Here is a 57,671-nt window from a genome sequence, read left to right on the forward strand (position 1 = left end):
GGCGGATTCCCGTATATCACGGTCAATGACGGCGACTATATGCGAAATGGCGAGCTGTATTTGAAACACTGGTACGAAGATATTGAACTCGACCTGAAATATCTCGAAAAAGTCATGCCCTATATCCACCAGCTCTGGGGACGTCCCGTGCACATGGAATCGGTCATGGAGGGGAAAGAAGTCATGTTTTCCTACGACGGAAAAGGGATTCACCGGAAATATTTATAGGGAAGGAAGCAAGTATTTATAAAGAAACTTTGGTCGTAATAAATAAATTCTCTCATAAAAAAGAGCGAGCAATGTAATTCGAATTGAATTACATTGCTCGCTCTTCTAAAGGCTATGTTAAAGGTTAAGGTTGATCTAAAAATGCACCCATTAGTTAGTCGAAGAAAAATTACATTCAATCACAGTCAGTTTAAACACATATGTGTATTAGTTATTAAAATCCTTTGATTAAATCTTTTACAAGCTTAAGAAAAATAGTTTCCTGAAAATTAGATTTTCCAAACCCCACTTTCCATTATTAGTATATCTTCCTGATCTAATAATCCGTAGACACTCATGGAGCCATCGCCAATCATAATATCTTCATGAACGGCAGATCTATTCATACCTAGCTCAGTTAGTTCTTCTTCAGTTCTTATGGAACCGTCCAAAATATTATTAATGTAAGCTTGACCTAGTGCGATATGACAAGCTGCATTTTCATCCAATAGTGTACTTTTGAAAGTGACTCCCATTTTGGCAATACTCGAATTGACTGATACAAGTGCAACTTCTCCAAGCATTCCAGCACCATTATCTGTGTGAAGAAAATCGAGAACGACTTGGTGTTTCGGTTTAATTCGTATCACTTTCCCATTTTCAAAGAACAGCTTTAAAATTTGAATAGTTTGTCCTGCTAATATAAGGGGTTTTGTGATGGTAACATATCCATTCACTTGATACTTATTTGGCATTGTCCAAACTTCTTCAACAGGGATATTAGACATGAATTCTCTTCCATCTTTAGTCGTTTCAGATCCCCCTAACCAAACATGATTTTTGACTAAAGAAACAGTTAAATCTGTTTTTTTACTAACAAATCGCAAACCAGAAAACTTATAATTGTTCAACTTTTCCGCTATACTTTTCAAGGTAATATCATGTTGTTTCCAAGCTGAGATAGGGTTTGGCTCATTTGATTTTGATGCTTCAAAAATATATTTCCATAAAAGTTCAATAGCTTCATTTTCAGGATGGTCTGGAAACACTTGCAGTGCCCATTCTTTTGTTGGCGCGTTAACAAGTACCCATTTATTATGATTTTCCATACCATATGTTCGTATTGGGCTCATTGCGATTGATTTTGCTTTAGTTACTATTGATGTTCTTTCATCCCAATCAGAATCCATATCTGAAAACGTCGGTGCAACGATTGTGATTGTCGAATACCCAGACTTCGCATAATTTAATTCATTTTCAATTAATGATTTTGGAAAAACGTCTAAAAATTCGTCAGGAAGAAAACGCACTCGATCCTTTTCGATTGTCGAATCCCGTAAATCAAGTGATACATATTGCGCCCCACTCTTATAAGCCTCTTTTGAAATTTCGCGTACTAACGACAAATGTTCAGGAGAAAAAATGATTTTAATTAAATCTCCCTTTTCAACTGTCACTCCAATATTCACAATTACTTTTGCATAATTATTTAAAGACATATATTACTCCTTTTATTTTAATAGCATTAATCCTCTTCTTCATAAACTTCAACGGTTCATCAAGGCTATGTTAAAGCTATTGGTTGCTTTTGAATTTATAGGAAACAAAAATGAGCTGGGAAATGAAACTCCAGCTCAATGTATTTTTATGTCCGCTGTTTTTAATAAATTAATATTAGCTTAAGAAGGGTTATTTGTTCTGTTTCTTCCTATAAAGAAAACGCCAAATATAAAACGATATTAATGCTATTACTAGCAAAATCCATAGCACATAATTATAAATGTAGCCCCCGATAAACAGAAATAAGTTTCCTATAATAAAAGCTGGTACCATGATGTAAATCCACATTCTAACTTCCTTGTTTTTAAAACTTAGTTCGAATCGTTCACTCATCTACCACACCCCACTTGAATAAACAAAACTGTCCTTAGTGTAAGTGTAAACCCACACAGTCATATTTTATTTTAACATAAATATCCATTTCTGGTGAAAATGATTTAATCAGATGTAGGGTAGTTGTTACCACAACACTTAAATATAAATTAAGCTTTTCTTTTAATAACCAAGAAAAAAGATATTTGACGGTTATGTGAACAGGTAGGATTAGCAACTAGACATAAAGAATACCTAACTATAAAAAGGGGACGTCTATAATGGAAAAAAATGTACTATCTGTGAAATGTTCGTGCTGCAAAAAGGAATTGGACGCAATAGATTCGGTCATCATCAATGACTCACATCAGCTGACGCATATTCAATGCCCTGATAAAGGAGAAAAACCAATTATTGATGTAGGATATTTTAATGCCGTTTCTCGAAAATACCTGACCTTTACATGAAGGCTCTGTTAAATTTGAATGCTCTGTTAAATTTGAATGTTGATACTTATACAAAAACAAAGGGAAACCAGATTGTTAAGGTTTTCCTTTGTTTTTATGACTAATCTATTTAATTTCCATAACAAATGTGTAGGAAATTGTTCCGTTAGTCCATTCTGCTAATGCTTCATAGATATATTTACCTTTACTTGAAGGAAGGGTTATTTGATTATCATTATGTTTTATTTCTATTTCTCTTCCTTTTTCATTCCATAAATAAACTTCGATATTTGGATTTCCATCAATCTTAATATCAACTTTTTGATTTGGATTTGCGCTAATTGATTCTATATGCTCTGCCATTTGGTACGGAGACGCGTGGTCTGTTTGTACAACCTCAATTTCTACTCCTTTCTTTCTTTCCCATCTATAACTGCCGCTTTCAATCTGATATTCCGTATCATTAATAATGATTAGTCCTTTCTGAGATGGAGGGAACTCACTGTCTATGTCTTCGTTTTTTTTATCTACATTATTTGAACAACCCATAACCGAAAATATTGATAACACAAATATCATTATAAAGAAATATTTTAATCTCAAAATATCACCCCTTTACTGAATTGACGATATATTTTTCCAAAAGTTTCAATTATTGACTAATCGAAACAATTTAAAACTAAACAGTAATATTTGAAGTACGCAAACTATCACAAGTATCGGTCATTTCAAATACAAATGATGATAATAAAAATTCTTTAATATTGTGATTTGTACTTTCGTTACTACGGCTATCAACAAACAAAAACCAAGCAAGATAATTATCAAGATATTTCGTAGCCACACCTTTAAAGCGGACTATCCATTGCTTCAAACGAGAATGGAGAGCGTTGACATTTTGAATGTGATACAAGCCCTTGTCCTTAGACAGCTTTGAGTCAATTAAAATATCGACTTTTGTTTTCACAATACGCCCCATACAAGCAACTTTTGAGACGGTTGCTTTTGTACGGTCTCTGGCAACAAGAACACAGACCTGTTCGTGGCTTATTCCTCTATGTTTGGACTTTCCGCCACTTTACGAGGTTTACGTTGCCCCGTTGCCCTCTTTGAGAGTATAGAAAATAGGTTTCGTCAATTTCAACGATACCTTCCAAATGTTCAACATTCATTTGTTTTAAGGTGTTTAACAGCTTGTGCCTCCAATAAAAAAGCATAACCCAAGTAACCCATCAACATTAACTAATAACAGAGCCTACATGAAAAAGCTTCTATTAAGTAGGTATGACAGCAACTTTATTCAACCCTTTAGCTAAATAGTACCGTTTGGATGCTGTATGAAGTTCGCTTAGTTGAAGAAGGGATTTTTGTGGGAATTATAGAATAGGTTACCTAATGATGTTTCGCTTATTTTCACAAACCCTATATGAGGTGAATTTAATTGAGGATAGGTAATAAAATAGTTATTGAATGGATCATTGCGAGAGTTTACGAGGATTTTTCTTTTGCAAAGGCAGTAGATAATGCCCTAAAGCAAGTAACTTTAAATGAAAGAGAAAAGGTCGAACTTCACCAAATTGTAAATGTAGGCGAATTTAATAATGAAAAAATATTTTTAATTATTTTAAATGTTATTTCCAGTAAAGAATAGATCTATCGAGTAAATGGATATTTTCTACTCAACTAAAGGGGGCTTTAGTAAAAAATAAACATCAAAATAGAATGAGCTTGGAGATACATTTTCCAGCCCATTTTTTTATGAGCATTTTTAAATCAACTTTTCCCTTTAACATAGCCTTTTTATTTTAATTTGTTTGGATTGAACCGCTTTATTGGAATCTTGGCTGGGCATCGTACTGGCATCAAAGGATCATGCGTGAACTGGATTTGACCTCTGGCGAATCGATTGAATTTGCAAAACTGAATGCCGGAGTCGTGCAGCCATCACGAACGAGCATCAATCCTTATTATCTAGGGCTGAAGGTGTTTGAAGATATCGAAGAACGCTATGATAACCCGACAGAGGAAATGCTCAAGCTCGGCATCAAGCCAGGAACGGGCCGGGAAAAATGTTCGAAGTCAGGGAAATAGAATCGGATATTTCCTTCCTCCGTAACTATTTGACCAAAGATCTCGTCATGCGGGAGGATATGTATTTATTCCAAAAGCAAGGCAAAGACTACAAAATCGTTGATAAGGCATGGGAACAGGTGCGCGATCAGCTCGTCAGCATGCGAGTGAATGGCGGATTCCCGTATATCACGGTCAATGACGGCGACTATATGCGAAATGGCGAGCTGTATTTGAAACACTGGTACGAAGATATTGAACTCGACCTGAAATATCTTGAAAAAGTCCTGCCTTATATCCACCAGCTCTGGGGACGTCCCGTGCACATGGAATCGGTCATGGAAGGCAAAGAAGTCATGTTTTCTTATGACGGAAAAGGGATTCACCGCAAATATTTATAAGGAATGGAGGCTGCCGGGAGATCGGCAGTTTTTTTTCATGAAGGCAATTCGAGAAGTACTCTGATAAAATCTCTCCAAGCCAAAACCCTTGCAACGGTCAAACCTATCGTGATAACATAAGCATTATATTATATAAGCATTTAATTATGTATAGTGGGAGGACACTAGATGAACCAAATCGAGGAGATGTCTCGTCTGTTAAAAGCCGTGAGTGACCCGAACCGGTTAAAGTTGCTGGCATGTCTGAAACAAGGTGAAGTTTGTGTATGTGATTTTGTGAATATCCTGCAGATTTCCCAGCCAGCAGTCAGTCAACAAGTGAAAAAATTAAAAGACGCAGGAATCATTTTAGAAAGAAAAAAGGGAACATGGAAACATTTCCGATTAAATGATGTTCAACAGCCTTATATTCAAGCCATCATCGATTCTTTAGAACCTGTCCAGGCTCCATGTTGTTCAACGGAATGCTAATTCTTCATCATGTTAGGGGAGAAAAGGATGGAAAATAAAAGTGTAACAAAGCGATTATCCTTCTTGGATCGCTATCTTACTCTATGGATTTTTGTGGCGATGTTTGTCGGAGTCATAATTGCGGTATGGGTACCCAATTTCAAAAATGTATTAGATACCTTTTCGGTAGGGACTACTTCGATACCAATCGCAATTGGGTTAATCGTCATGATGTATCCCCCACTTGCAAAAGTGAAATACGAAGAAATGTGGCGCGTGTTCAAGGATTGGAAAGTGCTTCTGCTATCCTTGTTTCAAAACTGGCTGTTAGGGCCGGTGTTGATGTTTTTCCTTGCAATTATCTTTTTACGTGATTATCCGGAGTATATGGCCGGGTTGATCATGATTGGCTTGGCCCGTTGCATTGCGATGGTCATTGTATGGAATGATCTGGCGCGAGGAGATAGGGAGTATGTCGCGGGACTCGTGGCGTTCAACTCGATATTCCAGATCCTATTCTATTCCGTATTCGCCTACTTTTTCTTGAATGTGTTGCCTGGTGTATTCGGCATGGAAAACCTATCTGTCGTGATATCGATGTGGGAAATCACGAAAAGCGTCATGATATATCTTGGTATTCCATTCGTAGCAGGGATGTTGACTCGATTCATTGGGTTGAAAATTAAGGGGAATGAGTGGTATGAAAATAAGTTCTTACCCAAGATTTCGCCGTTAACTTTGTTTGCTTTATTGTTTACGATCGTCATGATGTTCTCTTTAAAAGGGGACACCATCATTGCCTTGCCCCTTGATGCAGTGCGGATTGCGATACCGCTTTTCATCTATTTTTTAATCATGTTTGCCGTATCGTTTTTTGCATCAAGAAAGGCGGGTGCATCCTATCCGGTTACGGCTTCCCTTTCCTTTACGGCAGCAAGCAATAACTTTGAACTGGCGATTGCCGTGGCTGTTTCCGTATTCGGAATCAACAGCGGTGCGGCGTTTGCGGCGGTCATTGGACCACTCGTGGAAGTGCCGGTACTGATTGCTCTCGTCCATGTCGCTCTACGCTGGGAAAAGAAATATTTTAGAACCATTAAATTATAATTTCTTTTTTTCTACAGGAGGAAACCTTCATGACACATAAAAAAACCATCTACTTCTTATGCACAGGCAATTCATGCCGCAGCCAAATGGCTGAAGGCTGGGCGAAAAGGCTCTTACCGGATTGGATTGTGAAAAGCGCAGGCCTTGAAGCTCACGGATTGAATCCCAATGCTGTTAAGGCGATGAGGGAAGTAACCATCGATATTTCCGATCAAACATCGGATGTGATTGATAGGGGAACCTTGAATCATGCAGATTTAGTGGTTACATTGTGTGGGCATGCAGACGAGCATTGCCCAACCACGCCTCCACAAGTAAAGCGAGTCCACTGGGGTTTTGATGATCCAGCCAAAGCGGAAGGAACCGATGAGGAAAAGTGGTCCTTCTTTCAACGCGTGCGTGATGAAATTGGCGAACGGATCGAAGAATTCGCTGAAATGGGAGAATGAGCCTGCAAATAGCCAAGGCAAATTACTTGGCTATTGATTTATCCATAATATAGGCATCTGCTTATTTATATGAAAAAAGGAGTGACTTCAATGAAAGAAATACAGATTTTTGACCCTGCCATGTGTTGCCCTACAGGTGTATGCGGTCCTTCAATCGACCCTGAGCTATTAAGGATGTCTTTTGTGACAAGTAATCTGAAGAAAAAGGATTATCCGATCGAACGATATAATTTAACCAATGATACCGAACAGTTCATGCAATATGAACAAGTGAGCACGTTATTGAACGAAAAGGGTCCGGATGTCTTACCGATTGTTTTCGTTGATGGAAACGTGGTACGAACAGGGAGCTATCCAAGTAATGAGGAGTTGGGAAGGTGGACGGGGTTCTCTGTTGAGGAACTGATCCAAAAGCCGAAAGTGCGATTGTCACTGAAGACGCAAAAAGATGGGGAGAGCTGACATGAAGTTATTCACTGATGAATTCTTCCCACAAACGCGATTTATATTTTTCACAGGCAAAGGTGGAGTGGGGAAAACATCCGTGGCAAGTTCGCTTTCCCTTTCTTTATCGAAGCAAGGAAAAAAAGTTCTGTTGATCAGTACAGATCCCGCTTCGAACTTACAAGATGTATTCGGGCAACCGTTAACCAATCATCCCCAATTGATCAAGGGCACATCGAACCTGTATGCCCTGAACTTGGACCCTGTCCAAGCGGCAACCGAATACAAGGAACGGATGGTTGCCCCGTATAGAGGAAAGTTACCAGATGCGGTGCTTGCAACGATGGAAGAGCAAATGTCAGGGGCTTGCACCGTCGAAATTGCGGCATTCAACCAATTCTCGACCCTTTTGACGGATACAAAAATAACGGAGGAATATGACCGGATTGTATTTGATACCGCACCAACTGGTCATACGCTGAGGTTATTGCAACTACCAACTGCATGGTCCGGTTTTTTAGATGTAAATACAAACGGGGCATCTTGCCTGGGTCCGTTAGCGGGATTGGAAAGTCAGAAGCAGATGTATCAGAAGGCCGTCAATGTGTTGGCGGACAAAGGGCAGACTACACTAGTCCTTGTGAGCCGACCTGAAGAGGGGCCATTGAGGGAAGCGGCACGTGCGTCGGATGAGTTGAAGGAAATCGGGATTGCCAATCAACTCTTGATCGTGAACGGTGTCTTCGAACAGACGGATCGAGGTGATCGTTATGCAAATGCCTTGCATGACCGACAACAGCGGGCATTGGAAGACATTCCGAATCCATTGAAAAAACATCCGACTTTTTATTTGCCTCTTGTTTCATTTGCCATCACAGGAATCAATCACATGGAGAAATGGTTCACTCAAACATATGTGGAGTCTGAAAACTTATTAGATGAAATAGAAACGATCCCTCATCACTCTATTAAAGATTTGGTGGATTATTATGAATCAAACTCCCATCGGGTCATCCTTACGATGGGAAAAGGCGGGGTAGGAAAAACGACAGTAGCGTCACTTGTCGCCTTGGGACTCGCCGAAAAAGGGAAAAAGGTCCACTTAACGACCACGGATCCAGCCGCTCACATTGCTTGGACTTTTGATGATAACACCTTATATGACAATCTAACGATAAGCAGCATCGATCCGAAGAAAGTCGTGGAAGAGTATAAAGATGAAGTGCTTTCTAAAGCAAGTGAAACGATGGATGAAGAAGGCTTGGCCTTTATAAAAGAAGACCTGGAATCTCCTTGTACCGAGGAAATCGCCGTTTTCCGGGCACTCGCCAATGTTGTGGCGCAATCCGAAGATAGCATGGTCGTAATTGATACGGCACCAACAGGTCATACCCTTCTATTATTGGATGCATCCGAAGCCTATCATAAAGAAATTTCCCGTTCTTCTGGTGATATACCAGAGCCGGTACGCGATTTGTTGCCAAAATTAAGAGACGGGTCCTATACGAGCATCATCATTACGACACTTCCTGAGATGACACCTGTTTTGGAAGCAAAACGATTGGCAGAAGATTTGAAACGGGCGAATATATCCATCCATTGGTGGCTCATCAACCAAAGTTTTTTCGTCACGGATACAATGGAACCGATGCTTACCAGGAAAGCAAAGGGAGAGAAGAAATGGATCGAGAAAGTGAAAGAGCTATCCGGCAACCAAACTGTCATCCTTCCTTGGAGCCGGGAAGAGCCAAAGGGAATCAAGCAATTGCATCAAATTCTGGACATGTAAAAATGACATGCGAAACCTATTGGAGGAATAGAACATGAAAATGACCAATCAAGCAAAAGAGTATTTACAAGAAGCGATGAAGGCAAATGACGTATCCACTCTACGATTTTATGGAATTGCAGGGTGTTGCGGAATGAACCTTGGCGTTGCCTTACAAGAAGCAGAAACAAATGATATGGTGGTAGAAATGAATGGGGTGAACATTGCCATTCAATCTGAGATGAAGGAACAGTTATCAGATGTAACCATAGATGTAGAAGAGGAAAATGGTGAAATGGGCATAGTGCTTACAGGATATAATGAAAACTCTTGCTGCTAAATATGAATAGGAAGGATATGGAGAGAATGAGTGAAATGAAAAAAGATGAAATCCGCGAAAGCGTACGAAGCAATTATAAAAAAATCGCCCTTAAAGTCGTTAATTCTGACAGCTGTTGTGCGCCAAGCTGCTGTACACCCGAAGAAAACCAAAATATTTCCGTCGAAGAGATTTCTAAAAAGATGGGATATACCACAGCAGAGCTTCAAAATATCCCGAATGGCGCAAACATGGGATTAGGTTGTGGAAACCCTCAGGCGATCGCGGACTTAAAAGAGGGGGAGACCGTCCTTGACCTTGGGAGCGGGGGAGGGTTCGATGCTTTCTTGTCTTCTCCTAAAGTGGGGGAAAAAGGAAAAGTCATAGGCGTTGACATGACACCGGAAATGATTAGCAAAGCTCGGAGCAATGCCGAAAGAAATCAATTCGTAAATGTCGAATTTCGTTTAGGGGAAATCGAACATCTGCCTATTGCCGATCAATTCGTTGATGTAATTATGTCGAATTGCGTCATCAACCTATCCCCGGATAAAAAAAGAGTCTTTCAGGAAGCGTATCGTGTTCTGAAAAAGGGCGGGAGATTAGCGATTTCCGATATCGTGTTGACTGCGAATCTGCCTGAAGCATTGCAAACGGATATGAACCTCTACTCCGGATGCATCGCCGGGGCATCTTCAATTGAAGAATTGTCCGAGACGATGAAACAAGCTGGATTTAAGAACATCTCCATTATCCCTAAAGATGAATCCAAAGAATTCATCAAGGAATGGGCACCGGAACATAAGGTAGAAGAATATATTGTCTCAGCGATTATCCAGGCGGAGAAGTAGAGTGGCTGAATACTAGAAGTTAGTTAAATGTAAGCAGTTAAGAAGAACATGACCAACTGCATATAGTCTATTATTGTCGAGGAAGGAACTGATATGCAGTTCCTTGGGCATGAGTTCGGTATTGTACCGGGCTCATGCCTTTTATTTTTCCCGGTTCGTTCAAGAAATGGTATTCTATCTATTTGAATCTCTAATATCCGTAACCTCATCGCATTTGTAGCAATCTAGCCCACAGACTTCCATGAAGATACTTGGTTTTTTTGAACGCGTTTCTACTATTATATGGTAATTGATTTCACCCATTCATCAGATTCGAAAAACGCCCCACTGAATGAATTTCAATCATCGGAGCGTCTTATCCATAGGTATATAGATTTTAACATGAACCATGATCGGTACTTTACTACATGGCTCTTTTGATGCTAGGCAATTTCTTTTTTCCTTGCCAACGATAATACATTTTCATCAAAGGCATAATTAAAATAAAAATGAACAGGAGCCTGAACGTTTGGAACATTGAAACAAGCGAGACATCTGCATGCACTGCATTCGCTAATAACACCATTTGATCTAAGCCCCCTGGGGCGGTGCTTAGGAAACTTGTAGCGAAGGTTGTATCCAATGCAAAGGACATGAAGAAGCTTGATCCAAATGTTAGCGCAATTAGTGCGAAGGCACTGAAAATGCCCCCTACAAGTATGCGTACCGGCAGTTTGATCATATGCGGCTTGAGCATGAGTCCGATATGGGCACCGATTAGTAACTGAGCAACATCCATGATTATACCAGGTATTTGAGGCATTGCCAGTGGTGTTGTGAGTTGCAATGTAATGAATAAAAGAATGGGTGTAATGAAAAATGCGACTGGCAAATGGATGCGTTTCATTAAATGAGAGCAACCCCAAGCAAGTGCAATTAGAAGTACTAAACTGATTGTTAGCTTAGCGTCAGTTGGTGGCTTGCTCATTACTTGGCCAGCGACGATAAATGGTACGAAAACAACGACCAGTAAAAGTCGAATTACTTGAAAATAAGAAATAACGCCGATTTCTTTAACTTTTTCTTCCTCGGCAAAGACGACAATTTGTCCTAAACCGCCTGGGATGGCGCCTAATATGGCAGCTTTCACCGGAATTTTTGTCCATTTGCTCGTTAAGTAGGCGATGCCGATTGAACCGCCGATCAAAATGACGTTTAGGGTTATCATGTAAAGTAAAATGGAGCTCATCATGCCGAATAAATCGGTGTTGAATTGTACACCAATCGCGGTCCCGACCATGACGACACCTAAATCACGCATTTGGCTGGACCATCTAAGCGGTCCTTTATAAACGAATTGAGCTAACATGACGACAACAATTGGGCCAAGCATCCAGGGAATAGGGATGTGCAGCAAGCTAAAAATATAACCGCCAATGAAAGATAAGATTAACACTTTTAACATTGCCTTCAATAGAGACACCCCTTCCTATATAACATTCATCGCATAAGAACCACCAGCATCCTTCATCATGAATGGCTGGTGGTCAATTTATTATGAATTCGCTAATTCCTTAACTTGTGCTTCACGATCTACGTCATCGCGGCGACGGTCGCCCCAGTAGGCAGATCCGTTTTTCAAGTATTCTTCATACGTCCATTTCACTGGCTCCCAGTCTGGCTCGAAGATTAAATAGCTGTTTGTAAAGATTTCAAGACGTAAGCCACTTCCTGGATCTTTTACGTAAATGTACATGGCTTGAGAAATACCGTGTTTACCAGGGCCTACGAATTGTACATCAGCTTCGCATAAAATATCAGCAGCACGTAGTAAGTCTTGGGAGTTGTCTAACCAATAAGCGATATGATGCATTTCGTTTGGTTCTTTTGAACGGGATGTAGACATGATTGCCACGTCATGAACTAAGTTTGTTACGGATAACCAGCTTGCGACTTGTACATCGTCTGGATTTACGAAATATTCACGTAGCTTGAAGCCTAATGCTTGTTGTAAGTAATTTACGATCACAGCGTTATCTTGTGAAGTTTGTAAGTTAACATGGTCGATGCGACGTGGTGATACACCTTTGGCCCAAGATTTATACGTTTGGTTTTTAAGCACTGATTTACGAGATTCATCAGCAGGTGTTTTTTCCATATCGTAATACAGTTCAAAGCGGTGACCACTTGGTAATTCGAAGCGGACTGCTTCCCCTTGGGCTACTTCTTCGCCTGCTTCTATCCAACGTACTTCTGTACCAGCATCTTCTAATAATTTAGCGAAAGTTGCTACGTCCTCACGACGTTTTGTACGCCAGCCAATGTGATCGATGTAAGAAGTTTCACCAGCTGTAATGGATAATGTATGGTGTTCGAAATCGCCCCAAGCACGCAAGTAGTGTACACCATCTATCACTTCGGTTTCTTCTAACCCGATTGTGTCGCGGAAGAACCATAAAGATTTTTCAAGATCTGCTGATACTAAAGCTACGTGTCCTAATTTTGCAATTTCCGGTGCGTAAAGAAATTTTTCCATTTATATTCACCTCATAGTCATGTTTTTTTAATAAGAGGACAAGGAAAATATGATTTCAATCATTATCCATCATACTTTCCGATGCTGAAATTACCCTTGAATGTTTGTTTGAACGCCGAATAAATTTCTACCGTATCCTAATATGCCGTCTTCATATAAAGAAGTAATGTGTGTGGCGATTGCCATCAGGTCACGAGTGTGCATTTCTACCGGATGACCTTTTAATAATGCGTGCCCACCTAAAGTCAGTAGGGCCTTAACACCGATTTGTGTACACTTATCGATGATTTTTGCACGAATCGCTTTATATTTTGCTCCTTCGTATGGACCACCTTTATCTTCTTCCATCATCCGGATGTATTCGTTCAATAAGCTTTTTGCAGAAATCATTTCTAGCTTTAACTCCGAAAGCACGCGTTGGCTTGTGGGAGAATCCTTTTCGTTTATGCCAGAGAAGCGGACGCGGCCGGCTGTATGCTTTTCGAACTCGTCAACTACACGCTCTGCACCACCAACAGCCATTGCGGCGAACCCTACATAGAAGCCAGGATAGAATGGTGTATTGTAATATAAATAGTCTTGATCGAAATCTTCATATGGCGGTTGGCTCTTTTCGATTATTTTGCTGAAGCGTAAAATGGCATCAGGCTTAACGAAAACATTATCAATGATCAATGTATTACTGCCTGATCCACGAAGACCAAGGGAATCCCAAGTTTTTACCACTTCCAAGTCAGAAACCTTCAATAAAATGCCGACACGTTCGGGCTTGTCATTGTCTTCGAATTTCATCATGGCGCCAACGCCAACCCAATCACAGTAATTGATACCGCTTACAAAATTGTACTTTCCGGAAACGACATAGCCATCTTCAACTGGTTCCACTTTACCGATGGGGGCAAATACGTCAGCTACAAAGCCACCTTGGTTAATGACTTCATCACGAATGTGCTTAGGATAGTAGCAAACCCAAGAGTTATGCACGGAGAAGAAGTAGGTTAACCATGAAGCTGATAAGTTATGGTAACCAACTGTGCTTACCATATCAACGAATGTATGCCAATCGAGTTGTGGATAACCAAACTCTTTCGGTAAAATCAAACGGTGAATGCCTTCCTCACGGATAATTTCCGCGATGCGTGGGGACACGGTCGAATTTCGATCAGCTTCGATTGCTTCTAACTCTGCGGCTTCACCGATGCGCTTTGCCTTTTGCATAATTTCTTCATACAGCCCTTTACTTTCAACTACTGTTACCATTTGATCATTCCTTTCAAAAATAGTTTATTGTGCTGTAACGGCTTGATCTTTTTCCACTGCCAAAAAGTCAATGACAAGTTTGTTCACGATTTCCGGTTGGTCCGTTTGAGCTTGATGACCGCAGTTTTCTATATATTCAAATGATATGTTCGGTAATAATTTCTCGAGTTTATAACCTGTCTCCACTGGTGCAACGGCGTCTTGCTTACCCCAAATGAATAGGCCTGGAATTTTCAATTTTGGTAAGGTATCTTTCATGCAGTAACGATCCCAAAGCTTAGGCTCTTCGTTCATCCTCGCTAAGTAGGCATCGAACGCCTGATTGGATTCTTTAACGCCTGGGCGGGTTGCCGCTTGATGACGTAGTTGAATCAGTTCTTCAGGAATGACCGTGTCTTCGCTTGAATTACGGTACATGAATTTACGTAAGGATTCTTCTGTATAGTCATAACCAATCACTTCTAAGAATGACCGCAGCTTTCTTTCAGGTACTTCATGCATCGCTTGATAGATGGTATTACTACCGATGTAAACAATTTTATTTACTTTTTCGGGGTGGTCTATGGCATATTTAGCTGCAACGTAAGCACCTTGTGAATTGCCGACAAGTGATACTTCGTCGAGGCATAATGCTTCAATGAAATCATGTACATGATCCACTAGGCTTTGATGACCATTTACAGGCCATGCGTGAGGGCGGGCGTCGGTGAAGCCCATTGAAAGTTGGTCTACTGCATATGCTCGGAAGCCAGCTTTAGCTAATGCAGGTAACATAAAACGCCAACCTGCTGCGCCGCATGCTCCAGGTCCTGCACCGTGCAGTAAAATTACAGCTGGTCCTTCTGTTCCAGCCCAGGAATAATGTGTACGTACACCGTTTGCCAATATGTAACTATTATGAAACCCTTCAAGAATTGTCATCGCTTTGCCTCCTCATACTGATGTGCTTTTATTTTCTGTTTTGAGTATACCTGTTAATAATTTCAAACGTTATACTGATTTTTATTGAAAGAATAGTGTTAATCTTTAAAATTTATTGAAAAATCAATTTCACTTTTGTAATATGAGGAATAGATAGTCAAAGGGGATGTGATTTTAATGAGCGAAATTGCATTTGATTCCAGCGAAACGAAAAATATTTTAATGTCGGCAAATGCCTTCCATACATTAAAGAACAGCTTGTTTAACAACATTGGTTCTCATAAAACAAAAGGCTTTTTATTTCGATTTGGGAAAGAGTTCGGGATGGAATCAGCAAGAAAGATGCTTCAAAATAAAGACTCGATAGATCCAGTCGGTAAGAGACATTCACGCTTAGGTCACGTGAAGGATGTAATTTTCATGGGGGAAATTGTGCGACATCCAGATGGCACGGTTGAATGCATCGATACGTGGGGACAATGGGTAGAATCATTCGAAGCCGCGTTACACCTAAAAAATTATGGTGTAGCAAACGAATGTGTTTGTCATATGTTATGTGGGTTTGCAAGTGGTGCATTGACCTATGAGTATGGTGAATCGATTATTGCCGTTGAGTACAAGTGCGTCGCAAAAGGTGATCCGTGCTGTGAGTTTAAAGTGCGCTTGGAGAGCGATTGGCTCGAAGATGAGGAAGAGCTTATCCACCTTTATCAAAACGACAACATTTTATCTGAACTTGAAATGACTTATGATGCACTTTTACACCATAAGCAAGTGCTCGAGAAAATTTCATTGTTTAATAGTCAGCTCACACAAAAAGTAACAGATAAACATTCGATGGATGAAATTGTTCAGGTTGCGTCCGAGCTGTTGAACATCTCGATTTTGATTGAGGATATCCATGGCAATGCGTTAAGCCATTTTGGTTTAACGGAAGAACAGCAACTAGCAATAAAAAAAGATAAGGTGAAATTATCGCATTTCGACGATACGCATAACGTTTCGCATTACAAAGGCGAAACATTCAGGAAGTTGACGGCACCTGTTCTTATTAACAAAAGGAATTATGCCACTTGTTCATTTTTCTACTTTGATGAAAAGGATATGGATGAAAACGACCACTTATTTTTAGAGCGGATTTCTACGGTCGTGGCCTTATGTATTTTATATGAGGAGGCGCAGTTTGAAGAGCAACAAAGGATGCGTAGCTCACTATTGGAGCGCTTAATTCATAATCGGAAAATTAAAGATATCGAATCTTACTATAAATTTTTACCATTTAAATTTCAGCCGCCGTTCTCTACAGGTATTATCAGTGTCAAAAAGAAAAAGAAAAATAAAGAAATCATCGACATTCATGACCAGTTGACACAGCTGTCCAAGTTGGCAAAAGAGTGGGATTTGCCTTGTATTTTTGCAGTGCTTGGTGAGGAAATTGCGCTCCTCAATTCGCTAAATAGTGATAAGCAAGGCTGGAATAAGAAAATCACGAAAATTTTTCAAAAGATGGAGAAGCAAAATGCCAATTATAAATATTCAATCGGGCTTAGCGGAACATTTAGTAACTTCAAAGATTTCGAGCGTTCGCTACAAGAGGCTCGTGTTGCACAGCGCTTTCCCAACGATAAGCTGCTAACGGATTACGAAGATTTAGGAATGCTTGGGGATATCGTAAAGAACATGAGCATGGAGCATCTTCACGAAATGGCGAAGAAGACGTTAAAAGACTTATACAATTTTGATGATCCCCGTAAAAAGGAATTATTGCATACGCTTTACGTCTATTTATTAAATAGTCAGCGCTTGAAAGAAACGATGGACGAGTTGACGTTATCTATCGGCGGTATCCAATATCGTATCAAGCAAATCGAAGAGCAACTACAAATTTCACTGAAAGACGCATCGACTGCAGCGTATACCTTATTAGTCATTCAGGTACTGATCTTGTCGGATAGCTTAAGCTTCGAGGAATTTGCAAGATAAGAGCGGAGTCTATCAACCATTAGGCTCGAGATGAATGGAAGAGTTACGTAAACCGCTTTTATAAACAAAACAGACTGAAGACAAACTCATTCTTTGAGTTTGTCTTCAGTCTGTTTACATGTGATGAACCCATGGTTGAGTATTATCGCCCTGGGGCGATGTCAAGGTTTATCTGCTCTTCTTCTGTAGCACGACGAGCATCTTCTTTTTCAGTTGCGGTGATTTTCAATTTACGTGTGGCTACTAACACGATGGCCGTAACAACATATAAACTAACGATGACCAACACACCTAAGTTGAAGCCTGACCGCACGTTATCGCCTGCTTGTGTAATCAAGTACCCGGTAATCCATGGCCCGATTACTCCAGCCATACTTGAAATGGATAATGAGACACCCGTTACGCTACCTACTAGATTTTTCGGAATGATCAATGTTTTAATCGCTGTATTTAACGGTAATAAGCAAGTGTTTATGATTAAGCCCATCCCTAGGAACAAACAGGCTAGAACCGGTGAAGCGACAATCGTGGTCATCGCATAAGAAGCAGCGCCGACCAGCAATACTGTAATTAATACACGATCATAAGATTTGATAAGGCTTTTATTTTTCTTGAATAAGTAGTCTGTGAATTTACCTATACAAATTGCGAACACTGTTCCTGAAATGCCCATTGCAGCGAAGATTAAGCCCATACGCTGTGGCTCAAGACCCACGATTTGTGTTAGGTAAGTTGGTGCCCATGTAAGGACCCAAGTTGTAATCCACATGGATACGAAACCTACAACTAAAATCGATAATACATAAGGGTTGATGAATACTTTAAAGATATGTTTGAACGGTACTTCCTTGTTGGAGGCTAAACTTTTTACGTCTTCGATGAGGGGTTGCTTTGGCTCGTCTCTCATGAAGAAGAAGAGGATCGCCCATGCAAAGCTTGCTATCCCTAATAATGCGAAAGTGTGCTGCCAACCAAAATTCGTGATGCCTTTAACTAAAAGTGGTGCAGCCAAGTACGTTCCAACTGTTGTACCAGAAGTCATGATAGCTGCAGCGACGCCACGTTGTGAACTAGTGAACCATCGTGCTAAGTGCACGATGCACAGACCGAGCGTACCACCTTCGAAGAAACCTAAGACAACACGCAGTAAAATTAAGTGTGTTAACGTTTCTACAAAATAAGCGCTTGCTAATGAAATGGTCCATCCAGTAGCAATCATCATTAATAAGTATTTTGTGTTGAAGCGATACGTTAAGGTACCTAAAACGATACTTCCGACAGCGTAAGCAGCGAAGAAACTACTTCCTACTAAACCAAACTGATCATAAGATAGATTCAGTTCAGTCATGATTGGCTCTGCGGCTAATCCTAAAACCGATTTATCCGTATAATTTAAAACAGATAGTAAGAATAGAAAAGCTAATACAACCCAACGCATGAAAATCCCCCTTGTATTACCGTATTTTCCCCATCCACAATTGTTTTTCAAAAAAGTATTGGTGGTCTGATACTTCTGTCTTTTTCTGAAAATTGGTGATAGCGCTTTCAATTTGGCATTGGAATCATCAAACACCTCCATTATTGTAAGTAAAGGCACACATTTCACCATTATTTTCACTTTTCTCTACAAGAATAATAGTGAATGGTGGGAAAATTCGGAAATTTTTCTTCCATGAACAGAATTCTATTTGAAAAAAAAGAGATTTACAAGCAAAAAAATAAGGATACTAATTTGTGTTTTGAAAGAGAACAAAAATGAAAAAGAAAAATTCCCGATTTACAATGTGGGATTTTTAATGGAAGGATATATGATACAGCTGATTTTTTGTAAAAATAATTCACAAAGAATTCAAATTTATTTTCATGTGCAATTTTATTGTTTTTATCTGAATTTTCAATAAAAAATACAATGATAATTTTAAATGGACTGATTTATGATTGAATTATTCAGTTACGAATGGAGGAGTTAGGATGGATGATCGTTTATTTAGAGATGCAATGGGAAAGTTTGCGACAGGTGTAACCGTTCTTTTAACAGAAAACGAAGGTGAAACACATGGAATGACGGCAAATGGTTTCGTGTCAATATCATTGGATCCTAAGCTTGTCTTAATTTCCGTTGGACATAAAGCAAAATTCTTAGAGAAAGTTTCACAATCCAAAAAATACACAGTTAATATTTTAGCCGAAGACCAAGAGCATTATTCACGTCATTTCGCTGGGAGACCTGGTGATGCAGTAGAATTCGAAGCATTGGCTGAACAACCTGTATTAAGAGGGGCCATCGCCCAAATTGCATGTGAAGTCGTATCGGAACATGTAGAAGGTGACCATACATTATTCATTGGTAAAGTAATCGACTTACATCTTGAAGATAAAAATCCGTTATTGTTCTTCAGTGGTAAATATCATCAGTTGAATGCGGTAGAAACAGTCAATTCATAAAAGGAGAATGGTCTATGAATACACAAATAATGGCGGAAGCATTGCTTGAAGCGGAACGTACGAAACAGCCCATTGCACCATTAACTGAAACTTATGAAAAGATTACCCCTGCTGATGCCTATGCCGTGCAATTGGCGCAAATTCGTCAAAAGACGGACAACGGGGCGTCTGTAAAAGGGCTGAAAATTGGGTTGACGAGTAAAGCGATGCAAGAAATGTTGAATGTCTATACACCGGATTACGGCTTCATTTTAGATACGATGGTTTACGACGAGGCTGATGGTTTAAGGACTGAGTCCTTCATTCAACCAAAGGTGGAATTTGAAATCGCATTTGTTTTCAATAAAGAGTTAAAAGGACCTGACGTGACGGTGCAGGATGTAATCGATGCCACGGCATATGTTGTGCCAGCAGTGGAAGTGATCGATAGCCGGATTGCGAATTGGGAAATAAAGTTCGAGGATACAGTGGCGGACAATGGCTCTTCGGCAGGTGCCATTTTAGGAGAAAAGCGGACCCTGCTTGAAGAGATTGAAGACATCACGAATATACCAATGACCGTGCATAAAAATGGTGAATTCTTAGATGAAGCAACGAGCGCGGCCGTGTTAGGCAACCCGCTCCAAGCGGTGGTCTGGTTAGCAAATGAAGTGAGTACATATGGGATCTCCATCGAGCCTGGCATGTTTGTTTTATCAGGAGCCCTATCAAAAGCCGTGACCTTTGAAACAGGCGATAAATTCGAAGTGGACTTCGGTCAGCTCGGAAAAGTAAGCGTTAACATTTCTAAGGAAGTGGTGAAAAAATGACGAAGCTTAAAGTGGGAATCATCGGGTCAGGAAATATAGGAACCGACTTAATGTACAAAATCGAGCGCAGTCCCGTATTGGAAATGAGTGTGATGGTAGGCATCGACCCGAATTCCGATGGTTTAAAACGTGCAAAGAAGCGCGGATATGAAATAATTTCAAACGGGATTGACGGACTCATGGAACGTGTTGAATTAGTGGATATCGTATATGACGCGACAAGTGCGTATGCACATAAGCATAATAGCGATCGATTAACGGCTGCCAATAAAAAAGTAATTGATTTAACACCAGCTGCAATCGGACCATTTACAGTTCCACCAGTAAATTTAAAAGAGCATATCGATAAACCGAATGTGAATATGGTTACGTGTGGCGGTCAGGCGACAATTCCCATCATTCATGCCATAAATCGGATTGTGTCCGTAGAGTATGCTGAAATTGTCGCAACCATTTCAAGCCTTTCTGCCGGTCCTGGTACACGCGCAAATATCGATGAATTCACAAGTACAACTTCTAAAGCGATCGAAGTGGTAGGAGGTGCGAAAAAAGGGAAAGCCATTATCATTTTGAATCCTGCGGACCCACCAGTTATTATGCGTGATACCATCCATGCTTTGGTCGAAGAAGAAGGTCATGAAGAAGCGATCACCAAGTCGATTCACGACATGGTAGCGGAAGTGCAAGCTTACGTACCAGGTTATACATTAAAAGTGTCGCCGATTTTTGAAGGTAGGAAAGTATCCGTATTTGTCGAAGTGAATGGGGCAGCAGACTATCTACCGGCTTACGCTGGTAACTTGGATATTATGACGGCAGCTGCCGTGCAAGTCGGCAATGAAATGGCACGTCATTTACAAAGAGGGAAGGAGGAGGTCATCTCATGACATTAAATATTTTGGATGTATCGTTACGTGATGGAAGTCACTCTGTCCGCCATATGTTTACAGAGGAACAAGTACGTGCTGCAGCAAAAGGTTTAAATGCGGCGGGTGTTCGCTATTTTGAAGTATCACATGGAGATGGCTTGGGTGGTTCTTCCTTACAATATGGTTTGTCAGCAACCGATGAACTGAAACTGATTGAAGTGGCTGTATCAGAATGTACGACTTCAGAAGTCGCTGTATTATTGATTCCTGGAATCGGTACAAAACATGACTTGGAAAATGCAGCGAACTTAGGGGCGAAAATGGTTCGTGTAGCAACGCACGTAACAGAAGCCGATGTAGCTGCCCAACATATTGAATTAGCACGCAAACTCGACTTGAAAACAGCTGGATTCTTAATGATGAGCCATATGGCACCTGTTGAAAAAATCGTGGAGCAGGCAAAATTATTTGAAAGTTACGGAGCAGAGATCGTATATGTAACAGATTCGGCTGGAGCCATGTTACCAAAAGATGTAACCGAGCGAATTACAGCGCTTAAACAAACTTTACAATGTGATATTGGTTTTCATGCCCATAACAATTTATCGATGGCCATGGCTAATACAGTTGCAGCGGTGGAGGCTGGAGCCACTTATATTGATGGAAGCATGCGTGCATTAGGTGCAGGGGCCGGTAATACACAAACAGAAGTAATGGTCGCTGTTTTAGAAAAACTAGGTTTTGAAACGGGCATCGATTTATATACATTAATGGACACGGCGAATGATGTAATTGCGCCCATCATGCAACAATCACAAGAAATAACTGGCGGTAGCTTAACCTTAGGGTATGCTGGCGTGTACTCAAGCTTCTTATTGCATGCACAAAAGGCCGCAAAACAATTTGGTGTCGACGAACGGGACCTTTTAATGAAAATCGGCCAAATGAAAGCGGTTGGTGGGCAAGAAGATTTAATTTATGAAGTGGCACAAAATCTAGCAAGATAAAGAAAAAGGAGAGAATCGCAATGAAGGTAATCTATGTGAATGCGAATAATTTACAAGAGATTAAGCAAACCGCTCCCCATGTAGCGATGGCCCTTGGTTATTTTGATGGTGTGCATTTAGGGCATCAAAAAGTTATTCGAACCGCTAAAGAAAAAGCAAAAGCACAAAACTTATCACTAGCGGTTCTCTCTTTTTTTCCGCATCCTAAAAGTGTGCTATTTTCGGATAAAGAAGTTTCCTATCTTGAGCCGCTAGAACAAAAGGTTGAGAAACTAGAAAGGCTTGAAGTGGATATTTTTTATATCGTGGAATTCACAAAGGAATTAGCTAAAGTAGAAGCGAACGATTTTTTAGATGATTATATTATTGGGTTGAATGCTAAGGAAATCATTTGCGGTTTCGATTACACATATGGGGCAAAAGCGAGTGGAACTGTTCATACCCTGGCAACTTATGCAGCAATCCAGCAAGTAGGCCTCTCAGTTGTCGAAGAGCTAAAGTGGAATGATCAAAAAATCAGTTCGACCTTGATTCGGAGGTATTTATCAGAACGAAAGCTTAGTGAATTACCGAGGCTATTGGGACGCTTTTATAAAACGAAATATTGTCAGAAAAATGGTCTACTACCTAATTATTCGTTACCGAATGTAGGTAGCTATAAAGTATTGATAGAAGATCAACATTCTATTATTGAGTGTGTTGCGACTGTGAAGTGCAAAAAATATATTCAGATTCATCATGAACTGTCGACTCTGCCGAATTTATTAACGATACAATGGGTTGATCAAGTTGATCGACTAGAAACAATACCTAGCTAGCTGAATACTCTTTGAATCATGTGGCAGAACCATTACTGAAATTGTTCTGCTTTTAGTTTTTTTGAATGCAGATCCCCTAAAAACACTTATTTCAAATCTCTCCTCATGGACGGCTTTCTTCTATTATATATTAACTGCAAACGCTTCCGATTTTCCCATATGAACTTTCCCTTTCAAGAATTCAGCAGACTCTAACCATCTCGGAATAGGGGCTGGAAACTATTGAGATTGCTATAAACAAACGAATCAATTTTAGTCCGAACAATCGGGTTAAGGAATCAATATAAAGAGATAGTGTTGTTCATCATGTCATATAATCCATGTTTATGGTGATTCTAATGGGGTAAAAATATAAGAGAGACAGGATACTTACACATGTAGTAAGGGTGAGCAGAGTACATACATATATTTTAGGCTAGCATTCTGTTTCGACTTATTAAATAATCTATTAGGAGTGACTACAACTATGAAAAGCAAAAAATTAGCAATTGGTTTGGTTTCTTTGGCATCAGCTTTCGCATTATCCGCATGTAATGATGATAATGAGGAGAAAAGCACGGATCAAACACCGAAAACGGAACAAAGTACGGATACAGATACGACTAAAGAGGAAACGAATCATATGGACCATGCTAAAGATACTTCCAATGAGGCAGAGGTTCCTGATGGTTTGAAAGCTGCAGAGAATCCAAAGTATGAAGTGGGAAGTAAAGCAACGATTAAATCAGATCATATGGAAGGCATGGATGGAGCCGAAGCAACAATTGTCGGAGCCTATGATACGACAGCTTATTCCGTTACGTATACACCTACAACAGAGGATAAAAAAGTTGAAAATCATAAATGGGTGATTCATGAAGAAATCGAGGATGCTGGGGAAGTTCCGTTAGAACCAGGTACTGAAGTGACTCTTGATATCGATCATATGGAGGGTATGGAAGGCGCAAAAGGTGTCATTGAGGAAGCCGATACCACTACCGTTTATATGGTTGATTACAAACCTACCGATGGTGGGATTGAAGTGAAAAATCATCAATGGGTAACAGAAAGTGAACTATCATCTAAATAATGATGATGAGCTGTCAAAAGACCTTATCCCTTTATCGATAAGGTCTTTTTGGCGTTGAAATTCATATAGTCATTCATGACCTCTAAAAAACATGTCCTGCTAATGGAGGACATGTTTTTTTATTTTATCTCATTCATGATCAGTATTCGCTGCTTTCTGTAGTTATTTCGAAAATTTCGCCTTGTGAAGGGGTAGGGTGATTGTCTGATTCTGTAGAATGCCAGCGAAATTCAGCGGTTTATTTCCCTGTTTTTATAATAGTTAAGGGGATTCTGTCGATATAAGTAGAGGCGTCTTTTAGGAGAGTAGAATCTTCTTAAAAGCTCTCTAAAAGACCGAGGACTAGTAAAAGGATGATCCTTGTATTTTCAAAAGATATCAGCATATGTAGGGGGACAAACGTAAATGGTGCAAATAAAATCCGCTTATAGTAGTAAAAAAACTGCATTAGAAGCCTTTCGCGAATTGAAGAGCGGTATACATAGTGAACCAAAATTACTTCTTTTTTTTGCAAGTACCACTCAAAACTTCGAGGAATTAACGGGGCTTTTTCATGAGTCGTTCCCACACTCCGAGATATTGGGATTAACCACTGTTGGTGAAATAGGTCCCAATGGGATTACGGAACATGGGGTTTCGGCCATGAGTTTTAATGGAAGTAATTTCTCGGCAAAAGGTGTGATGATCAAAGATATCATCAAATATCCGATTTTTTATCGCGATCATTTAATTCAAGGGTTATGTGAGGTTGGGATTGATCGAAATAGTAGGAATATCGAGACGGAAGGCATCGGCCTTGTCTTTCCCAATGGGTTAGTGGGGGCGGAGGAAAAGATGCTTTCCGTTGTGAACTCGGTATTTAAATAAGAAGGGTTTCCACTGTTTGGCGGTACGGCAGGGGATGATGAAAAGTTTCTAGAGACAATGGTTTCTTATAACGGGGAAACTTCGAATACGGCCGGTCTGGTTGCTTTCATTAAAACGGATGATGAGTTTGTCATTCGTAAGGAGAATATCTTTCAGACGACTGGCAAGGAAATGAAGATTACTAAGTCAGATACGGAAAGTCGCACGGTTTATGAAATGAATGGAAAAAGGGCAACGAGTGAATATGCCCGATTATTGGGAGTTCCTGAGAATCAGCTCTCCAAATATTTTATGTCCAATCCTTTAGGTCGTGCGGTCAACGAGGAAATCTATATAGCATCTCCTTTCCAAACACAGCCGGACGGATCCATACAGTTCTACTGCCAAATATTCCAGGACTCGGTTGTAGAGATATTGGAGCCGAAAAATCCAGTGGAAACGCTGAAAAGTACAGTGGCTGATTTCAAAGAAGAGTTTTCTCAATTGGATGGCGTACTGGGCATCAATTGCATATTACGAAAACTACAATTTAAAAGTCAAGGAATCGTCGCCACGTTAAATAAGGAATTAGAGAAACTTCCTCATTTGGGTGGGTTTTGCAGTTACGGGGAGCAATTAAATAACATGCAATTAAATCAGACCCTTATATTACTGGGGTTCGGGAAACGCAAACGAGGAGATAGAAAATGAGTATTCTAGATTTGCTTCGTAAGGGCAACGTCGAGAAAGTGACGAAGAAAGAAATCATCGAGCTTGCGACCACGATGGATAAACAAGACTTCGATCAAGTTGTAAAGGGATTAGACGACTTGGTCGGACTGTTACGAGATACCAGTAGCGACAATTCCAAGCAGGATAGCCAGTTGAATCATTTCGTCCATGATTTGAAATCTAGTATCGAAGTTCAGAATCTGGCCTTGGGAGAGACGGTTTCTAATATTCGTCATGTAGTAGGCAGTACGGAAAACATCGAGACGATTACGGATGAAGTATCTATACAAACAAAAGAAAGTATGGAAATGGTCTTGGCTGGTAGTGATAATATCGATAACTTGGTCAACCAAATGACGAATGTTAATGCGATGTTCCAACAATTCGAAGAAACCATCATGAGTTTACAAGAAGAAATCAAAGAGATTTCAAGCTTTGTCGTGGTGATTGAATCGATCGCCGATCAAACGAATCTTCTCGCCTTGAATGCTTCGATTGAGGCAGCTAGAGCCGGGGAGCACGGACGAGGTTTTGCTTTAGTGGCACAGGAAGTAAGGAAATTGGCAGATAAAAGCAAAGCCTCCCTGACTGAAATCAATCTGAAGGTAAATAGTATCGTGAAGAATGTGGATACTTTTTCAAGTAGTGTTTCAGAGAAAACGAAAGAAATTGAAGCGGTTATCCTGACCACTGAAAATACGAAAAATTACTTTAATGATATTTCCAGCAATGAGAAGAAATTATCCGAGAAAATGAACGAAATCAAAAAGGCCACGGGTATTACCCTTCATGAAATGATCGGTTTCTCAGAGGGACTGGATGACGTGCTGAATGGTTTTATCGACAATGACGATAAAATCAAGGCACTCCATGCTTTATCACAGGAAAAGTTCATTTTTTCTACAGAAGCTTTTTCCTATATTACACAAATGAAAGACTTGGTTCATTCTTTGAAGCAGGGGAAGCTGTAGACCCTGCAACTAATTTTGAAAGATAGAGGAAAACTGCCATTCCAAGGGCAGTTTTTTTATTTTAGTTATACAAATTATTTTGCCTCAAGGAAACATTTTGTCGGAATTGCATAGATTATAAAAAAGGAGAGGATTCATATGAATTTTACGAACCGTACCCAAAAGAAAATCATTGGATATTCCACCTTGTTCAAGAAGTTGGGAATTATCAATGATAAGGAATATAAAAATATAATGAATACTGTTCAATCGAAGGATTAAGCTGTGGATACCTATAACCGCGGTTTTCAATAAAAGGTAAGACCCCATCTTTATTACTAAGTAAGGTGGGGGAGGCTGCGGTTACAAAAGAGATGGGATATGGTAGAGTGATTATATTACATTTAATAGGTAAACATCCGTTTAGTGGTGGGAGGATGAGTTGAAAATGAAGCAGAACGTGTTTGTACATATGCCCTCTTTTATTCTATTAGTCTTCAGTTATTTACTTATTGCCCTACTATTCTTTGTTGTTTACAAAAAACAACAGAATCCGCCAAAGGTATGGAAAGGGCTCCTAGTTATGTTCATCGGGATTTTTTCTTTTAGTATTCATTTTAATTTATCAAGTGAAGTGGCAAAGATACCAATATTGCCATTAGGAGTCGTCTTTTTATATTGGTTTTTGAGAAGAAAGGGAAATACAGAGCGTTGGTCGCGGTACCGTCGTTATGCTTGGTTAGGGTTTTGGGTGAACTTCATTTTTTTGTCTTCTTCATTCTTAAACTCGCCGCTTGAACATCTAATGTTCCCAAAAGATCAACCCTCGACATATATGCAGGACGTTGAAAAAGCTTCCCTGATTATCACTCACCCGGCTGGCAAGGATGTCACATTGAATAATGAAGTGTTGCAAAAACAGGTGGACAAGATGACAAAAAAGCAAATCAAAAGTGAGTCTTGGTATTATAAGATTAATGAAAAGAATGGATATGAGGAACGTTTCCCTTATTTTCTGACAGGAACGGTTCCTAAAAAGGGCAGCGGACTTGAAACAGTCATTTATGTAGAAGATGATGGAAAGGGTTTCCTCATTACACCGAATAAAGGAGGACAGGTTTACTTCCGGTCGGAAGAATCTGTGTTGACCGGAGGTGCTGAAAAAAGTGAATAAAAAAACGAAAACCATCATTTTAGTGATGGTGATTGTCCTTATAGTGGGAGTCCTTTTGATCATTCGAGCTCCAAGAGAACCTGAAGCATTTCTTACAGATAAACAAGTGATTAAACGAATCAATTCTTTTTTTCCTGAATCAGAGCCTAAAATCATTCAAGACGTTCTTTATTTAGATGAAACCCATGTTTTTGTCCCTTTCATCAATGAAAGCAAAGAATACGGGATGAGTTTCTGGGTATGGAAGGACAATAAATGGAGAGCAGCTTCCGTAGATAATGGGGGTGAGCCAAAAGCCTGGAATGGAGAAGGAGATTCATTTTTTATGTGGAATCTGGATCCAAAGGATGAAGTGTCTGAAATTAAGGCGTTTATGAAAAAAGATAGGAATTTCACTGTATCAGGGGATGAAGCGACCTACGAACCTGGTTTAGAAATGATGCACAGTATCACGGTTGAGGATAAATCATATGGAGTGGAAAAATATCCGGATAGCTGGCGGACTCTTATGGATCAGTATGCAGAAGTACAGAAAGAATCCAGTTTTGATGAATTCTTTGAGGATAGACAAACATTTAAAATAGGTAATAGATTCTATGACAAGGACGGCAAGGAAGTTTTTCCGACGGTGCCTACCGATGGAATCGGGTATTCAACAGGGAATGATTATGTGGATGTGCCTTATCTAATGGATTTGGTAGATGATGAATTGGAAGGCTCATATTAACAGGGGGCTGCCAAGAAATTGGTGGCCTTTGTGCGTTGTGTAAAAACTAGTATTCTTATATAGTTAAGGGAAGAAAGTTTTATAGAAGGAGTGGCTTAGAGGTGCTGGCATCATGAGTTCGACGTTTTTAGCTCTACTTATTTTTATGATTACATTAGTGTTGGTCATCTGGCAGCCAAAGGGTCTGGGAATTGGCTGGAGTGCCTGCGGAGGGGCGATCATCGCTCTTTTGTTCGGTGTTGTTTCATTCCAGGATGTAAGTGATGTGACGCAGATTGTTTGGAATGCGACATTGACGTTCGTGGCCCTGATTATCATTTCGTTAATTTTAGATGAAATTGGATTTTTTGAATGGGCTGCGCTTCACATGGCCCGATATGCAGATGGTAAAGGCTTCCGTCTCTTCATTTTGGTGATGATTCTAGGAGCCATCGTTTCGGCGCTTTTTGCAAACGATGGGGCGGCATTGATCTTGACGCCGATTGTGCTAGCGATGGTGCGAGCATTGAAGTTCGATGATAAGATGGTGCTCCCATTCATCATGGCGAGCGGATTCATTGCCGATACGACTTCCTTGCCATTCGTCATCAGTAATCTGGTGAATATTGTGTCAGCGGACTTTTTCGGGATCGGTTTTGGCGAATATGCCAGCCGGATGATCGTTCCGACTTTATTCAGTTTAGGAGCTAGCATTCTCGTATTGTATTTGTTTTTCAAAAAGGATCTACCTGTAACCTATGATTCCTCTCATTTGAAGCGTCCTGCCGAAGCGGTTAAGGATCCGCGGATGTTCAAGATTTCCTGGTTCGTCCTGGCTGTTCTTCTAGCCGGTTATTTTTCAAGTGAGTTTGTAGGTGTACCCGTTTCGTTTGTGGCTGGTGTAATCGCCATTGTCCTTTTGATTTTGGCAAGAAGAAGTCCAGCCGTGAAAATCCGTACCGTCCTAAACGGTGCCCCATGGAATATCGTATTCTTCTCGATTGGGATGTATGTGGTCGTATATGGACTGCGAAATGTAGGACTGACTAGTTTGTTAGCTGACGTCATTAAGGCAACGGCCAATCAAGGTTTGTTTTCGGCGACGATTATCATGGGATTCATTGCGGCTATTCTATCTTCATTCATGAATAATCTGCCAACGGTCATGATTAATGCCTTGGCCATTGCAGAAGTTCAAACAACGGCGCCTATTAAGGATGCTCTGATTTATGCCAACGTCATCGGTTCCGATTTAGGACCAAAGATCACGCCAATCGGCTCTTTGGCCACACTTTTGTGGCTCCATGTATTAAAGCTAAAAGGTGTCCGGATCACATGGGGATATTATTTTAAAGTAGGAATCATCCTGACTGTTCCAACACTATTCATCACTCTGTTTGGACTATATATCTGGCTATTGATCCTTCATTAACGAGACTGCCGGTTTTCTGGCAGTTTTTCTTTTGCATGAAAATAATTGGTGAAGGGCCCTATCCTTTGAGATAATAGAATAAATGATTCGAAAAGGAGTTACATAGATGGCAGAGGACTTTAGCATTCCAAGCACCAAGGTGGATGAAATCGATAAGAAAATCATTTCGATCTTGCATGAAGATGCGCGGATTTCGTATACGGATTTAGCAAAGCAAGTGGAACTGTCGAGAGTGGCGGTTCAAACAAGAATCAATCATTTAGTGGAAAAAGGGGTGATTGAACGTTTTACCGCTGTCATCAATCCGGCTAAGATAGGCATTCATGTTTCTGCATTTTTCAATGTCGAGGTGGAGCCTAAATATTTGGAATCGGTGGCACAACAACTGGAGGATGAGCCTGCAGTAACGAGTTTGTATCATATGACGGGGCCTAGTAAGCTGCATATGCATGGAATCTTCACGGATAATCAGGAGATGGAACGCTTCCTCAATGAAAAGTTATATCCGGTCGTCGGGGTTGTCAGCGTCGATTGCCAACTCCTTATTAAACGCTATAAGAGCCGGATGGGAATGAAGCTCTAGGAAAAGCTACATGTAGAGATAAAAAAGATTGTCGAGAAGATATAGTTATCTCGGCAATCTTTTTTTGGGGCGCATAATGCCTACAATTCTATTACTATTCCATTTCTTCCACAATTCCTTTGACCAATCCAACGAATTGCGTTCTAACTTTACTTGCAACTTCAATCACTTCATCATGACTTAATGGTTGATCTAAAATCCCGCAAGCCATATTCGTTAAGCAGGAAATCCCTAGCACTTTCATCTTGCCATGGACGGCTACAATGGCTTCCGGAACGGTTGACATCCCTACAGCGTCTGCCCCCAGCGTACGAATCATTCGAATTTCCGCTGGTGTTTCATATGCGGGACCACTCCACCAAGCATAGACGCCCTGTTGCAAGGAAATGTTCTTTTCCTTAGCTACTTTGGACGCAATGTTTCGCAAGTCAGGATGATAAGTTTGGGAAAGGTCAGGGAAGCGAGTACCCAATTCATCATTATTAGGTCCTATGAGAGGATTTGTACCAACTAAATTGATATGGTCGGTAATGAGCATTAAATCACCTGGATTAAAGTCTGTATTAACTGCGCCACAAGCATTGGTAATGATCAATTGCTCCACCCCTAATGCCTTCATGACACGTACGGGAAATGTCACTTCATCTAGTGTATATCCTTCATAATAATGAAAGCGTCCTTTCATAGCCACTACAGTCTTACCTTTCAATTGCCCGATTACTAGTTCGTTTGCGTGTCCAATTGCTTCGGATTTTGCAAAGTGAGGAATTTCACTATATGGGATTTTGAATGGGTTCTCAATTTCATCAGCAAGAGATCCTAACCCCGATCCTAAAATCATACCGATTTTTGGCTGATTGTCCGTTTTGCTCATAATAAAATCTCTAGTCTCTAAAATTTCTTGTAATTTTTGCATACAAAATTCCTCCTCGATAATTGAAAATCCAAGTACTCTATTTGAATATGGATGGTAACCAAAAGTTTAAGGGCTTTACTGGCTAATGTAAATAAAATATTTAGATAAATGGTAATATTAAAATAACTTTTTTTAAAATGAACGGGGGAGTTGTTGATCATAATTGCTAAAGAATAACTAGAAATTATTAGTGAAATTAAAACTGAACAAGCAGATCAAATCTAAAACTCAATGGCTATCAACTAATTTATAAGGAGACAATTTAATGTTTGGATTTTTCCGTATGTATCGATTTACATTATCAATTTTACTATTATCAATTATTGTATTAAGTGGTTGTGGAACCACTAATAAAATGGATTTCTATGAAAATACTGATAGCACAAGTTTGTCAGAGGAAGTAAATACAATTTCTTTAAATTCAACAGAAGATAAGATTAAAGAAGTTTTAGGAGAACCAGACTTTGTTGAAGAGGTAGAAAAGTCAAAATCCACCTATTTAATATATGGGAAAGATAGAGATAATAGTGATATAGAATTTCAAATAGTTAATGGGCAAGTTGCTAGTTATTTTTTTTCAAGCAATACATATAAAACATCAAAGAAAATAACAAAGGGCAGTTCAAAGGAAGATGTTATACAAGAATATGGAGAAAATTACTACGAAAGAGATGATTCTGGTGCGAAAATAATGGGGTACTTTGATAAAAACCAAAAGGTTAATATGGAATTTTCTTTTAATGAAACGATAGAGGGTATAATCATATCAAAAATTAATTAATTTAGCCGTTTAGTTATAGTATCCTTTTCAAATAGTTTTCTTGCTACCCTAATAAAAAAACCACCTTTAAGGTGGATTTTTTTTATGTGATCGGGAGGATGAACCCTCCATAGGCAAAGGCAAAAATGATGACGAAGGCAGGGTGAATCTTGAATTTCCCCAATGCTAGGAAGGCAATTCCGGCAATGATTAAGGAATGAATATACCCGATGGAGCCGACAGCGTCAGCAGCCATATGCCATGTAAGCAATAGCATCATGATGGCGATCACGGGCTGAACGAGTAAGGACATGCCTTTTACGATGGGCGACTGCTTGTATTTTCGCAAGATTTTCAATAAATAAATCAAGGCCACGGCAGAAGGAATGATCGTCCCCGCCAAAGCGACGAAGAACCCGGGCCATCCGTAAACATCGTAACCGACATAGGCGGCGATTTTTGTGGCAATCGGTCCTGGGAGGGAGTTTCCAAGCGCAAGCATTTGTGAGAATTCCGTATTAGAAAGCCAACCATAGCGGGTGACAATTTGGTCGTACATAAGCGGAATCGAAGCTGGACCTCCTCCATAGCCAAGGATATTCGCTATGAAAAATGCCAAGAACACAGCTACACCAATCGGGATGAAAATGGCACCCATTATGCTGATTCCTCCTTCTTATCCTGTTTCTTATTTTTCAATCTGTTCTTCAATTTAAAATGAAAGGCACCATATAAAAGGAAAATCATGATGACGATACCAGGATGCAGGGAAACGACCTGAAGAAGTAAGAAGGAGATGGAAAAAAATAAGATGCCAAGCACTTTCCCTAACCCTTTAACGGCCTTTTCACCAAACTCATACGCCATTTGTCCAAGCATGACAGCAACGACTGGCATCACGGCAGCAATCATATTGGTAATCATCGCCGAATTACTGAGGACGTTTATGAAGGCGATCAAGAATACCATGGCAAAGGCAGATGGTAAGATATGCGCCGCCACACTTACGATGGCACCAGGCCATCCTTTCAGTTTGTACCCCAGATAGGCGGCCATCTTTGTGGCAATCGGACCAGGGAGTGTATTGGCAATGGCCAATGTATCACCGAATTCGTCATCATCTAGCCAATGATAACGGGAAACTGCTTCATGCCGGATGAGTGGAATGACCGAGGGACCACCACCGAACCCTAAAATCCCCGTCCGCATCATTCCCACGGTTAATTCGCCATATGGATTGTTCATATTGGTTCCTCCTGTTCGAATAATAATTTCCATGATTATCTATTAATCATAACAAAATAGGTTTCGAAATGCTCATAAAATTTTAATAAAAGTATCGAATTGTATGTAATTATATAACTTATTAGTTCAATAGATGATTTAAAGATGAAAATGATTTCTATTTGTTAATAAAAACAAAAAAGTGGATTACGTATTGTGAGTTAATGGTTTATAATACAAATATAGTTAATTTTCAGAAAAAATAAAATAAATGAAAGGAGCAACTGTATGACACAATCGATTATCGGAACGAAGAGCATGGTAGTGAGCCCCCACTATTTAGCATCGATGGCGGGAAATCATATTCTCGAAAAAGGAGGCAATGCTTTTGATGCAGCGGTGGCTGTCAGCGCCTGCCTGGGTGTTGTTTATCCGCATATGACGGGACTTGGCGGTGATATGTTCTGGCTGAATTATGAAAACAGTGACGGGAAAATAAGTGTTTATAATGGTAGCGGACGATCTGGGGCAAATGTCAGCCGTGAAACGTATGCAGGGGAAGCGGCCATTCCCTTTCGTGGCATAAGGAGTGCCATCACCGTTCCGGGAATGGTAGATAGCTGGGATGCTATATTAAAAGAATTAGGTACCTTATCATTGGCTGAAGTTCTTGTACCGGCAATCGAGTATGCGGAAAATGGTTTTCCCATTACGAAGAACCAAGTGGACTATACAAAGCAGAACTGGGACTGGCTTTCAAAGATGCCGATCACAGCCGATATTTATGCGCCAGGAGGAAGAATTCCGGAAGTGGGGGAACGTTTTTTTCAAAAAGACTTGGCCCGTAGTTTAACCTTGATTGCTGAACGGGGGAGGGATGTTTTTTATCATGGCGAACTTGGTCAATCCATCGTTACTTATTTGCAGGAACAGGGTGGACTGTTAACCGCTGCTGACTTTGCCAACCATGAAGGTAACTGGGTCGAACCTATATCCACTACCTACCGCGACTATACCATTTATCAAGTCCCACCCAACTCTCAAGGGTTCGTCGGTTTGCTGGCGTTGAATATTCTAGAGAACTTTGACTTGGAAAACATGGAGCATGGATCTGCCGATTATTATCATCTATTGGCGGAGGCGTTAAAAGCAGGGTTTCGTGATAGAAACGAGGTATTAACGGATCCTGAATTCTTTGAGATTCCCCTGGGTAAGCTCCTTGATAAGCGATATGCTGCCAAGATCGGGGCAGCCATTCAACGAACGAAGGCAGAAAAGGTGGCTAGCCCGCCGATGGGCAGTGACACCGCTTATGCCGCCGTTGTAGATAAGGATGGGAATTCCGTATCATTCATTCAGAGCCTGTACTTCGAGTTCGGATCGGGTGTCGTTGCCGGGGATACAGGAGTGATTCTTCAAAACCGGGGGTCCTTTTTCTCGCTAGATTCCAACCATGTCAATACTTTGGAACCTAACAAGCGTTCCTTCCATACCCTGATGCCGGCAATGGCCTGTAAGGATGGAAAACCTAGCATTATTTACGGAACGCAAGGTGGGGAAGGTCAACCGCAGACGCAAACCGCGATCATTACCCGGATGATCGATTATGGGATGGATCCCCAAACGGCCATCAATGAGCCTCGTTTTGTCTGGGGCAGGACCTGGGGAGAATCTAGTGAGGCGTTACGCATCGAAAGTCGTGTCGAGAAAGATACCATTAAGGAACTCCAAGAAAAAGGGCATCTTGTCGAAGTCGTGGATGAGTTTGATGGGGCAATGGGACATGCGCAGGCCATCCGGATCGATGAGCATGGATTCCTTAAAGGTGGAGTCGACCCACGGGGAGACGGTGCAGCCGTCGGATCTTGAAAGAGTACGAACGTAACCTCGATATAACCTGATTTTATTTCATAAAAAACGTAGGGCCCAGGATTTTAAGCCGGGGCCCTACGTTTTTTACTATTACTTTTTTAAAGTTATCAACTTTTTAGTATTCACTCTCACTATATATATTTTAAATGAATAAGATGTTAGTTAGTTCCTACAGAAAATACTACTTTAGTCTAGTGATATATTAAATATAGGAAAATAATACCATTTTAACCATTGCTGACTATCATTAAATATACGGACCTAGCAATTCCAGCGTCATTTTAAGATGGCAGTCGGAAGCTCTTTCTCGCTATTTTCCTACTTCTATACAAGGATTAACCTTGGGAAAGTGTCGAAGACTAAGGGTAAAGTGGATAATTTAAAAGATAATATTTTTTGAAATCCTAAAAAGATTATAAACATATAAGACTATATACAATAATATGTAAAATTAGGTAATATTATGTAAATACATTCTTTATTGAGAACAAATAAATCTTAATAAGGAATATTATGGAGTGAATGTACTCCTAGATTAGTATTGTAAGGTTGCTTCAAGGGTACTCATACGAGTTAAAAAATAAAAGGGAGGAGATAATTTACTTTATATTCCATATTATATAACTTGCAACATGAAGAAGGCTACTAAAGATTTTTAGAAGTAAAAATAGAAATGCGGGGGGAATTGAAGTGGGTATGAAGAAAAAGTTAGGTTTAGGTATTGCATCAGCAGCATTAGGACTATCACTGATTGGTGGGGGTACATATGCTTATTTCAGCGATCAAGAAGTAACCAATAATACGTTCGCAGCCGGTACATTGGATTTGTCCATTAATCCACAAACAATCGTCAATCTTGAGAATATGAAACCTGGTGACTCGAAAACAACTGAATTTAAATTAGCGAATAATGGTTCGTTGAAAATTAAAAACGTCAATCTAAAAACAGCGTATTCGGTTGTCGATGCGAAGGGTGACAATGGTTCTGAGGATTTCGGGAAGCATATCCGAGTGAACTTCTTATGGAATTGGGACAAAGAGAATGAACCTATTTTTGAGACAACACTGCAAGAATTGAAAAATATGGATCCAGACCTTGTTAAAAAGAGTGTTCTAGACCCTTTCTTTGCAAAAAATGGTGGGCTTGAACCGGGTGCTGAAAACGATCTTTGGGTACAGTTTGAATTTATCGATAATGGTGAAGATCAAAATGTATTACAAGGCGATCAACTTAAACTTGACTGGACATTTATCGCCAATCAAACGGCTGGTGAAGCTAAGTAAAATTTCTCATATACCTATGAGAAGTAATTTAAAAACTATTTATCAGGGAGATGAGATAATTGAAAGTAAATAAGAAAATGGTTTCTACTACTTTAGCTCTATCCGTTTTTTTAGGGACGTTCGGTACAGCTGGATCACTTGTAGGTGCTCAGGATACTATTAAATATAATGATGAATATAAAACTCCTTCTTTTATTGGTGAAACCTGGTCCCCAAAAGGGAAAAGTGGCTTAAGTAAGAAGGAAATCGCCTATTCTTTCCTTAATGAAAATAGTAAGAAGTTTAAACTAAAAGGTGATATGAAAAAAAACTTTAAAGTAATAGACGAACAAGCTGATAAAGAGGTCGGAACCCATCACTTTAGACTGATTGAACAGTATAAAGGAGTTCCTATATACGGATCGGATTCGACGATAGCGATTGACGAGAATAATAATGTTACGTCGTTCTTCGGTGAAGTAGTACCTGATCTAGAGAATGAAAATATCAAGACAGAGGTTGCCATTTCTGAAACAGAGGCGATTGAAGTAGCAAAACAGGATCTTGAAAAGAAAATTGGCAAGGTAGATCAGTATGATGGTGACATTGCCGTTGAACAGTATATTTATGAATTCGATGGAGCATTCCATAATACTTTTCTAGTTAAAGCTTCTACTATTGAACCCGAGGTTGGATACTGGCATTATTTCATTGATTCTACCAATGGAAAAATTGTAGATAACTATAATGCTTCCCATGAAGTTACGGCATTTGGTAATGGCGTATTTAATAACAAGCAGATGTTTGAAGCGCAATATGCTAACGGGGTGTATGGTCTCACTGATGTGACGCGAGGTAAAGGTGTAGTCACCAATGATGCAAAGAATGGCAATCGACTAGTCACAAGTCTTATTAAAATGTTTAAAGACGGTGCTGCTGTAGATGCACATGCAAATGCACAAAAGACCTATGATTATTTCAAAGGCACATTTGGGCGTAATTCGGTTGATGATAAGGGTCAACAGTTAATTTCTTCGGTCCATGTGAATAATAATTGGAATAATGCATCCTGGAATGGAAGAACGATGTCATATGGTGATGGTGATGGCATCGCCTATCATAATTTCGCGGGAGGTTTGGATGTTGCTGCGCATGAGATGGCGCATGGTGTGACTGAACATACGGCAAATCTAATCTATCGAAATGAATCCGGGGCCTTAAACGAATCCATGTCAGATATATTTGCTGCCATGGTAGACAGAAGTGATGAAGAATGGCTAATTGGAGAAACAATCGTTAAGGATGGAAGAAAGGGATTGCGTTCCATGAGTAATCCGGCAGAAATCGTTGACGTCAGAACGGATAGCGGCTATTCTCCAGATCATTGGAGTAAAAGGTATACAGGTACTTTAGATAGTGGTGGCGTTCATATCAACAGTAGTATCAATAACAAGGCAGCTTACCTGATCTCAGAGGGTGGAACTCATTATGGAGTTACCGTGAGTGGGGTTGGTCGTGAAGCGACAGAACAAATTTATTACCGCGCCCTTTCTAAATACCTGACAGCCAGTTCAAACTTTACAATGATGAAAGAAGCAGCTATTCAGGCTGCAACGGATTTATATGGAGCTAGCTCAAAAGAAGTAAGAGCTGTAAAAGCTGCATATATCGCTGTTGGTGTGAACTAAGAGTTTAAAAAGTGGAGGTGTCCCAAAAGTGTTCTTTTGGGCACTTCTTTTATATCGAATACTTGAAGTACATTCTATACATAGGAGTTCCAGAGCATTAGTCTAGGAATCGTAAATCTGAAAGGCAGCAAGCACTATAAAGAATGAAGCCTAGGAAGAAGGGGTTTCCAATACTAAATAAAAAGGGAATTTGGAAGAGAAAAAAACTATTATGGACATTAACCAAGCTGGTGGCTATATGGTATTTATTTTTAGGAACAGTGGTGGCTGTTACGGGGCAAACGAATGCCTATTACACCGACATGGAACTAGTAAACCAAGAGATTCAAATTGGGACTTGGGAGATAGCCGAGGACATGGATTGCTCTAACGCAAAAGAGAATGAAAATCATGAAGAATGTGAAGAAGTGAAGGAACCGATCGACGATGAGCCAGATCCAAATGAAAATCAGGAGAATGAGAGTGCTGAGCCCGAAACTGAGGAGAATGAAGAAGCAAAGGACTCTGATGAAAAAGTAGAGGATTCCACTAAAGACGAAATTGAAAATAAGCCTAAAGAAAACGAGGCTATCGATAAAGAAAAAGAAGAAAGTGAGTTACCGATTAAAAAGGACCCTATTACAGAGGATGAGAACACAGATGGTAAGGTAGATAATAAGTCAGGAGGCGAAGAGTTTGAAAAGAACGCTGAAAGTAATAAGTAATTTGATTACAGTGGTACTATTTTTAAACTTAATGGTAATGGTATTTCTTGTCATATCTTCAAAAGCATCTGGGGGGGAACCCCAGGTTATGGGGTATCAGCTTAAAACTGTTTTGTCCGGGTCGATGGAACCTACCTTTCAAACCGGGTCAGTTATAGCTGTCAAGCCACTAAGTTCAGACGAGAAACTAGCCCTTAAAAAAGGGGATATCATCACCTTCCAAACAAGTGAGGAAATACTCATAACGCATAGGATCACCAAGGTGAACAGTAGCGGAGAGCATGTTCTTTATGATACGAAAGGTGATAATAATAAAACTGCAGATGCTGACCCGGTTCTATCCGATAATATTGTAGCTCTATACTCTGGATTCACCATCCCTTATGTAGGATATTTCATCGATTTCACCCAATCAAAAGAAGGTGCTGCCCTTTTACTGATTGGTCCGGGTTTATTGCTCTTAGCTTACTCAGGTTTTTGCATCTATCAAGGGTTAAGAGAAGTGGAATCAACCGAAAAACTAACACCCAAGAAAAAAATAGTGTGATGGTGTATGGGCTTAAAAAGACTAATGAATCAATAAGCAGGAAACCCCCGGCAAAGGGACAATGTATATGCCTCTTTGCCGGGGGTTTGTTTGTAGTATTCCTAAATTCATTAACTTCCCCGGTATACCTGATAGCCCCATGGGGAGACGAGTAAAGGCACATGATAGTGGGAAGCGGGGGACGCTAGACCGAAGCGGATAGGAACTTGGTCCAAAAAGGGAGGGTCAGGTAGCTCAATTGATTGACCGCGGAAGTAATCGCCGATATGAAAGACGATTTCGTACTGTCCGGTTTTTGCCTCTTCCCCGGTGAGGAGAGGGGCATCGAGCCGCCCATCCGCGTTCGTGACAGCTGTTTGGAGTAGCTGCCAGGTAGAGGATGATGATTCGGAGTAATATAATTCAATCGTGACGTTTGCAGCGGGTTTCCCGTGCGTTAAGTCCAAGATATGCGTTGTTAAACCAGACATATATGTCTCCTTATCCCTTGCATTCTTCGGCCAAGGCCGAGACTATTTAGCTTTTGATTTTTTCTTGTAAACGAAAGAACGCTATTTGATAAATCTCTGCTAAGGCTATTTCAAACTCGGTTTCTTCTGTATGATGAATCCTTAATTCCATTGCTTCATATATGTCATGCTTATCCTTGCCGCGTACTGCGAGGATGAAGGGGAAGCCGAACTTTTTTTGATAACGCCTATTTAATGAAAGGAAATTTTCGTATTCCAAAACGGTAAGGTCCTTTAATCCCGCTCCTCGTTGTTCCTTGGTCGAGTCAGCTGTCATTTCGACTTTTTCACCCAGGTTTGGGTGCTTCCTTATTAAATCCATTTGCATTTCCTTAGGTGCGTGGTTCACGATATCGACCATGCATTGATGAAGGCTTAATAAGGAAGAAAACGGCCTGGACGCTGAGGCTTGCTCTGGAATCCAAGGTGAGTGCTCGAAAATATCCCCGAGAATCTCCGTGAATTCCTTATCGCTTTTTTTCTGTAACATCTCCAATGTGATCATGTTCTAGGCTCCTTTTATACGCTTTTGGCTAAGAGCTGGTCCGTTTTAGGCACCACTCTAGGATCTGATTTTTTATTCCGGGGAGTTAAAATTAAGTTCAGGATGATGGCTGTCAGGCTACCGGTAATGATTCCATCGCCGACAACAATACGAATCGCTTCCGGCAGGCTCGAGAACAATTCGGGAACGACCGTTGCGCCGAGACCCAATGATACCGAACATGCGATGACCAATAAATTCGAGTTATCGGAAAAGTCTACATCGCCTAACATCTTGATTCCTGAGGATACAACCATCCCGAACATGACGACGGTAGCTCCACCAAGAACGGCTGTAGGAATCAATGTAGCGAGTGCTGCAATTTTTGGAACCAGTCCAAGCCCGATTAAAATGAAACCTGCCGCGATGGTGATGGATCGTTTTTTCACGCCGGACAATTGAACCAGTCCGACATTTTGTGCGAATGTGCTATAGGGAAAGGCGTTGAAGATTCCTCCTAAAGTGAAGGCAAGCCCTTCTGCACGATAGCCCCGTACAATATCCCGTTCCTTCAAGGCACGCCCGGTTATTTTTCCAAGGGCAAGGAAGGCACCGGTCGATTCGATTAGGATGACCGTTCCGACTAGCATCATCGTCAGGATAGGCGCGATTTCAAAGGTGGGTACGCCGAAGTAGAATGGAGCTGGGACATGAAACCACGAGGCTTCCATGACGGTGGAAAAATCCATTTTTCCTGTAAATGCGGAAACGACCGTTCCTGCGATGATGCCGACCAATACGGAAATGGCACGGATGAATCCAGTGAAATACCGATTCATCAGTAAAATGATGGAAAGGACACCGAATGAGAGCATGAGGTTTTCAGCTGAACCAAAGTCTTTGCTTCCTGCACCGCCAGCCATGTTTTTAATGCCGGTGGGAACTAAGGATAATCCAATGATGATGACGACTGTCCCAGTCACGACAGGAGGAAATAACTTTAGTAGCTTGCCAAAGATATTGGAGAAAAAAATGATGAACAGACCTGCTGCGATGATCGATCCATATATGGCGGAAATGCCATAGTTACTTCCTATGGAAATCATGGGAGTGACCGCTACGAAGGAAGTCCCTAAAACAATCGGGAGCCCAATGCCGAAGAATTTGTTTTTCCATGCTTGGAGTAACGTCGCGATTCCACAGGTTAATAAGTCAATGGCAATGAGGTAAGCAAGCTGTTGAGGAGTGAAGCCTAAGGCGCCTCCGACGATGATGGGCACCAGGATTGCCCCTGCATACATGGCGAGGACATGCTGTAGGCCTAAGGAGAAAACCTTGGACTTGCCAACTTTTTCATTCATATAAGTAAAACTCCCTTCTTGAAAAAAATGTCATATAATATAACGCATACTTGTTATGATTAATATCATCATAATAAATATTCTGATAATTGTCATTGGGTATTGTAACTAATTTTCAGAGGGGATTATGGACAAACTATATAAAGAGAGAACAAGGTAGTCCAAAGGATGATAGAGTATTTTCCTGCTGGCTTACTTGAAAAGTGGGGATTTGTCGTAATATGCGAAATATATTGACAGATTCATAATGAACATATTAGTATATATGTAATCATTTGGTTGGAATTTAGATATCTCCATATATACCTGTTGGATGTCTGTAATGACAGGAGGCCACTAAGGATGTTTCAGGAAAATACAGTGTACATAGTGGGCGAGTCAAAGGCGGCGTCCAATAATCCGATTACTCAGCAGTTTAACTGCTTTTTTATTGGATTGGTCATTGATAGTGATACACATGAGATCGTGGATGTGGAATGTTCGACTACAATATCGCTTACATCCAAGTTCATTCGCTCCATGTTGAATGGACATTCCATTCTTCAACCTGATGTGTTGGAGAAGGAAATTGAGAAACGGTATTTTGGTTCTTCTCAGAAAGCTCTGACCGTTGCCATAAGGAATGCAAGTATTAAATATCTTCAACTTAATAAGATATAGCTGCTTCTTTTGTTAGACGCAATTGAAATCCAGCTGTTAAAGAGTGTATTCGTGCGCTCTTTGGCAGCTGGATTTTTTTATTAGGGACATGTTGACTAAATCGTAGTTTAGTAGAACGGAATCCCTTGACTATAAGGAGGTATGGGAAATGATTCAAGATGGTGTGATGTTTGTCTGTTTTTTATTGGCATTTACTGCTGCGATTGCCGTAGTGGAGAAGAAAGTAGGAGGAAAGTTCTTCAAGTATGTACCTGGCATTGTCCTCATTTATATTGGAGCGGCCTTGATGAAGACATTTGGGCTCTTTTCAGACAGTGAATCAGTCGAAAATGCATATGGTACTGTCAGGGGTCTCCTGCTTCCAGCCATGCTGATGCTCATGTTGTTGCAATGTGATATGCGTAAAATAATGAGACTTGGACCGAAGATGCTTTTAACTTTTTTGCGGCATCTATCAGTATCATAGGAGGGTTCACTCTAACTTACGTCTTGATGAATGGTTTTTATGCGGAAGGAACTTGGAAGGCATTTTCGGCTTTGAGTGCAAGTTGGACTGGGGGATCGGCCAACATGGTGATCCTGCAAGGGATATTGGATGTACCTGAAAATATCTTTGGTTATGCGTTAATCATGGATACAGTCAATTACTCCATTTGGGTTATGTTTTTGTTCTGGTTGGTACCTCTAGCCGGGAAATTCAATTTTTGGACCAAAGCGGATACTTCTTTCATTGAACAAATGACCTCCGAGCTTGAAGCGGGAGAAACGACAAAGACGGAATTTGGCTTCGTGGAATTGATCGGTTTCTTGGCGCTCGCTTTAATCGTATCAGCAGGGGCAACGAAAATCGGGGAAAATCTGCCAGTGTTGGGTGCTGCAGTGAATGGGACGACGTGGACCATCATCATCGCGTCGACTGTAGGGTTGCTTCTGGCCGTCACGAAGGTTGGGCGCATCGCGGGCTCCATGGAAATTTCCAAAGTCATGCTGTATATAGTCATTGGTTTAATTGCCTCCCATGCCGATTTTTCACAGCTGTTTCAAGCACCTGTGTATATTCTATCCGGTTTCATGATTCTATTCTTCCATGGATTGATCATGGTCATTTTGGCAAAAGTCTTCAAGTTGGATCTATTTACAATGGGAGTTGCCTCATTGGCTAATATAGGAGGGGTTGCTTCAGCTCCGATATTGGCGGGCGCATTTAACCGGGCTCTAATACCTGTCGGAATCCTGATGGCTGTTTTGGGTAGTCTTCTGGGTACCTATTTTGGAATATTTACGTCATATATACTATCAAGCTTTTAAGGAAGGAATGTTACGATGAAGATTGAAAGTTTACAAGTATCAGTGGAAACTCTACCACTCATCAAACCATTCAAGACTGCCTTGCGCACTGCAATGGAAATTGAGAACATCATGGTTTCCGTGAAGTTGGAGGATGGTACGGAAGGATTGGGTGCAGCAGCCCCGACGGTTGCCATCACAGGAGATTCCACTAATGGAATCATGACGGTCATTGAAGAAGTGATCGCGCCACATCTCATTGGCCGTGACATTGAGAGTATTCATGTATTGTCTCAGGTAATCCAACAATCCTGTGTAGGCAATACAAGTGCAAAAGCTGCTGTTGAAATCGCTTTGTATGATGCAGTCAGCAAAAGGTGGCAGCTCCCTTTATATCAATATCTGGGTGGGAAATCGAATGAGCTGAAAAACGATATGACAATCAGTATTGATACACCTGATGAAATGGCAAAGGCGGCCTTGTCTCTAATAGAAGGTGGATTTTCAACGATGAAAATCAAGCTGGGGAAGGATTGGAAGAGTGATGTGGAACGGGTCTCCCGCATTCGAGAAGCTGTGGGGGATCAAGTCATCATCCGGGTCGACGCGAATCAAGGATGGACAACAAAACAAGCAATCTCCATCATTCGTGAAATCGAGGAGAGGAAGCTGAACGTTGATTTGGTGGAACAGCCTGTGCAAGCACATGACATCGATGGTTTGAAAGAAATAAAGAGGTCGGTGAACGTGCCGATCATGGCCGACGAAAGCCTGTTTTCCCCTCGTGATGCCTTGAGACTTTTAAGTGAACGGGCTGTTGATTTACTGAATATTAAATTAATGAAAACCGGAGGAATTCGGCGTGCACTTCAGATCGCGGATATGGCAGAAGTAGCCGGGGTTGAATGCATGATCGGAAGTATGATGGAATCAACCATAAGTGTAGCGGCCGCAGCTCATTTGGCAACCGCGCATCCAAACATCACGAAGATTGATCTGGATGCACCATTATGGATTAAGGATGAACCATTTGAAGGACTTCAATTTAAGAAAGACCACCTCTTCATTACCGATAAACCTGGACTAGGGGTCAAGAGGAAATCCTCTTTTACTCAATAAAAATTTTTGGAAGGGTGATTATGTAGATGGAAAGAAAAAAGGTATTGGTTTTAGTGCTATCTTTCTTTGCACTTAGTATTTTACTATTCAGTTCAAGTGAAGCAAGCGCAAAAGAAAAAGTGAGAAGTGCCTATGTAGATGTAGCGGTTGCCACTCTGTGGACGGAGCCGGACCTATTAAGACAATTGGATGCTCCTTCTGCGTCGAACCCCGTTGATTTGAATGCCTGGATCAAGTCCATGAAGTATGAGGACAAGCTGTGGCTTGTGGGTAACCTGGAAACACAGGCGTTATATGGGTCAAAAGTGACCATACTCGAAGAACGAGGAAATTGGGTGAAAGTAGCAGTAGCCAATCAGTTGACACCCCGAAATGAAGCGGGTTATCCAGGATGGATGCCAAAAGGGCAATTGAAGACAGAAAAGGCCTTTGAAAAACAACTCTCTAAAGGGTTAGTCCTTGTGGATGCTCCCAAGACTTGGCTTTATTCGGATTCGAAACAGCGGTCGAAATTCATGGAAGTCAGCTTTGATACACGCCTTCCACTTTTACAGGTGAAAAAAGATAAGGTAAAAGTTATGACACCAAGTGATGGAGCCAAATGGATAGATAAGAAAGACGTAGAGATCTATCAAAATGAAAATCAAATTCCAAAACCGACGGGTACGGACATCGTGCAATCGGGCAAAGGATTTTTAGGTCTTCCTTATCTATGGGCCGGAATGTCCGGTTTTGGATTTGACTGTTCCGGGTTTACCTATACGATGTACCACGCTAATGGAATAACGATTCCAAGGGACTCTTCCGTTCAGGCGCAACAAGGGGAAATGGTGAAACGGGAAAACCTTGAACCAGGCGATTTACTCTTTTTTGCCTATGATAAAGGAAAAGGGAAGGTCCACCATGTAGGGATGTATATAGGAAAAGGGAAGATGATTCATTCGCCAAACACCTCTACACATGTAAGGATAGATGAAATCGATACATCGGGTTACGGTGAAGAATATGCTGGGGCAAGAAGATATCTAGATTAACTTTAGGCGTTATGATAGTCAAAAGGGGTTCGAAATCTTCATTTCGAACCCCTTTTATTTTGATATTCAGTTCGTCATCCTGGGCATTATTTTATAATGGCAACGGCAGGATCTTTTTTATCTTGATTAGCATGTATTTTTACCATGGCCATTCTTGCAAGGGGTTGAATGACTAAACTCTCAGCAATAAGAACGATGAAGAAGTTTCTTGGCCAATATGAAATAAAGTTGCTAAAGGTATCCGAATTAAAACCGTTACCGATGATTCCGCCAATGAAAGTCATGCACATGGACATGCCGAATACAGTGAATACGATACGGAATAAAATCTTTGCGTTAAAGCTATCTGTTGGTTGAGTGAACTTTTTTACCATGTTTTCTGCAATGCGTCCTACAAGGACTGGCTCAATGACCATGGCGATAATAAACATGATTGGCCAAATTTTGATAATATCTATTGCAATTTCCCCGTTAAATTCACCAGTTACTGTAATGATACTGAATGACGACATGAATAAAGAGGTAAGAAAACAGATGATACCTCCGTATAATGCGCCCTCTTTGCCGTTTCTTGGTAATCTAGTTTCGTTTTTCAATGTTTTCTTCCTTCCGAAAATACATATTTAGACGTTGTGGCTACGTGATCAATACACGTAAAAGGTATTTACACTAACTGATTTCTAAGGCGTAATGAAAATCCCTCAACAAGCAAGTCGAGGGGCTTTGTATGGACGTAATTATATTACATTAATACGCCTTTAATAAATTGGGCAATCCCTTTGAAATCGTTCTTAATGGTTCGCTCGAGTTTTTTGTTAAACAAAGCATGATCCCACCTTCGATGGTAGCGGTCAGCATTAATGCCAGTGCCTGAGCTGCTTCTTTGGAAAAGCCATCTTCTATTAATTTGATTGAATAAATATCTTGAATCTTTGTGAAAGTGAGAGCACATGTGGTTCTCACTGGTTCGCTTAGCGATCCCATTTCGCTTACGATACTACTGAATGTATAACCAGTAATCATCCCATCACGATCATACTGAACGGCCAGTTTTTCAATCATCGATTGAGTAGCCATTTGTGTAGTTGGATGTTTTTGGAAAATTTCTTTCATATCCGAAGTGATAATAGTATTCAAAGATTGAAGACAAGCGATGAGTAATTCTTCTTTTCCGTTGGGGAAATGGTGATAAAGTGAGCCTTTTGAAATGTTACATTTCTTTAAGATTTCATTTAATCCTACGCCTAAATATCCTTTTTTCTGAAAAAGGTTTGTAGCGATGTCAATGATTAGTGATTTTGTATCCAATCGCAGTAAACCTCCTCTAAACCAACCGGTCTGTTTTTAAATATATCAAAATAATGTTTTATAAGTCAAGATAATTATAAATTCTAATTTTTAATTATCTTGAAGTTTATCCCGATTCCAATCCTACTTGGATACCGCATATGTGGATGGTGGATACAACGATATATTCTGTGCTTCCATAAAAAAGAGAGCCCTTAACAGGCTCCTGAATACTCCCAATCATTCTTATTCTTTGTAAGTTCTGTCTGGTCTTGGACGGTATTTAGCTTTTGAACCGTTCAAGCAATTCCATGCGGTTACCGAAAGGGTCGGAAATGAAGAATCTTTTAACACCTGGGATTCTATCGTCCTCCATGACATCGATTCCATTTGTTACTAAATGCTGTTTTAAAGCTTCTATATTCTCTACTTCAAAAGCGGGATGAGCTTTTTTTGCCGGATAAAATGGTTCTTCGATTCCGATATGTATTTGGTGATTGGCGAATTCAAACCAAACGCCACCGCGTTTCTTTAGGGCTTCAGGTTTCTCGACTTCATCAAAGCCTAGCAGGTCCTTGAAAAATGTTCTTGCCTTGTCCTCACTGCCTTTAGGGGCGGCGAGCTGAATATGGTCAATGGACTTAAAAGTAAATGGCATGTAAATCAATCCCCTCTGGATCCAAATGGATAGTATGTTCTTGATTCAAATCTTACACCTATTGTAATAATAAGGAAATTATAAAGTTGTTATTTAAGTTGATAAGTCTTGCTTATGGTTAACGATCCTAACGTGTTTGTAATGGAAGGATATAATTGGAAAGTCGAAATCTAAGTGGTTAGCAGGGTGTTGATCCTTAGGGCAAGTCGTATTTGCAGTGTGGTTTCAGGGTCTTTCAGGCTCTTCCCAAGTAGTTCCTCGCATTTCTCGAGTCTGTATACAACGGTGTTCCGATGAACAAATAATCTCTTGGCTGTTTCGGAAATTTGGCAATGGGTCTCCAGGTAGACGGATAGTGTCTGCAATAATGGTTCTTGCTCTTCGTTCTTTATTTTCGAAAATCCTTGTAGGGCGAAGTGGTTAAAGTTCTTTAGGTCTTCCTCAGGGATGATTCGTAGCAATTCCATGATGTCTTTTGTCCGGAATGTCTGGATATATCCAGCCCTTTTTGATAGACCGCCTTCCTTGAGGGAGTCATTCGCTTCCTTGAAGGCGTGTTTGATCTGAAGAAATTTCGGGGCCATATGGCTGACTCCGAACGACATGGTACAGTCAAATTGTTTATTCACTGTTCTTTGCAAGGCATGTAAGGAGGATTCTACATATTGAAGGGAATGGTTTGAATCTTCGTTTACCTCATATAAAAGAATGCACTTCTTTCCTTTTGTAAAGAGGTGGATAGGGAGGGTTGAGTCGAGAAGTTCCTCTTCTAAAAATGCATAAACCGAATCGGCTTTTTCCTGTTGCTGTGTATAGTTTTTACTTTCATGGGTTTCGTCCATTTTCCCAACGACGCATATATATGTTTGTTCGTTATGTAAAGAGAACTCTTTTGCCCGGTTTATGATTTCCTCCTGTGAGGAGAAGCTGCCATCAAGGACATGGAGGAAGAATTCATTTCGTATATTTCGATCATGCTGTTTGAGTGCGTGCTCTTTCATTAATGCGAAGGAGATGACGTTTGTGGCCTGTTCGATTGTTAAGGTAATCAAATTGTCGCTAGACTTGATTTCTCCTGAAATGGTCAAATATCCAAATATTTTTCCATCCAGATAGATGGGGAAAACAGTATAGGTTTGCTGATTGGATAGGACTGAAAATGAGAAAAAAGGAGACTTGGTTAGTTGAAAATTGTTTCCTTCACTGATCATTTTTTTGATTATTGAAAAAACTGAAGAGATGCGATATGGATGAATCATCGGTTTAAGGTATTGATCAACCAATGTGATGGGAAATTCAATCATATTGGATAAATGATCAAGTAATTTCTGAATTCCTTTTCCACGCATAATGAGATTGGTGAATTGTTTATGTGTCTCCATCGCGTGCGTTAATTCATTGGCGCGTTGATCTAGAATTTGCCGGAGTATGAGATTGGTGATTTCACCGAGAGACAAGTCTGCGGGAAGATCGATTATAGGAAGAGAGAGTTCGTTGGCAAGTTGAAGTATCTCCTCAGGTACTTCCTTCAAGTACCGTCGAGTCTTGATGCCGAGTGCGGCACAACCTTGTTTGGCCATGCCTTCGATGAGAGTCTTGAATAAGAGTGGCTGGTCCTTCAGGTGGTACGCGGTCGTTACGAGAAATTCATTCGGTTTTAGAAAATGGATGATATCCGGGGCATCCATCATGTTGACCGTTTGTACTTCCCCATCCAAACCTAATTCTCCAGCGATAACGTGCATGCCGGGTAAAAACGGCAAATGTAAAAGTTCGGCTACCTTCATCTAAACACACCTCATTCATTAAGATTTTGATTATCTAGGGGTGCGCGAGTGTAATAGTCTTTTCCTATAGAACGTGCTGTGGACTATTTCCTTATCGCCTTCATGATGTGAGTTTTTTTCTATCATATCATACAATTCCTTTGACAATCCTTACAAATTTTCCATTTTATTTTGTTGAGATAGCCAAAATTATATTTTAATGTAAGGTTTTATAACATTGGTGGTGACATAATGTCTGAATATTGGTACTATTTATAAAAAGCTATGAATGAAAAAGGGGAGATGAAGGAATGAAGGAAACCAATGTTGCTACGAAGAAGAAAAAAAGAGTGACACCCTATCCAAAAGAATGCACGTTCAGTAAAGAGGATTGGGATGTATTGACGCAGTATTGGTTTCCGGTGGCGGCGGTCGAGGAAGTGACGGAAAAGCCCCTCGGCATTAAATTGCTGGATGTCCATCTTGTGCTTTACCGTGCGAGCGGAAAAATCATTGTGGCTAGGGATCTTTGTCTGCACCGGGGGGTTCCGCTAAGCATGGGGTGGGTGGAAGAAGACAATATCGTTTGTCCTTATCATGGATTTAGATACGGGCCAGAGGGGAACTGCACGGGAATTCCCGCACACCCTAATGCGAAAATATCTCCTCGTCTTTGCATTACCATCTATCCGACGGTAGAACGTTATGGATTGGTCTGGACTTCGATAGCAAGTGATATAGAGGATATCCCGCCATTGCCGGCATGGGACGATCAGGCATACCTGAATATTCTGCCTCCGTTCATCGACATTGCTGGTTCTGCAGGAAGACAGATGGAAGGGTTTTTGGATGTATCTCATTTTGCCTGGGTTCACTCAGAAAGCTTCGCTGATCGTGATAACCCCGTTGTGCCAAGTTATAAAGTGGATAAAACGGAATACGGCTTACATGTCGAGTATAGAAGTTCGGTCAGCAATTACGGAAAAGACCTGAAACATTTGGAACCGCCGAATTTTGAGTGGCTACGCGTGTTTGACATTTATCCTCCATTAGCGGCGAGGTTGACGGTCCATTTTCCGGAAGGTGGGAAATTATTTATCCTGAATTGCGCTAGTCCGGTCTCGGCTAGGAAAACAAGAATGTTTTCCCCGATGGCGCGAAATTTTGATTTAGATGCACCTCTTGAAGACACATACGAATTCAATTTACAGATATTTAATGAAGATAAGGAAATGGTCGAAAATCAAAAGCCGGAGGAGTTGCCGCTCGATCTTCAGGCAGAAGCCCATATCGCGGCGGATAAGACTTCGATTGCTTACCGTGAGCTATTGAGGGAATTGGGGTTAGGCTCAAATTATACAAGTTGATGTGTGAGGGTGTCCTTTTTGTGGACGCTCTCGCTTTTTTTTCTACATCACACTCATTATGAATGCCTCAAATAAGTTTGACGTTTAGTGATTGTGTACAAAAATATCTTTGATTTCTAACAGAATTGTCAATGAAGTTCATCATGTAAGCAAGTAAAATAATCTATATAACATAATTTTGTGAAGATTCATAACATATAATAGGACAGAATAAGAGGAGGTTTATGCTATGGCCATGCAAATCAAGGAATCTCTTTATGAAAAAGATAATGTTGCTTCTATGATTGAATGGTTGGCTTCTTTCGGGTTAACGAAGAAGCAGGGAGTAACTCGGTTATTATATTCCAAGGCATGGGTGCAGGCCCAGCGAGCATTGAAAATGGAAATGGAAAAAGTGGGTTTACAGACGCATTTTGATAGCGTAGGTAACTTGTTTGGAAGATTGGAAGGGACGAATCCCGGAAGTAAAACAATCCTGACGGGGTCGCATATTGATACGGTTGTCGAAGGAGGGAAGTATGATGGTGCATTTGGGGTCATCGCTAGTTTTCTAGCGGTACAAAGGTTGCATCAAACCTATGGGCCTCCCCGGAAAACGATCGAAGTCGTTTCCTTTTGTGAAGAAGAAGGGAGCCGTTTCCCCTTGACATTCTGGGGATCGAGGAATATCCAAGGGGTGTATGGTCTGGACCAAGTGAAAGGGCTGATGGATTCAGAGGGGTATCCATTTTTGAAAGCCATGAAGGAAGCAGGTTTTGACCCTGATACATATATAACGCCAGTCCGTGATGATATTGAGGGATTCGTCGAGATTCATATTGAACAGGGAAGTATCTTGGAAAAAAATCAAAAGACGATCGGGGTCGTCAGTCATATTGTTGGGCAGCGTCGCTATACGATTAGGGTTCTTGGTGAAAGTAATCATGCAGGCACCACTCCGATGCATGATCGAAGGGATGCAGTCAGTGCAGCTTCGGAATACATTTCTTTTTTAACGAGTAAGGCCAAGGAAATGGACCCTCATTTAGTGGCGACGGTCGGTAAAGTGGATGTGTTTCCAAACGTTCCGAACGTCGTGGCTGGTGAAGTGGCATTTAGTTTAGATATCAGGCATCATCAAGAAGATGTCCTTGATTCGTTTTGTCGGGAGATTTTCTCCACCTTCCAATCTCATGCTGATGGTAACGAGATACAGTTGGAAGTTGCACAGTGGATGGATGTCGTGCCGGTTGAATTAAGTACAGAGATGAATTCCTTGGTTCGGGAAATTACCGAAAATCATAAGATTCCTTATCAAGATATCATTAGCGGTGCGGGGCATGATGCACAGGTGTTTGGTTCGATTTGTCCGACATGCTTGCTCTTCGTTCCAAGTCGGGATGGAATCAGCCATTCGCCGAGAGAATTTACGAACATTCAGGACTTAGAAAAGGGAATCGATGTGTTAAGCGACCTATTATATAAATTAGCCTATTAAAGGGGGAAGATTAAATGGCATATAAAGAATTATGCACACCGGTCAGGACCATCATGACTCCAGGGCCCGTGGAGGTGGACCCCCGGGTTTTACGGGCGATGAGCACTCCGATATTAGGGCAGTTTGATCCTGCATTTACGAATATTATGAATGAAGTAATGGAAATGCTTCGTCTCGTATTCCAGACGAGCAATCACTGGGCTTTTCCAATCGACGGGACATCCCGATCTGGAAATGAAGCGATACTATGCAGCATTATTGAGCCTGGCGATAAGGTCTTGGTTCCCATTTTTGGGCGGTTCGGTCATTTGCTGGTTGAAATTTGTGAGCGATATGGAGCGGAAGTGCATACGATTGAATGTCCATGGGGGGAGGTTTTTGATCCAGCGGATGTCATTGCGGAAATCAAGAAAGTATCCCCGAAAATAACGGCAATAGTTCACGGGGAAACGTCTACAGGATGCATGCAGCCGTTAGCGGAAATCGGTAAGGCCTGTCGGGAGCAAGATGTTTTGCTTGTCGTCGATGCGGTTGCGTCGATTGGAGGAACGGAGGTAAAGGTGGATGAATGGTATATTGATGGGTTGATAGGAGGTACGCAAAAATGCTTGTCCGTTCCTTCGGGTATGGCGCCGATCACATATAATGAAAGAATCGAAAAAATCATTCAGTCCCGTAAAAAGGTGGAACGGGGGATTGAAACAGAAGAAGATCGTCAACGTATTTCTAGCCATCGTCCCATTCCCTCCAATTATTTCGATTTGGGCATGCTGCAGGATTATTGGGGGCCACGTCGTTTGAACCACCATACAGAAGCAACTTCGATGATTTATGCATTACGTGAAGGACTACGCCTTGTGCTCGAAGAAGGATTGGAACAGCGATTTGCCCGCCATAGGCATCATGAGGCTGCACTTGTTGCTGGCATCGAGGCGATGGGACTTACGTTATTTGGGGATGGGAAAAATAAATTACCATGCGTAACTTGTGTTGAAATTCCAGAAGGGGTGGATGGAGAGCAAGTCCGGTCGATGCTATTGAATGAATTTAGTATCGAAATCGCATCCTCGTTCGGTCCCCTTCACGGTAAGATTTGGAGAATTGGAACGATGGGATTCAGTTGTCGGAAAGAGAATATTCTCTTTGTGCTGGCTTCTTTGGAAGCGGTCCTTTTACGCCAAGGGTTCGAAGTAAATCGGGGAGAAGCTTTGCAGGCTGCACTCGACATATACGTAGGGGAATCGGGAAAACCGATCGGGGTGAAATCATAACGGGGAGGTGACTTCCTGTATCTTTTGCCAAACGATTTGAAGGAGTGAACATGATGTCCACATACGAACTCATTATCCGTAATGGCTACGTGGTATTACCTGAAGAAGTGAAAAAAGCCGATGTTGCCATCGAGGATGGCATGATTGCCAAGATTGGCAATCTGATCGATGATAAAGGGCTGGAAGAATATGAAGCATCGGAACACTATGTTTTTCCTGGAATGATTGATGTTCATGTCCATTTCAGTGAGCCGGGACGTGCCCATTGGGAAGGGTTTGAAACCGGTTCGCAGATGATGGCAGCAGGCGGATGCACGACCTATTTTGACATGCCATTGAATGGGATCCCTTCCACGATTGATCAACTGGCGCTTCTTGAGAAGGCGAAAATCGGTGAAGCGAAGTCGGTTGTCGATTTCGGTTTATGGGGTGGTTTGGTACCCGGAAATATAGATGAATTGGAAGGGCTAGCTAAATCAGGGGTCATTGGCTTTAAAGCCTTTCTTTCTGCGACGGGCAATGATGAGTTTGAACGGGCGGATGATTTAACTCTTCTTCATGGTATGAGGGAAATCGCCAAGTTGGACAAGGTTTTGGCACTACATGCCGAAAGTGAATCAATTACTCGCTGGTTGAAGCAAGGGAAAGAGGCGCAAGGATTATACAGCGCTGACGACTATGCGGCGACTCGTCCCATATTAGCAGAAGCAGAGGCAGTCGAACGAGCCATTACATACGCAGAATTGACAGGATGCCGACTGCATTTTGTCCACATCAGTAGTGCATTGGCGGTAGAAAAGATAGAACAGGCCAAGCAACGTGGCCTGGATGTAACGGTCGAGACCTGTCCTCACTATCTACTATTCAATCAAGATACACTCATCGAGAAAGGTTCAGTCGCAAAATGTGCACCTCCACTCCGTGAGAGGGACGAACAGGAAAAGTTGATTGCTTTATTAATAGAAGGAAGGTTTGACATGATTTCATCAGATCACTCCCCAAGTCCTTATGAAATGAAGGATCCAGCGGTGCATAACTTATTTGAGGCATGGGGTGGAATAAGTGGCGGGCAGTTTTCCCTGCTATCGATGGTTGAACTGGCCATTACATACCATATTCCTTTTCCGAAAGTGGCTGATTGGATAGCCGCAGCACCTGCTGAACGATTTGGACTTTCTTCAAGGAAGGGACAAATTAAAGAAGGAATGGATGCGGATCTTGCTGTTATTTCCCTGAGTGAAAACTATACAGTCAGAAGGGACAATTTTTATGCCAAGCATAAGCAAAGTGTCTATATGGACCACACCTTCCCCTGTCAAATAACCGCCACCTTCAACAAGGGGAAGCTAGTTTATGATAAGGGCGAAATCAGGAAACAGGAGCGGGGAACGTGGCTAAAATAGTAGGGAAACCGAATTGCACATCTAATATTACAATATTATATGAAGTGGAAAGAAGGTGATTCTCCTATATTTGGATCGCCTTCTTTCGTTGTTTTTGCGGAAAGGGTGAAATGAAAAATCTATATAGTGTAGACTAGTATAGGTATAAGTAGCGATGAATGCAGGGAAGAGACTATCCTCCAACGGTACTAGAAAAATATCCCGGTAATAAAACGTTGACTCTTTATGAACCGTTGTTATAGGATTACGGTATGAAAAAATGTGTAATAGGTATAAAATCCACACGATAGATATCGGTAACTGTCCTTTTAGCAAACAAAGGGTGCCCGTGAACAGCGGGGGCATCCTTTTTTATATGTAATTGTCAGAAAGGGGGAAACCTCTATGGAATCTTTGATCATGGATATGATTGAAGCGTTTAAATCTTTATCTTATTTCGGGGTGTTGCTTGCGTTAACATTTGAATTCATCCCAGCTGAAGTCGTTCTGCCGCTTGCCGGCTATTGGGTATATCAAGGTGAATGGAATTTAGTCTTGACGATACTGGCTGGTTCAATTGGTGGGGTAACGGGTCCATTGACACTTTACGCCCTAGGAAAGTATGGGGGAAGGCCGCTAGTAATGAAGTTTGGGAAGTACTTCTTGGTGAAAGAGGAACAGCTGAACAAGGCTGAGTACTTCTTCGATAAGTATGGAGCGGGAATTGCCTTTTTCGGAAGATTTGTTCCCGGAATCCGTACGGCCATTTCATTACCTTGTGGTATTTTGAAAATGAATATCTGGAAATTCATGCTTTATACATACTTGGCGATGCTTCCCGTGACCACGATTTATGTATATCTAGGATATAAGTTAGGGCCGCAATGGGAGCAAGCTGGAGCGATTTTCGCGCAATACGCGAACTTCTTGCTCATCCCAATCGTCCTGATCGTCATTTGGCTGTTCTTCAAAGCAAAGAAAAAAACGAATCAATAACAAAGAAGGCGCCGTTTCAGGCGCCTTGTTTTTATTTAACCTGTTAGCAGCATCCGCCGTAGCCGCCACCGTAGCCGCCACCGTAGCCGCCACCATAGCCGCCGCCGAAGCCCCAGCTACAACCAATGATGACTAGTAGGATAAACAGTACGATTAATAAGGCAAAGCCGTTATCGAAACCGCCACCGCATCCATCGTTACAACTTTCGTTACATCCATTATGATTATGACCACCCATTAAATTTCCTCCTCATAACATTTATGATTTACATACCTAGCAAAACATCTTTACTGGGAATACTCCATACTATGTATTCTAGGCCGAAGTGTTTGCTTATTCATTAAAAATGGGCGTGGGTAGACAGGGGGAGATGAGCCCGAATAATTTTTCCTGGATTTTAAAGATGTTATAATATACCACATATATAGAAGGGGGCTGGTCTTCTCCGTGAAAGTTGCGATTATGACAGATATACATGGCAATGCTTCGGCATTGAAAGCCGTTCTTAAGGAAATTGATGAAAGAAATGAAGTGGAGCGAATCTATTGTTTGGGGGATATGATCGCAATAGGACCCGATACCAATGACGTCTTGGATTTGTTATTTTCGAGAGATGACCTAACGATGATCAGTGGAAATCATGATGAAGCCGTATTGGCCATTGTTAAAGGGGAGGAACATCCAACGGGACATGTCCATGTTAAAGAGCACCATGAATGGATTGCGAAAAGGATGGACCCCCTATTCGTGCCGCTCCTGGAAAAACTGCCTCGCACCCTGGAGGTTCCGGTTCATGACCGCACTCTTTTCTTCACCCATTATCATGTGGAAAAGGAAAAGGGGAATGCACACATCAGTGAAAATCCCTTCAGCAAGATCGTTGAACCCAATTTAGCTAACTTGGAGGCCCTTTTTAGAAATCGGTCAGAAGATTTGATAGGATTTGGGCATCATCATCCTCTTCATCACTTTCAAAACGACCAAACGATTTTCCTGAATCCCGGATCGCTTGGGTGCAATAGTGAACCAATTGCACGGTATGCCGTGGTTATCATCGAGGACAACGGCATTCAGGTTCATCTGGGAAATGCGTCGTATGATAATGCTGCCTTTCTTTCGTCCTACAAAAAGTTACAGGTCCCGGAGCATGAATTCATTATACGTGCCTTTCATGGAAATCAGATGATATAGATCCAAGCATAAAACATGTTCCTGAGGATATGATAAAAGTCAAACTGTTACATATTCGAGGAGGAGAGTCCCATGAAGGATTCGGAACAGAACCGTCATCTTCAAGATCCCGAAAATGCAGAGCAGCAACATAGCCTCGTCTGCAATGATGAATTATTCAATAAGGACCTGCGTGCAATCGTCGATGATACCATGCAAAATGAAGGATAGCTTGTTAGGACACTGTAGGACATCGCCTGCAGTGTTTATTTTTGCCCTCCCGTACCTTTTACGCTTTAAATGGGTAAGTCAATCATTTGAAACCATTCTGAAATTATCCCATACTATATATATGGTTATAGATA

At 41.0% G+C, this 57,671-nt stretch carries 57 protein-coding genes and 5 pseudogenes; 43 read left to right on the forward strand and 19 right to left on the reverse strand.

Features of this window, described 5'->3' with window-relative positions; translation table 11 throughout:
• Positions 1-228 (forward strand): annotated as a pseudogene (locus tag ACQKIC_RS18205) (stage V sporulation protein R); the annotation flags it as partial.
• Between the two features lie 269 nt (positions 229-497).
• Here the strand turns inward: ACQKIC_RS18205 and ACQKIC_RS18210 are convergent.
• Positions 498-1,706: an aminopeptidase gene (locus ACQKIC_RS18210; RefSeq protein ID WP_427592097.1), complete on the reverse strand. Its 1,209-nt coding sequence runs from the start codon at positions 1,704-1,706 to the stop codon at positions 498-500.
• Positions 1,707-2,360: 654 nt separating this feature from the next.
• Between ACQKIC_RS18210 and ACQKIC_RS18215 the strand changes: the two genes are divergently transcribed.
• Positions 2,361-2,546, forward strand: coding sequence for a hypothetical protein (locus ACQKIC_RS18215; protein WP_427592098.1), 186 nt, complete (start codon positions 2,361-2,363; stop codon positions 2,544-2,546).
• Positions 2,547-2,651: 105 nt separating this feature from the next.
• Here ACQKIC_RS18215 and ACQKIC_RS18220 read toward each other — a convergent pair whose 3' ends face one another.
• Together ACQKIC_RS18220 and ACQKIC_RS18225 are read right to left on the reverse strand one after the other, a co-directional pair.
• The gene (locus ACQKIC_RS18220) at positions 2,652-3,128 is read right to left on the reverse strand and encodes a hypothetical protein (protein WP_427592099.1); all 477 of its coding nucleotides are present in this window, start codon (positions 3,126-3,128) and stop codon (positions 2,652-2,654) included.
• Positions 3,129-3,204: 76 nt separating this feature from the next.
• A pseudogene (locus ACQKIC_RS18225) lies at positions 3,205-3,754 on the reverse strand (IS1595 family transposase); the annotation flags it as partial.
• Positions 3,755-3,966: 212 nt separating this feature from the next.
• Between ACQKIC_RS18225 and ACQKIC_RS18230 the strand changes: the two are divergent.
• From ACQKIC_RS18230 to ACQKIC_RS18270, 9 genes and pseudogenes are all read left to right on the forward strand, one after another.
• Entirely contained in the window at positions 3,967-4,176 is a 210-nt protein-coding gene (locus ACQKIC_RS18230) for a hypothetical protein (RefSeq protein WP_402955367.1), read from the forward strand.
• Between the two features lie 221 nt (positions 4,177-4,397).
• A pseudogene (locus ACQKIC_RS18235) lies at positions 4,398-4,996 on the forward strand (SpoVR family protein).
• 168 nt (positions 4,997-5,164) lie between these two features.
• Positions 5,165-5,467: an ArsR/SmtB family transcription factor gene (locus ACQKIC_RS18240; protein WP_402867549.1), complete on the forward strand. Its 303-nt coding sequence runs from the start codon at positions 5,165-5,167 to the stop codon at positions 5,465-5,467.
• Positions 5,468-5,494: 27 nt separating this feature from the next.
• Entirely contained in the window at positions 5,495-6,553 is a 1,059-nt protein-coding gene (arsB, locus tag ACQKIC_RS18245) for an ACR3 family arsenite efflux transporter (RefSeq protein ID WP_427592100.1), read from the forward strand.
• Positions 6,554-6,582: 29 nt separating this feature from the next.
• The gene (arsC, locus tag ACQKIC_RS18250; RefSeq protein ID WP_427592101.1) at positions 6,583-7,002 is read left to right on the forward strand and encodes an arsenate reductase (thioredoxin); all 420 of its coding nucleotides are present in this window, start codon (positions 6,583-6,585) and stop codon (positions 7,000-7,002) included.
• A 90-nt stretch (positions 7,003-7,092) separates the two neighbouring features.
• Complete coding sequence (gene arsD / locus ACQKIC_RS18255) at positions 7,093-7,464, forward strand: arsenite efflux transporter metallochaperone ArsD (protein WP_427592102.1); 372 nt, start codon at positions 7,093-7,095, stop codon at positions 7,462-7,464.
• 1 nt (position 7,465) lies between these two features.
• On the forward strand, positions 7,466-9,235 hold the full coding sequence (gene arsA / locus ACQKIC_RS18260) for an arsenical pump-driving ATPase (protein ID WP_427592103.1): 1,770 nt from the start codon (positions 7,466-7,468) through the stop codon (positions 9,233-9,235).
• A 34-nt stretch (positions 9,236-9,269) separates the two neighbouring features.
• Entirely contained in the window at positions 9,270-9,554 is a 285-nt protein-coding gene (locus tag ACQKIC_RS18265) for an iron-sulfur cluster biosynthesis family protein (protein ID WP_427592104.1), read from the forward strand.
• 26 nt (positions 9,555-9,580) lie between these two features.
• Positions 9,581-10,384: an arsenite methyltransferase gene (locus ACQKIC_RS18270; protein WP_427592105.1), complete on the forward strand. Its 804-nt coding sequence runs from the start codon at positions 9,581-9,583 to the stop codon at positions 10,382-10,384.
• 403 nt (positions 10,385-10,787) lie between these two features.
• Here the strand turns inward: ACQKIC_RS18270 and ACQKIC_RS18275 are convergent, their stop codons facing one another.
• The 4 genes from ACQKIC_RS18275 to ACQKIC_RS18290 all read right to left on the reverse strand — a co-directional run bounded on the left by ACQKIC_RS18275 (position 10,788) and on the right by ACQKIC_RS18290 (position 15,080).
• The gene (locus ACQKIC_RS18275; RefSeq protein ID WP_407408463.1) at positions 10,788-11,828 is read right to left on the reverse strand and encodes an AbrB family transcriptional regulator; all 1,041 of its coding nucleotides are present in this window, start codon (positions 11,826-11,828) and stop codon (positions 10,788-10,790) included.
• A gap of 90 nt (positions 11,829-11,918) precedes the next feature.
• The gene (locus ACQKIC_RS18280; RefSeq protein ID WP_402867557.1) at positions 11,919-12,899 is read right to left on the reverse strand and encodes a VOC family protein; all 981 of its coding nucleotides are present in this window, start codon (positions 12,897-12,899) and stop codon (positions 11,919-11,921) included.
• A gap of 90 nt (positions 12,900-12,989) precedes the next feature.
• Positions 12,990-14,159 (reverse strand): acyl-CoA dehydrogenase family protein, encoded by a 1,170-nt coding sequence (locus ACQKIC_RS18285; protein WP_402867558.1) that lies wholly within the window; start codon positions 14,157-14,159, stop codon positions 12,990-12,992.
• A gap of 24 nt (positions 14,160-14,183) precedes the next feature.
• Positions 14,184-15,080, reverse strand: a complete 897-nt coding sequence (locus ACQKIC_RS18290; protein WP_402867559.1) for an alpha/beta fold hydrolase — start codon at positions 15,078-15,080, stop codon at positions 14,184-14,186.
• A gap of 177 nt (positions 15,081-15,257) precedes the next feature.
• Here ACQKIC_RS18290 and ACQKIC_RS18295 point away from each other — a divergent pair, with 177 nt between their 5' ends.
• Positions 15,258-17,063, forward strand: a complete 1,806-nt coding sequence (locus tag ACQKIC_RS18295; RefSeq protein WP_402867560.1) for a V4R domain-containing protein — start codon at positions 15,258-15,260, stop codon at positions 17,061-17,063.
• A 142-nt stretch (positions 17,064-17,205) separates the two neighbouring features.
• On the opposite strand, the gene ACQKIC_RS18300 is transcribed toward ACQKIC_RS18295, so the two are convergent.
• Positions 17,206-18,501, reverse strand: a complete 1,296-nt coding sequence (locus tag ACQKIC_RS18300) for an MFS transporter (protein ID WP_402867561.1) — start codon at positions 18,499-18,501, stop codon at positions 17,206-17,208.
• 533 nt (positions 18,502-19,034) lie between these two features.
• On the opposite strand from ACQKIC_RS18300, the gene ACQKIC_RS18305 reads away from it, so the two are divergent.
• The 14 genes and pseudogenes from ACQKIC_RS18305 (at position 19,035) to ACQKIC_RS18370 (ending at position 30,503) form a co-directional block, all read left to right on the forward strand.
• Positions 19,035-19,508 carry a flavin reductase family protein gene (locus ACQKIC_RS18305; RefSeq protein WP_402867562.1) on the forward strand — a complete coding sequence of 158 codons (474 nt, stop codon included), beginning with the start codon at positions 19,035-19,037 and terminating at the stop codon, positions 19,506-19,508.
• Positions 19,509-19,522: 14 nt separating this feature from the next.
• Positions 19,523-20,317, forward strand: coding sequence for a 2-keto-4-pentenoate hydratase (locus ACQKIC_RS18310; RefSeq protein ID WP_407408448.1), 795 nt, complete (start codon positions 19,523-19,525; stop codon positions 20,315-20,317).
• Positions 20,314-21,204 (forward strand): acetaldehyde dehydrogenase (acetylating), encoded by an 891-nt coding sequence (locus tag ACQKIC_RS18315; RefSeq protein ID WP_427592106.1) that lies wholly within the window; start codon positions 20,314-20,316, stop codon positions 21,202-21,204. The genes ACQKIC_RS18310 and ACQKIC_RS18315 overlap by 4 nt, the downstream gene beginning before the upstream one ends.
• Entirely contained in the window at positions 21,201-22,193 is a 993-nt protein-coding gene (gene dmpG / locus ACQKIC_RS18320; RefSeq protein ID WP_402867565.1) for a 4-hydroxy-2-oxovalerate aldolase, read from the forward strand. Before ACQKIC_RS18315 ends, dmpG begins: the two co-directional genes overlap by 4 nt.
• 20 nt (positions 22,194-22,213) lie before the next feature.
• Complete coding sequence (locus tag ACQKIC_RS18325) at positions 22,214-23,011, forward strand: adenylyltransferase/cytidyltransferase family protein (RefSeq protein ID WP_402867566.1); 798 nt, start codon at positions 22,214-22,216, stop codon at positions 23,009-23,011.
• Positions 23,012-23,477: 466 nt separating this feature from the next.
• On the forward strand, positions 23,478-24,080 hold the full coding sequence (locus tag ACQKIC_RS18330) for a YdhK family protein (protein ID WP_427592107.1): 603 nt from the start codon (positions 23,478-23,480) through the stop codon (positions 24,078-24,080).
• A 405-nt stretch (positions 24,081-24,485) separates the two neighbouring features.
• Positions 24,486-25,163, forward strand: a pseudogene (locus ACQKIC_RS18335) (FIST N-terminal domain-containing protein); the annotation flags it as partial.
• Positions 25,164-25,637, forward strand: coding sequence for an FIST C-terminal domain-containing protein (locus tag ACQKIC_RS18340; RefSeq protein ID WP_427592127.1), 474 nt, complete (start codon positions 25,164-25,166; stop codon positions 25,635-25,637).
• Between the two features lie 374 nt (positions 25,638-26,011).
• Positions 26,012-26,629, forward strand: coding sequence for a methyl-accepting chemotaxis protein (locus ACQKIC_RS18345; protein WP_427592128.1), 618 nt, complete (start codon positions 26,012-26,014; stop codon positions 26,627-26,629).
• A 138-nt stretch (positions 26,630-26,767) separates the two neighbouring features.
• Entirely contained in the window at positions 26,768-26,890 is a 123-nt protein-coding gene (locus ACQKIC_RS18350) for a hypothetical protein (protein WP_402867568.1), read from the forward strand.
• Between the two features lie 166 nt (positions 26,891-27,056).
• On the forward strand, positions 27,057-27,782 hold the full coding sequence (locus tag ACQKIC_RS18355; protein ID WP_427592108.1) for a hypothetical protein: 726 nt from the start codon (positions 27,057-27,059) through the stop codon (positions 27,780-27,782).
• On the forward strand, positions 27,775-28,509 hold the full coding sequence (locus ACQKIC_RS18360; RefSeq protein ID WP_427592109.1) for a hypothetical protein: 735 nt from the start codon (positions 27,775-27,777) through the stop codon (positions 28,507-28,509). Before ACQKIC_RS18355 ends, ACQKIC_RS18360 begins: the two co-directional genes overlap by 8 nt.
• Before the next feature lie 112 nt (positions 28,510-28,621).
• The gene (locus ACQKIC_RS18365; protein WP_427592110.1) at positions 28,622-29,920 is read left to right on the forward strand and encodes an arsenic transporter; all 1,299 of its coding nucleotides are present in this window, start codon (positions 28,622-28,624) and stop codon (positions 29,918-29,920) included.
• 106 nt (positions 29,921-30,026) lie between these two features.
• Positions 30,027-30,503 (forward strand): Lrp/AsnC family transcriptional regulator, encoded by a 477-nt coding sequence (locus ACQKIC_RS18370; RefSeq protein ID WP_402867572.1) that lies wholly within the window; start codon positions 30,027-30,029, stop codon positions 30,501-30,503.
• 94 nt (positions 30,504-30,597) lie between these two features.
• On the opposite strand, the gene ACQKIC_RS18375 is transcribed toward ACQKIC_RS18370, so the two are convergent.
• Complete coding sequence (locus ACQKIC_RS18375; RefSeq protein ID WP_427592111.1) at positions 30,598-31,419, reverse strand: purine-nucleoside phosphorylase; 822 nt, start codon at positions 31,417-31,419, stop codon at positions 30,598-30,600.
• Between the two features lie 265 nt (positions 31,420-31,684).
• Between ACQKIC_RS18375 and ACQKIC_RS18380 the strand changes: the two genes are divergently transcribed.
• Entirely contained in the window at positions 31,685-32,200 is a 516-nt protein-coding gene (locus tag ACQKIC_RS18380) for a hypothetical protein (protein WP_427592112.1), read from the forward strand.
• A gap of 82 nt (positions 32,201-32,282) precedes the next feature.
• Here the strand turns inward: ACQKIC_RS18380 and ACQKIC_RS18385 are convergent, their stop codons facing one another.
• Positions 32,283-32,837 (reverse strand): chromate transporter, encoded by a 555-nt coding sequence (locus ACQKIC_RS18385; RefSeq protein ID WP_402955437.1) that lies wholly within the window; start codon positions 32,835-32,837, stop codon positions 32,283-32,285.
• The gene (locus tag ACQKIC_RS18390; protein ID WP_402867579.1) at positions 32,837-33,424 is read right to left on the reverse strand and encodes a chromate transporter; all 588 of its coding nucleotides are present in this window, start codon (positions 33,422-33,424) and stop codon (positions 32,837-32,839) included. The genes ACQKIC_RS18385 and ACQKIC_RS18390 overlap by 1 nt, the downstream gene beginning before the upstream one ends.
• A gap of 267 nt (positions 33,425-33,691) precedes the next feature.
• Between ACQKIC_RS18390 and ggt the strand changes: the two genes are divergently transcribed.
• The 5 genes from ggt to sipW all read left to right on the forward strand — a co-directional run bounded on the left by ggt (position 33,692) and on the right by sipW (position 39,477).
• The gene (gene ggt, locus ACQKIC_RS18395; RefSeq protein WP_427592113.1) at positions 33,692-35,272 is read left to right on the forward strand and encodes a gamma-glutamyltransferase; all 1,581 of its coding nucleotides are present in this window, start codon (positions 33,692-33,694) and stop codon (positions 35,270-35,272) included.
• Between the two features lie 693 nt (positions 35,273-35,965).
• On the forward strand, positions 35,966-36,559 hold the full coding sequence (locus ACQKIC_RS18400) for a TasA family protein (RefSeq protein ID WP_402955442.1): 594 nt from the start codon (positions 35,966-35,968) through the stop codon (positions 36,557-36,559).
• A 77-nt stretch (positions 36,560-36,636) separates the two neighbouring features.
• Positions 36,637-38,226 carry a M4 family metallopeptidase gene (locus tag ACQKIC_RS18405; protein WP_407407106.1) on the forward strand — a complete coding sequence of 530 codons (1,590 nt, stop codon included), beginning with the start codon at positions 36,637-36,639 and terminating at the stop codon, positions 38,224-38,226.
• Between the two features lie 230 nt (positions 38,227-38,456).
• Complete coding sequence (locus ACQKIC_RS18410; RefSeq protein ID WP_402955444.1) at positions 38,457-38,930, forward strand: hypothetical protein; 474 nt, start codon at positions 38,457-38,459, stop codon at positions 38,928-38,930.
• Positions 38,902-39,477: a signal peptidase I SipW gene (sipW, locus tag ACQKIC_RS18415; protein ID WP_402955447.1), complete on the forward strand. Its 576-nt coding sequence runs from the start codon at positions 38,902-38,904 to the stop codon at positions 39,475-39,477. The genes ACQKIC_RS18410 and sipW overlap by 29 nt, the downstream gene beginning before the upstream one ends.
• A 110-nt stretch (positions 39,478-39,587) precedes the next feature.
• Here sipW and uraH read toward each other — a convergent pair whose 3' ends face one another.
• Genes uraH through ACQKIC_RS18430 form a run of 3 tightly spaced genes read right to left on the reverse strand, consistent with a single transcriptional unit; the run spans position 39,588 to position 41,831 of the window.
• On the reverse strand, positions 39,588-39,947 hold the full coding sequence (gene uraH, locus ACQKIC_RS18420; RefSeq protein WP_402867583.1) for a hydroxyisourate hydrolase: 360 nt from the start codon (positions 39,945-39,947) through the stop codon (positions 39,588-39,590).
• Between the two features lie 46 nt (positions 39,948-39,993).
• Positions 39,994-40,491: a 2-oxo-4-hydroxy-4-carboxy-5-ureidoimidazoline decarboxylase gene (gene uraD / locus ACQKIC_RS18425; RefSeq protein WP_402955449.1), complete on the reverse strand. Its 498-nt coding sequence runs from the start codon at positions 40,489-40,491 to the stop codon at positions 39,994-39,996.
• Between the two features lie 14 nt (positions 40,492-40,505).
• Positions 40,506-41,831, reverse strand: coding sequence for a nucleobase:cation symporter-2 family protein (locus tag ACQKIC_RS18430; RefSeq protein WP_402955451.1), 1,326 nt, complete (start codon positions 41,829-41,831; stop codon positions 40,506-40,508).
• A gap of 342 nt (positions 41,832-42,173) precedes the next feature.
• On the opposite strand from ACQKIC_RS18430, the gene ACQKIC_RS18435 reads away from it, so the two are divergent.
• The 4 genes and pseudogenes from ACQKIC_RS18435 (at position 42,174) to ACQKIC_RS18450 (ending at position 45,931) form a co-directional block, all read left to right on the forward strand.
• Entirely contained in the window at positions 42,174-42,491 is a 318-nt protein-coding gene (locus ACQKIC_RS18435) for a DUF3870 domain-containing protein (protein WP_402990339.1), read from the forward strand.
• Between the two features lie 148 nt (positions 42,492-42,639).
• Positions 42,640-43,799: pseudogene (locus ACQKIC_RS18440) on the forward strand (DUF819 domain-containing protein).
• Positions 43,800-43,814: 15 nt separating this feature from the next.
• On the forward strand, positions 43,815-44,897 hold the full coding sequence (locus ACQKIC_RS18445; protein WP_427592114.1) for a dipeptide epimerase: 1,083 nt from the start codon (positions 43,815-43,817) through the stop codon (positions 44,895-44,897).
• Positions 44,898-44,923: 26 nt separating this feature from the next.
• On the forward strand, positions 44,924-45,931 hold the full coding sequence (locus ACQKIC_RS18450; protein WP_427592115.1) for an NlpC/P60 family protein: 1,008 nt from the start codon (positions 44,924-44,926) through the stop codon (positions 45,929-45,931).
• Between the two features lie 86 nt (positions 45,932-46,017).
• On the opposite strand, the gene ACQKIC_RS18455 is transcribed toward ACQKIC_RS18450, so the two are convergent.
• The 4 genes from ACQKIC_RS18455 to ACQKIC_RS18470 all read right to left on the reverse strand — a co-directional run bounded on the left by ACQKIC_RS18455 (position 46,018) and on the right by ACQKIC_RS18470 (position 49,663).
• The gene (locus tag ACQKIC_RS18455) at positions 46,018-46,527 is read right to left on the reverse strand and encodes a DUF2798 domain-containing protein (protein ID WP_427592116.1); all 510 of its coding nucleotides are present in this window, start codon (positions 46,525-46,527) and stop codon (positions 46,018-46,020) included.
• 151 nt (positions 46,528-46,678) lie between these two features.
• Positions 46,679-47,239 (reverse strand): TetR/AcrR family transcriptional regulator, encoded by a 561-nt coding sequence (locus ACQKIC_RS18460; RefSeq protein ID WP_427592117.1) that lies wholly within the window; start codon positions 47,237-47,239, stop codon positions 46,679-46,681.
• A gap of 262 nt (positions 47,240-47,501) precedes the next feature.
• The gene (locus ACQKIC_RS18465; RefSeq protein WP_427592118.1) at positions 47,502-47,876 is read right to left on the reverse strand and encodes a VOC family protein; all 375 of its coding nucleotides are present in this window, start codon (positions 47,874-47,876) and stop codon (positions 47,502-47,504) included.
• 170 nt (positions 47,877-48,046) lie between these two features.
• Positions 48,047-49,663, reverse strand: coding sequence for a PucR family transcriptional regulator (locus tag ACQKIC_RS18470; protein WP_427592119.1), 1,617 nt, complete (start codon positions 49,661-49,663; stop codon positions 48,047-48,049).
• A gap of 290 nt (positions 49,664-49,953) precedes the next feature.
• On the opposite strand from ACQKIC_RS18470, the gene ACQKIC_RS18475 reads away from it, so the two are divergent.
• From ACQKIC_RS18475 to ACQKIC_RS18495, 5 genes are all read left to right on the forward strand, one after another.
• Complete coding sequence (locus ACQKIC_RS18475; protein ID WP_427592120.1) at positions 49,954-51,009, forward strand: Rieske 2Fe-2S domain-containing protein; 1,056 nt, start codon at positions 49,954-49,956, stop codon at positions 51,007-51,009.
• Between the two features lie 229 nt (positions 51,010-51,238).
• The gene (allC, locus tag ACQKIC_RS18480) at positions 51,239-52,486 is read left to right on the forward strand and encodes an allantoate deiminase (RefSeq protein WP_427592121.1); all 1,248 of its coding nucleotides are present in this window, start codon (positions 51,239-51,241) and stop codon (positions 52,484-52,486) included.
• 14 nt (positions 52,487-52,500) lie between these two features.
• A complete protein-coding gene (locus ACQKIC_RS18485) occupies positions 52,501-53,757 on the forward strand; it encodes a pyridoxal-phosphate-dependent aminotransferase family protein (protein ID WP_427592122.1) in 1,257 nt (418 codons plus the stop codon).
• 53 nt (positions 53,758-53,810) lie between these two features.
• Positions 53,811-55,160 (forward strand): allantoinase, encoded by a 1,350-nt coding sequence (locus ACQKIC_RS18490; protein ID WP_427592123.1) that lies wholly within the window; start codon positions 53,811-53,813, stop codon positions 55,158-55,160.
• 384 nt (positions 55,161-55,544) lie between these two features.
• Positions 55,545-56,135 (forward strand): DedA family protein, encoded by a 591-nt coding sequence (locus ACQKIC_RS18495; protein ID WP_427592124.1) that lies wholly within the window; start codon positions 55,545-55,547, stop codon positions 56,133-56,135.
• A 43-nt stretch (positions 56,136-56,178) separates the two neighbouring features.
• Here the strand turns inward: ACQKIC_RS18495 and ACQKIC_RS18500 are convergent, their stop codons facing one another.
• A complete protein-coding gene (locus ACQKIC_RS18500) occupies positions 56,179-56,373 on the reverse strand; it encodes a YjcZ family sporulation protein (protein ID WP_402867600.1) in 195 nt (64 codons plus the stop codon).
• A gap of 210 nt (positions 56,374-56,583) precedes the next feature.
• Here ACQKIC_RS18500 and ACQKIC_RS18505 point away from each other — a divergent pair, with 210 nt between their 5' ends.
• A complete protein-coding gene (locus tag ACQKIC_RS18505; protein WP_427592125.1) occupies positions 56,584-57,327 on the forward strand; it encodes a metallophosphoesterase family protein in 744 nt (247 codons plus the stop codon).
• 72 nt (positions 57,328-57,399) lie between these two features.
• On the forward strand, positions 57,400-57,537 hold the full coding sequence (locus ACQKIC_RS18510; RefSeq protein WP_402867602.1) for a hypothetical protein: 138 nt from the start codon (positions 57,400-57,402) through the stop codon (positions 57,535-57,537).
• The last annotated feature ends 134 nt before the right edge of the window (positions 57,538-57,671 follow it).

It is taken from the genome of Peribacillus sp. NPDC046944 (assembly GCF_050272735.1).
Taxonomy (GTDB): Bacteria; Bacillota; Bacilli; order Bacillales; family DSM-1321; genus Peribacillus.

Excerpts from the sequence above, each read along its gene's own strand:
- uraH (WP_402867583.1), bottom strand. The coding sequence starts at position 39,947 with ATGTCTGGTTTAACAACGCATATCTTGGACTTAACGCACGGGAAACCC.
- ACQKIC_RS18325 (WP_402867566.1), top strand. The coding sequence starts at position 22,214 with ATGAAGGTAATCTATGTGAATGCGAATAATTTACAAGAGATTAAGCAA.
- ACQKIC_RS18445 (WP_427592114.1), top strand. The coding sequence starts at position 43,815 with ATGAAGATTGAAAGTTTACAAGTATCAGTGGAAACTCTACCACTCATC.
- ACQKIC_RS18450 (WP_427592115.1), top strand. The coding sequence starts at position 44,924 with ATGGAAAGAAAAAAGGTATTGGTTTTAGTGCTATCTTTCTTTGCACTT.
- ACQKIC_RS18295 (WP_402867560.1), top strand. The coding sequence starts at position 15,258 with ATGAGCGAAATTGCATTTGATTCCAGCGAAACGAAAAATATTTTAATG.
- ACQKIC_RS18305 (WP_402867562.1), top strand. The coding sequence starts at position 19,035 with ATGGATGATCGTTTATTTAGAGATGCAATGGGAAAGTTTGCGACAGGT.
- ACQKIC_RS18435 (WP_402990339.1), top strand. The coding sequence starts at position 42,174 with ATGTTTCAGGAAAATACAGTGTACATAGTGGGCGAGTCAAAGGCGGCG.
- ACQKIC_RS18280 (WP_402867557.1), bottom strand. The coding sequence starts at position 12,899 with ATGGAAAAATTTCTTTACGCACCGGAAATTGCAAAATTAGGACACGTA.
- ACQKIC_RS18355 (WP_427592108.1), top strand. The coding sequence starts at position 27,057 with ATGAAGCAGAACGTGTTTGTACATATGCCCTCTTTTATTCTATTAGTC.
- ACQKIC_RS18215 (WP_427592098.1), top strand. The coding sequence starts at position 2,361 with ATGGAAAAAAATGTACTATCTGTGAAATGTTCGTGCTGCAAAAAGGAA.
- ACQKIC_RS18340 (WP_427592127.1), top strand. The coding sequence starts at position 25,164 with ATGAATGGAAAAAGGGCAACGAGTGAATATGCCCGATTATTGGGAGTT.
- ACQKIC_RS18380 (WP_427592112.1), top strand. The coding sequence starts at position 31,685 with ATGTTTGGATTTTTCCGTATGTATCGATTTACATTATCAATTTTACTA.
- ACQKIC_RS18375 (WP_427592111.1), bottom strand. The coding sequence starts at position 31,419 with ATGCAAAAATTACAAGAAATTTTAGAGACTAGAGATTTTATTATGAGC.
- allC (WP_427592121.1), top strand. The coding sequence starts at position 51,239 with ATGGCCATGCAAATCAAGGAATCTCTTTATGAAAAAGATAATGTTGCT.
- ACQKIC_RS18470 (WP_427592119.1), bottom strand. The coding sequence starts at position 49,663 with ATGAAGGTAGCCGAACTTTTACATTTGCCGTTTTTACCCGGCATGCAC.
- ACQKIC_RS18390 (WP_402867579.1), bottom strand. The coding sequence starts at position 33,424 with ATGAACAATCCATATGGCGAATTAACCGTGGGAATGATGCGGACGGGG.
- ACQKIC_RS18310 (WP_407408448.1), top strand. The coding sequence starts at position 19,523 with ATGAATACACAAATAATGGCGGAAGCATTGCTTGAAGCGGAACGTACG.
- ACQKIC_RS18500 (WP_402867600.1), bottom strand. The coding sequence starts at position 56,373 with ATGGGTGGTCATAATCATAATGGATGTAACGAAAGTTGTAACGATGGA.
- arsD (WP_427592102.1), top strand. The coding sequence starts at position 7,093 with ATGAAAGAAATACAGATTTTTGACCCTGCCATGTGTTGCCCTACAGGT.
- ACQKIC_RS18490 (WP_427592123.1), top strand. The coding sequence starts at position 53,811 with ATGTCCACATACGAACTCATTATCCGTAATGGCTACGTGGTATTACCT.
- ACQKIC_RS18510 (WP_402867602.1), top strand. The coding sequence starts at position 57,400 with ATGAAGGATTCGGAACAGAACCGTCATCTTCAAGATCCCGAAAATGCA.
- ACQKIC_RS18495 (WP_427592124.1), top strand. The coding sequence starts at position 55,545 with ATGGAATCTTTGATCATGGATATGATTGAAGCGTTTAAATCTTTATCT.
- ACQKIC_RS18285 (WP_402867558.1), bottom strand. The coding sequence starts at position 14,159 with ATGGTAACAGTAGTTGAAAGTAAAGGGCTGTATGAAGAAATTATGCAA.
- ACQKIC_RS18475 (WP_427592120.1), top strand. The coding sequence starts at position 49,954 with ATGAAGGAAACCAATGTTGCTACGAAGAAGAAAAAAAGAGTGACACCC.
- ACQKIC_RS18275 (WP_407408463.1), bottom strand. The coding sequence starts at position 11,828 with ATGTTAAAAGTGTTAATCTTATCTTTCATTGGCGGTTATATTTTTAGC.
- ACQKIC_RS18265 (WP_427592104.1), top strand. The coding sequence starts at position 9,270 with ATGAAAATGACCAATCAAGCAAAAGAGTATTTACAAGAAGCGATGAAG.
- ggt (WP_427592113.1), top strand. The coding sequence starts at position 33,692 with ATGACACAATCGATTATCGGAACGAAGAGCATGGTAGTGAGCCCCCAC.
- ACQKIC_RS18350 (WP_402867568.1), top strand. The coding sequence starts at position 26,768 with ATGAATTTTACGAACCGTACCCAAAAGAAAATCATTGGATATTCCACC.
- ACQKIC_RS18385 (WP_402955437.1), bottom strand. The coding sequence starts at position 32,837 with ATGGGTGCCATTTTCATCCCGATTGGTGTAGCTGTGTTCTTGGCATTT.
- ACQKIC_RS18210 (WP_427592097.1), bottom strand. The coding sequence starts at position 1,706 with ATGTCTTTAAATAATTATGCAAAAGTAATTGTGAATATTGGAGTGACA.
- arsB (WP_427592100.1), top strand. The coding sequence starts at position 5,495 with ATGGAAAATAAAAGTGTAACAAAGCGATTATCCTTCTTGGATCGCTAT.
- dmpG (WP_402867565.1), top strand. The coding sequence starts at position 21,201 with ATGACATTAAATATTTTGGATGTATCGTTACGTGATGGAAGTCACTCT.
- ACQKIC_RS18370 (WP_402867572.1), top strand. The coding sequence starts at position 30,027 with ATGGCAGAGGACTTTAGCATTCCAAGCACCAAGGTGGATGAAATCGAT.
- arsC (WP_427592101.1), top strand. The coding sequence starts at position 6,583 with ATGACACATAAAAAAACCATCTACTTCTTATGCACAGGCAATTCATGC.
- ACQKIC_RS18430 (WP_402955451.1), bottom strand. The coding sequence starts at position 41,831 with ATGAATGAAAAAGTTGGCAAGTCCAAGGTTTTCTCCTTAGGCCTACAG.
- ACQKIC_RS18240 (WP_402867549.1), top strand. The coding sequence starts at position 5,165 with ATGAACCAAATCGAGGAGATGTCTCGTCTGTTAAAAGCCGTGAGTGAC.
- ACQKIC_RS18365 (WP_427592110.1), top strand. The coding sequence starts at position 28,622 with ATGAGTTCGACGTTTTTAGCTCTACTTATTTTTATGATTACATTAGTG.
- ACQKIC_RS18465 (WP_427592118.1), bottom strand. The coding sequence starts at position 47,876 with ATGCCATTTACTTTTAAGTCCATTGACCATATTCAGCTCGCCGCCCCT.
- ACQKIC_RS18485 (WP_427592122.1), top strand. The coding sequence starts at position 52,501 with ATGGCATATAAAGAATTATGCACACCGGTCAGGACCATCATGACTCCA.
- ACQKIC_RS18300 (WP_402867561.1), bottom strand. The coding sequence starts at position 18,501 with ATGCGTTGGGTTGTATTAGCTTTTCTATTCTTACTATCTGTTTTAAAT.
- ACQKIC_RS18330 (WP_427592107.1), top strand. The coding sequence starts at position 23,478 with ATGAAAAGCAAAAAATTAGCAATTGGTTTGGTTTCTTTGGCATCAGCT.
- uraD (WP_402955449.1), bottom strand. The coding sequence starts at position 40,491 with ATGATCACATTGGAGATGTTACAGAAAAAAAGCGATAAGGAATTCACG.
- ACQKIC_RS18290 (WP_402867559.1), bottom strand. The coding sequence starts at position 15,080 with ATGACAATTCTTGAAGGGTTTCATAATAGTTACATATTGGCAAACGGT.
- ACQKIC_RS18270 (WP_427592105.1), top strand. The coding sequence starts at position 9,581 with ATGAGTGAAATGAAAAAAGATGAAATCCGCGAAAGCGTACGAAGCAAT.
- ACQKIC_RS18345 (WP_427592128.1), top strand. The coding sequence starts at position 26,012 with ATGACGAATGTTAATGCGATGTTCCAACAATTCGAAGAAACCATCATG.
- ACQKIC_RS18315 (WP_427592106.1), top strand. The coding sequence starts at position 20,314 with ATGACGAAGCTTAAAGTGGGAATCATCGGGTCAGGAAATATAGGAACC.
- arsA (WP_427592103.1), top strand. The coding sequence starts at position 7,466 with ATGAAGTTATTCACTGATGAATTCTTCCCACAAACGCGATTTATATTT.
- ACQKIC_RS18405 (WP_407407106.1), top strand. The coding sequence starts at position 36,637 with ATGGTTTCTACTACTTTAGCTCTATCCGTTTTTTTAGGGACGTTCGGT.